Genomic DNA, 55,213 nt, shown 5'->3' with positions numbered 1-55,213 from the left:
GCTGACCGGGCGCGTGGGCGTCGGTGTTGATGACGAACCGGCAGCCGGCTTCCAGGGCACGGCGGATCAGCCGCTTCGGCGGGTCCTGGCGCTCCGGCCGGGAGTTGATCTCGACGGCGACGTCGTGTTCGGCGCAGGCGGCGAAGACGGCATCCGGGTCGAAGTCGCTCTCGGCCCGGGTACGCGCCCGGTGCCCCCGGTCGCCCGGGCCCTTCACCCCCGCCGGCCGGGACGACACCATCCGCCCGGTGCAGTGCCCGAGGATGTCCAGGTGCGGGTTGGCGATCGCGGTGAGCATCCGCCGGGTCATCTTCGCCCGCTCGTCGTTCAGGCCGCTGTGCACCGAGCCGACCACCACGTCGAGCCGGGCGAGCAGCTTCTCGTCCTGGTCCAGCGAGCCGTCGGCGAGGATGTCCACCTCGATGCCGGTGAGGATGCGGAAGCCCTTCGGCAGCGCCTCGTTCACCGCCGCCACGTGGTCGAGCTGCCGGCGCAGCCGCTCCGCGGTCAGCCCCCGAGCCACCTTCAGGCGGGGCGAGTGATCGGTGAGCACCAGGTACTCGTGGCCCAGCTCGACCGCGGCCAAGGCCATCTCCTCGATCGGCGACCCGCCGTCGGACCAGTCGGAGTGGGTGTGGCAGTCGCCGCGCAGCGCGTCCCGCAGCTTCGCCGCGGCCTCGTCCAGGTCGGTGCCCTCGGTGGCGACCAGCCGGCGCAGGTAGACCGGCTCCTCGCCGGCCAGCGACTCGGTGACGCAGCGGGCGGTGACGTCGCCGACCCCGGCCAGTTCGGTGAGCTTCCCGGTGCGGGCGCGCTCGGCGACCTCCCCGGTGGGCAGGGCGGCGAGCGCGTTGGCCGCCGACCGGAACGCCCGGACCCGGTAGGTGGCCTCATTCGCCTTCTCCAGCAGGAACGCGATCCGGCGCAGGTCGGCGATGGGATCCCGGGCAGTCATGCCCTGCAACCTACGCGCCCGGGTCGCCGGCCGCCGGGCGTCGTGCGGGGTGTCGGGAGTGGACGGCGCTCAGCCGGCGCCGGCGGTGGTGGTGGGGGCCTTCGGGCAGCCGTGCTTCTGCTGCCAGGCGGCCACCTCGGTGGCCGGTCCCCGGTTGCCGCCCTTACGCCAGGAGTTCAGGTAGGGGGCGGGCCAGATCACGCCGCGCCGGATCCACCAGTCGTCGTGGCCGGTGCACTTCGGCGAGAGCCCGAAGTGCAGGTGGCACACGTTGTTGGCGTTGCCGGTGTGGCCCACCTTGCCGAGCTGCTGCCCGGCCTTGACGCGTACGCCGGCGTCGATGCCGGTGGCGATCGCGCTCAGGTGGGAGCCGTAGTAGCGCACCCCGTCGTCGCCGAGCAGCGACACCGACAGCCCCCCGTTGTACGGGCCGAGCGGGCCGCTCCTGGAGAACCGGTCCACCCGGCTCACCTCGAGGATCCGGCCGTCGGTGACCGCCACGACCGGCTCCCCGCAGTCGGCGAAGATGTCCGTCCCGGGGTAGGCGGAGTGGGTCGGGTGGTAGTCGACGTTGCTCGCCTTCACCGGGAAGACGTGCCGCAGGTTCGCCCGGGTCGACGAGGGGGCGGCGGAGGTGGGTGCGGCGGTGGGCGGCGCCGCCGGCTGACCCGCGGTGGCCGTCGCGCCCGGCGTCTGCCAGGAGCTGTCCGTGTCGGCCGCCGGGCGGGTGCCGGGAGCGCACCCGGCGATCAGGGCCGGCACGACCAGCAGCAGGATCGGGTACGCCGAACGCGGACGGCGGCCGATCGATCGCGAGCGCATCCGGCCATCCTGACAGACCAGTACCGTGGGCACGAACGCTGAGCGTCCCCGGTTGCGCTGCGTGATGTCGGTACGTGCACGATCCGTGAAGGGAGCAGGGGCGATGAACGGGTGGCAGGCCGTCCCCGGGGAGCCCGCGCCGGGCCCCGGCCGCCCCGCGCCGCGTACCCCGTCGGGGCTCTTCCCGGCCGGGGCGCCGATGCGGCCGGTCTGGCGCGAGCCGTACCCGGTTACCGGTGGCGGCGTCGCGGTCGGCGCCGTCACGGCCTTCGTCTGGCTGCTGCTGTTCGGCCTGCTCGGCCACGATGTGCCCAGCTACGCGTGGTGGACGGTGATCGCCGGCGGGCTGGCCTGGCTGGCCGCCCTGGCGCTGGTCCGGTACGGCGACCGGGGCGTGGCGACCGGGGTCGCGATCGTCACCGCGGGCGGCTGGAGCATCGCCGCGGCGATCGTCGCGGTCCGCTGGGCGCAGAGCGGGAACTGGCCGCTCTGGTGACTTTGAGTGAGGGTGTCGCTGCGCAGCGAACGCCTCTTGACGTACCCGCGGTGACGGTTCACTCTCGCCGTATGGCCTGGACCACCCCGCCGCGGCTCGACCCCGAGCGGAGCCGCCGCCGCCTGCAACTCCTCGCCGAGTTGGCCGGCGCCCGCGCGGTACGTCAGCGCGAGCGGCCGCAGCGGGTCAACACCGAGCGTCTGCGCCAACTCATCGCCACCCGCCGGCGCGTCGCCGGCTGACCGACTTTCTCCCAGGAACGGCCGGCCCTTCGGGGCGTTGACCGGTCGCCTGCCGACCCGACCGGTTAACGTGCACGCGTGACGAGTCGGCGTGCTGCCGAGGCCAATTTGGGGGGACCGTGTCGTACTTCGCTGCTGCCGTGGCGCGCGTCGAGGGCGGCTGGACCGCCGACGAGGTGAGCCTGCGGGGCGTCACCGATATCGAGGAGGTCGCCGACCGGCTGCGCGACGTCGAGCCGGACGCCGACCTGTCCCTGCTCTTCGTCGAGGCCGACGACACCTACCTGGTGATCCTGCGCCTGGACGAGGGCGAGGACCTGCGGATCTTCGGCTCGGACTCGGCGTACGCGGAGGAGTCCCAGCTCGGCGCCCTGCTGATCGGCGACCTGAAGACCTCGGTCACCGGCCTGGAGGACACCGAGGAGCCGCGCGCCGCCGGTGGCGACGAGGAGACCGAGCAGCCGGCCGTGGATCCGGAGGCCGACCCGGTGGGCGACGCGGACATCCTCGCCGATCTGGGCATCCCGGCGCAGAAGCTGCTCACCCTCTCCGGGCACGAGGGCATGATGCCGGCCGACGTGACCGCCGCGATCTGCCAGGTGCTGGGCTGCGCGGACGAGGTCGAGGAGCTGCGTGAGGTCTGAGCCGGCCGGGCCCTGGACCGGCGGGGGCGAGCCGGCCGACGTCACCGACCCGGCGCTGGAGACCGTACGCCCGGGGCAGCCGACCCCGGGCCGGCCGGGCCGGGTGGGGCCCGGTGCGGACGAGGGGCTGGCCGACCCGGGTGGCGTGGGGCGCCGGCAGCGGCACGAGCTGTGGATGCGCCGGGCCCTGGAGGTCGCGGTGACCGGCCCGGACACCGCCCCGCCGGCGGACGGCGACGCGGCGGTCGAGGACGTACCCGTGGGGGCGGTCCTCTACGGCCCGGACGGCGCCGAGCTGGCGATCGGGCGGAACGAGCGGGAGCTGACCGGGGACCCGACCGCGCACGCCGAGGTGCTGGCGCTGCGCCGGGCCGCCGAGCGGCTGGGGCGCTGGCGGCTGGCCGGCTGCACCCTGGTGGTGACCCTGGAGCCCTGCACGATGTGCGCGGGGGCGATCGCGCTGGCCCGGGTCTCGACGGTGGTCTTCGGCGCATGGGAGCCGAAGACGGGTGCGGTCGGCTCGCTCTGGGACGTGCTGCGCGACCGCCGTCTCACCCACCGCCCCGAGGTGTACGGCGGCGTCCTGGAAACGGAGAGCGCCGCCCTGCTGCGCGCCTTCTTCCGCTGAGACCGCGCCGCTGATCCACTCCGGTTTGCGGCAGTCCGGGGTGTCCACGCGCACGGACGCCCCGACCTGCCGCCGACGGAGTCGATCAAGCGGCTCCGGCCGGCGCCGGGCGGAGCAGGGTTTCGGCGACCGCGCGGGCGGCGTCGCTCCACGGGGCGGGACGCAGGGTGGCCGGGTCGAGCCGGACGATGGCCCGGGTGCCCTCCGCGTAGACCGTGTCGCCGTCGACCGAGCGGAACTGGAAGGCGTACTCGGCGCTGCTGGTGCCGAAGTGCTCCAGCCAGAAGTGCACCGCGACCGGGCCGGTGGTGGCGATCGGGGCGCGGTAGCGGATGGTGAACTCGCGGACCGCGTGGAACACGTCGGGCGAGCTGTGCCGGCCCTGGAAGCCGTGCCCCCGGTCGGTCCAGTACGGGGTGAGCGCCCGCTCCAGCAGCACCGCGTACCGGGCGTTGTGCAGGATGCCGAGGGCGTCGAGGTCGTCGAAGTGCACCGTGACGTGCTCGACGTGACCGAAGTGGGTGAGGTCGCTCATCGCGGGCCTTCCGTGAGCAGGGTCTGGTCCGGGCAAAGCGCCCGTAGGCGGTGCAGCAGGCCCTGGCGGGCGTGCCGGTAGGTGGCCTCCGGCTCCAGCAGCCGGGACCGCATCGCCGCGCTGATGCCGAGGGCGTCGATCTCGTACGCCAGTTGCGCCACGTCCAGGTCGGCGGGGAGCTCGCCGAGGTCGACCGCCTCCTGGACGAGGCGTTCGAGCAGGGTGGTCCAGCTGCCGAACGCGGCGGCGAGCCGGTCCCGGACCGGGCCGGGGCGGGCGTTGTACTCGAACTCGGTGTTGGCGAAGAAACAGCTGCCGGGAAGCACCCGGGCGGCGTAGAAGTCGATCCGGGCCTCGTGCAGGGCCCGCAGGCGCCGGACGCCGCGCGGGGCGCGCAGCGCCGGCGCGACGATGCGCTCCTGCCACTGCGTCACCGCCCGCTCGACGGTGGCGAGCTGGAGGGCCTCCTTGGACCGCCAGTGCGCGAACAGGCCGGACTTGCTCACCCCGAGCCGGTCGGCGAGCTGGCCGAGGGAGAGCCCGTCCAGGCCCACCTCGGTGGCCAGCGCCACGGCGGTGTCGAGCACCGCGGTGCGGGTGCGGTCGCCGCGGGCCACGCGTCCGTCGGAGGTCATGCGGCGAGCGTAACCGAAAAAAGCACGACCGGTCGTATTTATTTTTGTGAGGTGGAACGCGCGACCGCCCCGGCACCGGACGGTGACGGGGCGGCCGTGGACGCGGATCGATCAGGCGATGGCGGTGTCGAGGGCGATCTCGACCATCTGGCCGAAGGTCTGCTCGCGCTCCTGCGAAGTGGTCTTCTCGCCGGTCTTGATGTGGTCGCTGACCGTCAGGATGGTCAGCGCGCGGGCCTTGAACCGGGCGGCGATCGTGTAGAGCGCCGCCGACTCCATCTCCACCGCGAGCACGCCGTAGTCGGCGAGGGCGTCGTAAAGGTCCGGCCGGTCCGTGTAGAAGGCGTCCGCCGCCAGGATCGGGCCCACGTGCATGGTGATGCCGCGCCGCTCGGCCACCTCGACCGAGGTACGCAGCAGCCCGAAGTCGGCCACCGGGGCGTAGTCGATCAGGCCGTCGAACCGCATCCGGTTCATGTTCGAGTCGGTGGACGAACCGATCGCGGCGATCACGTCCCGCAACTGGAGGTCCTCGGTCAGGGCGCCGCAGGAGCCGACCCGGATCAGCGTCTTCACGCCGTACTCGTTGATCAGCTCGTGGGCGTAGATGGAGGCGGAGGGCATGCCCATGCCGGAGCCCTGGACGGAGACCTCGACGCCGTTCCAGCGGCCGGTGAAGCCCAGCATGCCGCGGACCGTCGTGTAGCAGCGGGCGTCCTCGAGGTAGGTCTCCGCGATCCACTTGGCCCGCAGCGGGTCACCCGGCATCAGGACCCGCTCGGCGATCTCTCCCGGCTCAGCGCCGATGTGCGTACTCATGGCAAAGATCCTGCCAGGCCGGGCCGGGGGATACCGGTTCGGCGTCCGGACCGGTGGTCCTGTACCCTACTCGGCGGTGGCGTGTCCGAGTGGCCTAAGGAGCACGCCTCGAAAGCGTGTGAGGGTTTACGCCCTCCGCGGGTTCAAATCCCGCCGCCACCGCCAACCGGAAACGCCCGGTCGATCCGCAGGGATCGGCCGGGCGTTCCGCTTTCTGGCGTGCCCTGTCCTCGTTCGGAGCCGGGACGACTAGGCGTCGAGAGGATGCGCGGTGATCCGGAGACGTCCGCCGGTTTCGAGCGCCTGTGCTGCCGCACTGGACGGCTTGCGTTCCGCCTGGTTCTCGAACGAGGCCAGGAACTTCATGGCGAAGTCGAGTCGGGGGTACCGGTCGAGCACGCTGTTCCTGCTGGCCTCGGAGAATTCCTCAGGACGTCGTCCTGCCACGTCCCAGGCCGTCGCGACCTGCAGCAGGTGGGACTCGGCATCCTCGGCGGCGGACACGTCGGCGCGCATGTGGGTGACGATGATGTGTTCCACGCGGGCCGCGCGGGCCTCGGGCCAGCCGGCGGCGACTCCGAATACCCACGCGAGCTTCCCGCCGGCCTCCTCGAACGGAAGCGAATGACTGTCGAACGGCTCGGTGAGCCCGGCATCGTGCAGGAGGGCCGAGACGCAGTACAGCTCGTCATCGAAGGCAATTCCATGTGCACGGGCGTACATCACCCCCCACAGGTATGACCGGATGGAGTGGTTGAGCAGCGCAGGCGAGCAGTAACGGGTGGCCACGGACCGCGCCGCCGTCCCCCCAGGCGTGACGGGAAGTTCCGGCAATCCGGAAGACTCGGTCATAGGCGGATTGTAGTTCCGGCACCTCTGGCATCAGACCCCCCGTTTGCATCTTCAGCCCCGTTCGCGCCGACCATTCGGTCGACGGTGATCATCGATCCACCCCTCTAGGGTGTCGGCACGTCCATATCGAACGGGGGGTTCTCATGCGGCGGAAAACTGCCAGTGTGTCCGTTCTCGCGGTCCTGGCCGGGCTGGCACTCGGTGCCCCTGCGGAGGCGGCGGGCGGGGTCCAGACGATCAGCCGGGAGGGCGTCGTCCTGCAGTACGAGCGGGTGGCGAAGGCGGGTACCCCGCTACCCCGGTCGGTAACGGGGACCTGGGCCACCCGTTCGGACTTCGACGGCGACGGCATCGACGACGTCGCGGCCATGGGCGACCCCTCCAACTACACCCTCCCGTTGACCCCGACCGGCGTGGTGGCCGTGCGCTACTCGTCCGCGCCGCAGGTCGACTACTTCCTGGGTGTCCTGGGCTCCGACGGCGGCTGTGGCTGCTTCGGCACCGCGCTCGTGGCGGGTGACTTCAACGGCGACCGCTACGACGACCTGGTGATCGGTGACCAGGACGAGGTGGATCCGGGCAACAAGGCGCACGCCGGCGGGGTCTGGATCATCCCCGGCAGCAGCACGGGCCTGGTGGTCGGCTCGGCGCGCCATTTCAGCCAGAGCTCGCCCGGGGTGCCCGGTGACCCGGAGGAGTACGACCGGTTCGGTGGGGCGCTCGCGGCCGGCGACATCAACGGGGATGGCCGGGACGACCTCGCGATCGGCGCGTACGGGGAGTCGATCGGCACCAAGAAGGACGCGGGCTCGGTCACCGTTCTCGTTGGCAGCGCGACCGGCCTGACGGCCACCGGTGCCGCCTTCTTCAGCCAGGACCAGTCGGCGGTGCCCGGAACGTCCGAGCCGAATGACCACTTCGGCTACACCCTGGCGATCGGGAAGGTCAACAGCGACCGGTACGCCGACCTGGTCATCGGCGCTCCGCAGGAGGACGACGGCAGCTCCGCGGACGGCAGCGGCGTGGTCACCCTGATGTGGGGCTCGGCCACCGGGGTGTCCACCACCGGCGCCACGGCGGTGACCGGCGCGGCGCTGATCGGGGCGATGGACCAGATCGACACCGTCGCCTGGTACCTGGGTGAGGCGCTCGCCATCGGTGACGTGAACGGTGACGGGCTGGGCGAGGTGATCGCCGGGACGCCCGGCGCCCAGACCCCTGGCATCAACGGTGGCCTGGTCGTGGTCTTCACCGGCCGCTCCGCCGGTCTGTCCAGCGGCGCCGTCCGGGTCATCACGCAACGCACCTCAGGGGTGCCAGGATCACCGGAGGACGGCGACCGCTTCGGGGCGGCGCTCGCGGTCGGCGACGTGACCGGCGACGGCAAGGCGGACGTGCTGGTCGGCGCGCCGGGCGAGCGGGTCGGGACGGCGCTGGAAGCCGGCTCGGTCACCCTGCTCAAGGGTTCCGCCGCCGGGCTGACCGGCAGCGGCGCCCAGGCGTTCTACCAGGGCCAGTCGGGCGTCCCGAGTTCGGCCGAGGGCGGGGACAAGTTCGGGGCCTCGGTCGCGCTGCTCAACCTCGACGGCAGAGGCGCGCTGGACGCCGTCGTTGCGGCGCCCGGTGAGGAGGTGACCGGGGACCTCGCCGGCTACCCGTCCGGGTCGGTAACTCGGTTCAACGGCGGCATCGGGGGGCTCGTGCCGCAGTCCGCGATGTGGACCGGGTTGAGCACGCGCAGCGACCACGTCTGGCCTCAGCGGTACGGCCTGCGGATCGCCGGGCCGCAGAGCGGCGGCCCGCTGTACTGAGTCCGCCGCCGACGGTCGAAGCGCCCCGAACCGCCCGGGGAGGCGGCCGAAAGCCGCTCGCCGGATTCCCGCTTCGCTGTTTGACTGCACCGGATGATCGACGAGGCGCTGTTGCGGCCGGTGCTGACCGACGCGTGGGGGATCACCGGTCCGGTGATCACGCCGCACCACGGTGGCATGAACTCGGCGACCTGGTTCATCACGGCGGGCGACGAACGTTGGGTGGCGAAGGCCGTCGCGCCCGGCGCGCGCCGCGCGTTCGTGGGTGGTCTCACCGTCGCCGGGCACGTCGAGGCGGGCGGTGTCCCGGCGGGCGTCCCGGTACCGACCGGACAGGGCAGCCTGGTGGCGAACGTCGCCGGGGTTCCGCTCGCCCTCCTGCGCTGGGTGGACGGGAAGGAACTCGATGGCGGCACTGCGGACGAGCGGCGGCTGATCGGTCGGACCCTCGGTCGGGTGCACGAGGCGCTGCGGGACGTGCGGGTGGCGGACGTCGACCGGTTCCACTGGCTGGATCCGGCCGCCGGGCACCTGGCGGTCCGCCCGTGGGTGCGGCCTGCGGTCGCGGCGGCGGTGGCGGCGTACGAGGCACTCGAAGCCCCGCTGCTCGCCTGGGGGCTGCTGCACACCGACCCGGCCCCGGAGGCGTTCCGGCTGGATCCGGCGACCGGGGTGTGCGGCCTGATCGACTGGGGAGTGGCCCTCACCGGCCCGCTGCTCTACGACCTCGCCTCGGCGGTGATGTACGTCGGTGGCCCGGAGCGGGCCGGTGACCTGGTCGAGGCGTACCTGGCGAGCGGGACGCTCTCCCCGGCGGAGGTCGAGCGCGGGCTGGCGACCATGCTGCGCTTCCGCTGGGCGGTGCAGGCGGACTACTTCGCCCGGCGGCTGACCACCGGCGACCTGACCGGGATCGCGAGTGCCGCCGGAAACGAGAAGGGCCTGGCGGACGCCGGGGAGTGGCTGGCCCGGCTCGCTGGTCAGCAGGGGCCGTAGCCCTCGTCGAAGAAGCGGCGGGCCCACTCCGCGTACCCGGCGATGATCTTCCGGACCGTCGTTCCGTCGTGCAGGAAGAGGTACCCCCGGTCGCCGTCGCGGGCGAGCAGCCCGTCGAGCCGGTACGTCCCCTGTGGAGCGGCCAGCTTGACCGCCGACGGGTACGCGGCCCGGACCTCGGCGACGGGCGTGCCGACGGTGATCCCCTCGGGCGTGCTCATCGGATCGTCGAGCCAGAGCAGGACGAGCCGGTCGTCGACGAAGACCGGACTGACCGACCCGTGCCCGGTCAGCGTCGGCCCGCAGGCGTCCACCTCCGTACGCAGCACTCCGCGCCGGGTCAGTTCCTCCTCGGTGGCACCGAACTCGGCGTTGCCCAGCCCGTTCAGGCCGACCACCTCCGCCGCCCCGACCGGTCGGGCCGGCACGTCCGGCTCCTGTGGACGGACGCCGCTGCCGGCGATCGAGGCAGCCGCCATCAGCGCGGCAATGAAGCCGAATTGTCGCAGTTTCATGGCATCCCCCAGTCCCCAACGGGACCGGGGCGATGAGGTTGCTGGTCCGGGCCGGATTGCCGCAGTTCCCACTCCTCGGCAAGCTCGTCCCAGTAGTCGGCGGAGAGCCCGCGCCGGCCGTGAGCCAGCCAGCCGGCCGTGTCGCGTTCCAGATGCAGGCCGAGTTCGGCGAAGGGGTCGATCCAGGGCCCGGGCTCGGCGCCCAGTCGGGCCAGCGCCGCGTTGATCGGCCACTCGCCGCGCGGCCGGTCCAGCGTGCGGTCGAAGTGCGGCCCCCAGCTCACCTCGCCGCCCAGCCAGGCCACCGCCGCCTGGTGGCCCAGCCCGCCCGCGAACTCCGCCTCCAGGTAGGCCACCGGGCCCTGCCGTGACCAGCTGGCCAGCAGTTCAACCAGGGCCGGCGACAGGACGAGTCGGAAGGGCTGCTCCGCCGACGGTTCCCCGGTGGCGAAGTTCGGCAGGTCGCCGGTCAGTTCCTGAACCAGTTGCGGGGTGACCGGCAGCAGCGCGAAGTCCTGGCGGAGCGCGGCGAGGACCGCGTGGTCCAGGTCGGCGGTCTGCTCGCGGAGCAGTTCGACGTCGGCCACCACCCCGCTGAGCTGGTAACTCATCCGGTCCTCTCGGCGTCCACAGGCTGTGGATGGAACATGTGTACGACGGCGGTCAGTTGTCCACAGGCGGGGAGTCGGTCATCTCGAAGGCCATCACCGTCGCGCCCACCCGGACCGTACCGGGGGCGTGCGGCGGGCGCGCCGCGTCGTGCAGTTCGGTCATGATCGCGTGCAGGCGGCTGCGGGCCGCCGCCCAGTCCTCGGGGGAGACCCAGAGTTCGGCGTCGACGGTGACCCCGGCGGTCTCCGCGGCCCGGTGGGCCACCCGGTCCAGCAGGTTGCGGGCCAGCGACTCGGCGAGCAGCGCCTGCCCCTCCTGCTGTTCGGTCAGCCAGGGCCCGCGTACCGCGCGGTAGCGGCGCTCCTGGCCGCCGCGCCGGCTGCGGACGTCGGCCAGCTCCACCAGGCCGACGGCATCCAGCCGGCGCAGGTGCTGGCTGGCGAGGGCGTGCGAGATCTCCAGTTCGCGGGCGAGCGCCGCGGCGGACAGCGGCGCGCTCCACAGCAGCGAGAGCATGCGCAGCCGTACCGGATGGGCCAGCGCGCGCAGGCGCGGATCAGTGGTGCTCACGGCCGCCATTGAACCGCACCGGACCGGCGGGCGACCCCCAAGCATTGACTTGGGGGTCGGCGGTGGACAGAATCGGCCCGCACGGGGGAGGCGGCATGGGTTGGGGTACGACAAGAGTCCTGGGCAACCGTGACGCCGGCCGCTACCTGGTGGCCGTGCTGGTGTCCGGGTTCGGCACGGCGGCGATGCTGCTGGTCGCTGGCATCTGGGTGAAGGACCTGACCGGGTCGAGCAGCCTCGCCGGGCTGGTCACCCTCGGCCTCTGGGGGCCGACCCTGGTCGGACCGTTGATCGGGGTGCTCGCCGACCGGTTCCGCCGGCGGCCCCTGCTGATCGTCCTGCACGTCACGATGGCCGCCCTGCTGCCCGTGCTGCTGCTGGTCGACACCGCCGCCGAGGTGTGGCTGATCTTCGCGGTGGCGGTTGCGTACGGGATCAGCTTCGTGCTCATCGACTCGGCCGAGGCCGCGCTGGTGCCGTCGGTGGTCCCCGGCGAGCTGCTCGGCGACTTCAACGGGCTGCGGATGACGGTCAACGAGGGGATGAAGCTGCTCGCCCCGCTGGTCGGGGCCGGTCTCTTCGCCGCGTACGGCGGGCACCCGGTGGTGCTGCTCGACACCGCCACCTTCGCCCTCGCCGCGTTGGTCCTCGCCCTGCTGCGGGTACGCGAACAACCACCGCCGCCGCCCGATCCGTGGGGTCGGCAGCTCGCCGACGGGCTGGGCCACCTGCGCCGGCACGGCCCGCTCCGGCACCTCGTCGTCTGCACCGGTGCCGCGATGCTGCTGATCGGGATCAACGGCGCCCTGGCGTACGCCGTGGTCGACGCCGGCCTGCACCGGCCGCCGGAGTTCAACGGCGTACTCGGCACGGTGCAGGGCGTCGGCTCGCTGGTCGGCGGCCTGGCCGCCGGGACGCTGCTGCGCCGGCTCGGCGACCGGCGGGTGACCGCGGCGGCGGTCGTGCTCCTCGCCGCGGGCCTGGCGCTGCGGGCCGTGCCCGCCCTCGCCCCGGTGGTCGCCGGCACCCTGGCGGTCGGGGTCGGCGCGCCACTGGTGCTGATCACCGTCTGGACCGCCGTGCAGCGGGAGACGCCGGGCGCGCTGGTCGGCCGCGTTTCCGCCGCCGTCAACACCCTCACCTTCGGCCCCGGCACCCTCGCCGTGCTCGCCGGCGCGGGCGTGCTGGCCCTGGTCGATCACCGGGTGATCCAGCTGGTCGCGGCGGCCGGCGCGCTGCTGCTGGCCGGCTGGGCGCTGCGCGGTGGCGCCCGTGGCGACGTGCCGGAGCAGGCACCGGCCGACCCGACCCTGGCCGCTGCCTCGGGCGACAGGAGCTGACCGCGCCCGGAGAGAGGTCTGCCCGGGCGGAGCCGCCCCGGTCACCACCGGCCGGGAGCCGGCTCGGGGACACACGGATCGCCCGCCGAATGCAATCATCGACTCCGATGCGGTGGGACTCCGCCGCCGTCACGGGGGATCGGCACAGACTGAACAGCATGCGGTCCGGCGTACGCCGGACCGCTCGTTGACGCGTCCACTTCCTCCGCTCGGCGGCTTCCGCCGTACCTCGACCCGTCACGGGCCGAGGGCCCACCACCCTCAGGAGGAAGCACGCATGCAGGACAAGCGTTCCGACCGTCGCCAACTGCTCCGGGCGGCGGCGGTCACCGCCGGCGCCGCCGTCGCCGCGCCGGCACTGGGCGGCATCACGCCCGCCCAGGCCGCCGCCCTCGCGTCCACCGGCGCGATCCCGTGGGTCGGCCCCGCCGGCTCCGGGGCCACCTACGAGGTGGATCCGACCGTGGGTGCCCAGGCCGCCATCAACGCCGCGCTGGGCACCGCCAGCCAGAAGGCCGTCTACGTCGCGCCCGGCACCTACACCGTGAAGGCCCCGGTGGTGCTCTACGACAAGCAGGCCCTGATCGGTGCCGGCCCGCTCGTCACGATGCTGCGCGCCGGTTCCGGCTTCAGCGGGTCGGCCCTCGTCGTCACTCCCTCGGGCGCCTACACCGGCTCCCGGCAGTGCGTCACCGACATCGGACTCGACGCCGCCAACCTGGTGGCGAACGGGATCAACTTCCAGATGAACGCCACCCCCGGCTCGTACGGGCCGGACCCCGCGCCCTGGCTGACCCGGGTCTTCGTCACCCGTACCACCGGCGACGGCATCTATCTGGGGGGCACGTACTCGGGCGGGATGCGGGAATTCAAGCTCACCGACTGCCGGGTGGAGAACGCCGGCGGATGGGGCTACAACCTGCAGTCCTCGGACGGCTTCGTCAGCGGCTGCTCCTGCCAGGGTGGCGACGCCGGCGGCTACCTGATCAGCGGCGGCAACATCAAGGTCTGGGGCAGCAAGGTCTACGGCACGGGCACCTCGTCGACGCCCGGCCCGGGGTTCCGGCTCGAGTCGGCCCGCGCCACGGTGGTGGGCTGCGAGGCCCAGGACACCGCCGGCAACGGGTTCGAGATCGTCGCCGCGAACTGCACGGTGTCCGGCTGCACCGCCGACTCGACGGGGGTCGGTGGCACCGGCCTGGACCAGAACTCGGCGGGCTTCTACGTCGGGGCGTCGGCGGTCAGCGTGGAGGGCGGCGCCTTCCAGCGGGCCGGCGGTGGCGCAGGGTGGATCGAGAACACCGACCCGGGCATGCGGTGCGCGCTCTACCTGGCCAGTGGCGTCGACTACGTCTCCGTGCGCCTCGTCACCGGCTCGGCCCGGCCGGTGCCGTTCCAGCGCCTGATCAGCGGCACGGCCGGCACGCACTGTTCGATCTCCGTGCTCGGCTGAGGCACGTACCACGAAGGGCCGGCCCCGATCGGGGCCGGCCCTTCCGTCGATGGCGGAGGATACGAGATTCGAACTCGTGAGGGTGTTAACCCAACACGCTTTCCAAGCGTGCGCCCTAGGCCTCTAGGCGAATCCTCCGCGAGCCAGGATACAGGTCCCCCGCGGGTGGGCCACCCCACCACCCCCTGAAGATCGACGACGGGTCGGGTAAGCTTGGCGGCACCCCCCGTGCGGCGTGCATCTCGTGAACCTCCCCAGGGCCGGAAGGCAGCAAGGATAAGCGGGCTCTGACGGGTGCACGGGGGGCCTTTCTGTCTCCGGGTGCCGGTAACGTTCCTGCGGGTCAGGTCACGGGGTGGTGGGTGGTCACCCACGCCTGACCGGCGCAGAATGGCTCGGTCGAGAGGAGGCGGGACGGGTGGCACTGGCCCTTTACCGCAAGTACCGGCCCCGTACGTTTGCCGAGGTCATCGGCCAGGAGCACGTCACCGAGCCACTGTCGCAGGCGCTGCGCAGCGGGCGGCTGAACCACGCCTACCTCTTCTCCGGCCCCCGGGGTTGCGGCAAGACCTCCAGCGCCCGGATCCTGGCCCGCTCGCTCAACTGCGAGCAGGGCCCCACGCCCGAGCCGTGCGGGCAGTGTGAGTCCTGCCGCTCGCTGGCCCCCGACGGCGGCGGGTCGATCGACGTCATCGAGATCGACGCAGCCAGCCACGGCGGCGTCGACGACGCCCGCGAACTGCGCGAGAAGGCGTTCTTCGCGCCGGCCAAGAGCCGCTTCAAGATCTATGTCATCGACGAGGCGCACATGGTCTCGTCGGCCGGCTTCAACGCCCTGCTCAAGCTGGTCGAGGAGCCCCCGGAGTACGTCAAGTTCATCTTCGCCACCACCGAGCCGGAGAAGGTCCTCGGCACGATCAAGTCGCGGACCCACCACTACCCGTTCCGGCTGTTTCCGCCGAAGGTGGTCCGCCCCTATCTGGAGCAGCTCTGCGAGGCGGAGGGGGTCACCGTCGAGCCGGCGGTCTTTCCGTTGGTGGTGCGCGCCGGTGGCGGCAGCATGCGGGACAGCCTCTCCGTGCTCGACCAGCTCATCGCCGGCGCCGGCTCGGAGGGGGTCAGCTACGCCCGGGCCGCCGCGCTGCTCGGCGTCACCGACTCGGCGCTGATCGACGAGATGTGCGACGCGCTGGCCGCCGGGGACGGCGCGGCCGCGTACGCCACCGTCGACCGGGTCGCCGAGGCCGGGCACGACCTGCGCCGGTTCGCCTCCGACCTGCTGGAACGGCTGCGCGACCTGATCGTCATGCAGCAGGTGCCGGACGCCGCCGCCAAGGGCCTGATCGACGGCCCGGACGACCAGATCGAGCGGATGGCCGCCCAGGCCCAGCGGCTCGGTCCGGCCACCCTGTCCCGCTGCGCCGACATCGTGCACAACGGTCTGGTCGAGATGCGCGGCACCACCGCGCCCCGGCTGCTGCTGGAGCTGATCTGCGCCCGGATGCTGCTGCCCGGCGTGGACGACACGACCGGTGGCCTGCTCCAGCGCCTGGAGCGGATGGAGCGCCGGCTCACCCTGGGTGGCGGCGAGCTGCCGTCGGCCGCCGCCGGCCCCGCGCCGGTCGCCCCCGCCCCGGAGGTACGCCCGGCGTCTCCCGCCCCGACCGCGGCTGCCGCCGCGACCCACCCGGAGACCGCCGGCACGCCGGCGGCTGCCGCTGCCCCGTCCGGGCCGGCCGCCGCCCGCGCCGCCGCCGCGGCGGCCGGTGCCCGTTCGGCGTCGGCCCGACCGGCCGACCCGCCGGCGAGCGGTGCCGCCCAGCCGGGCCCGGGTGCCCGCCCCGCCGACCGGTCCGCCAGCGGTTCCGCCCCGCCGGCCCCGGGTCCGGCGGACCGGGCTCCCGGCGGCCCGGCCGACGGTCCGGCGTCCGGCGCGCCCGCCCGGCGTCCCGTGCCGGCCTCGGCGGTGATGCCCGACCCGGCGACCCCCGAGCCGCCCCGGCCGGGTGCCGCCCCGCCCGGCGCGCTCGACGCCGTCGCGGTGCGGAGGGTCTGGCCCGAGGTGGTCGGCAAGGTCAACCGGAGCAACAAGCGGATCGCCGCGCTGATGCGTGACGCGGTGGTCCGCGACCTGGACGGCGACACGCTGGTGCTGACCGTGAAGTCGACGGTGCTGGCGAAGATGATGGCCGATCACGCCGCGGTGCTGACCGACGCGCTCTACGAGGAGCTGGGCGGCCGCTGGCAGATCCGCTGCGAGGTGGCCGGGGAGCGGGGTGCCGCGTCGTTGGGCGGCCCGGCCCGCCCGTCCGCGCCTCGACCGTCGGCCGGCCCGGACGCGCCGTCCGGTCCGACCGGCGCGGAGACCCGGAGCGGTTCCGGTGGGGCAGCCCGGTCCGCCGGACCGGCGCGTCGGCCGGCCGGTTCCGGGGGCGACCCGGCCGGCGCCGACGACGAGGAGGACTGGCCGGAACCGGCGCGACCGGGCGGTGCCGAGCAGCGGGGCGAGCCGGTCGCGGCGGCCGGGGACGACTGGCCGGAGGCGGCCCGCCCGGGCGGGGCGGCAACCGCCGCGCCGACCACCGCACCGACGGGGACCACCGCACCGACCGGGTCCAGCGCACCGATCGGGCCGAGCGCGCCGATCGGGTCCACCGCGCCGGCGGTCCCGGCACCCGCCGTACCGAAGCCGGCCGGACCGCCGACCGCCCCGCCGCAGCCGGCGACGGGTGCGGCCAACGGCGCGCCGAAGAGCAGCGCGATCGCGGCGGCCCGGGCGGCCGCGGCGGCCGCCGCCGGTGGCGGGCCGAAGGGTCCACGGGCCGCGCAGGCGGCCCGGCCGACCGCGGATGCCGAGTGGGCCGGCGAGCCGCCCTACGACCCGGACTTCGACGGGCCGATCCGGTCGGGCGCCCGCCCGGCGGCGCCGGCCACCCCGGCCTACGAGGGCTTCGATCCGGGCGACGAGCCGCTGGACGACGTGATCGACGAGCGGACCGCCCGGCAGTCCAGCGAGGAGCAGGCGGTGCAGTTGCTCCGCGAGGTGTTCGGGGCGGAGAAGATCGACGAGGTCGACGCGCGCTGAGGCGGTGTCGACCGGCGAGGACAGGAGCCGCCGCCCGACTAGGCTGGGCGCGGCCGATCGGACGAGTGCGAGAAGGAGCCATCCGTGCGCCCAGGTGGACAGCCGAACATGCAGCAGATGCTGAAGCAGGCGCAGAAGATGCAGCAGCAGATCGCCAAGGCCCAGGCCGAGCTGGCCGAGGCGGAGCTGACCGGCACCGCGGGCGGTGGCCTGGTCACCGCCACCGTCGCCGGCACCGGTGAGCTGAAGGCGATCAAGATCGACCCGAAGGCGGTCGACCCGGAGGACGTGGAGACCCTGGAGGACCTGGTCGTCGCGGCCGTGCACAACGCCGCCGAGGCGGCCCGGGAGCTGACCGAGAAGAAGATGGGCCCGGTCGCGGGCGGGATGGGCGGCCTCGGCCTGCCCGGGTTCTGAGCCGGCAGATGTACGAGGGTGCCATCCAGGACCTGATCGACGAGCTGGGCCGGCTCCCGGGCGTGGGCCCGAAGAGCGCCCAGCGGATCGCCTTCCACGTCCTGTCGGCGGATCCGGCCGACGTGAACCGGCTGGCCGGTGCGCTGCGCAAGGTGAAGGAGCTGGTGCGCTTCTGCACCACCTGCTACAACGTCGCCGAGTCGGAGCAGTGCCGGATCTGCCGTGACCCCCGGCGTACCGACGAGGTGCTCTGCGTGGTCGAGGAGCCGAAGGACGTGGTGGCGATCGAGCGGACCGGCGAGTTCCGCGGTCGCTACCACGTGCTCGGCGGCGCGATCAATCCGCTGGAGGGGATCGGCCCGGACAACCTGCGCATCCGCGAGCTGATGACCCGGCTCGGCGGGGGTGCCGTGCGCGAGCTGATCCTCGCCACCGACCCGAACACCGAGGGCGAGGCGACGGCGACGTACCTGGCCCTGATGGTCAAGCCGATGGGGATCGCGGTGACCCGGCTGGCGAGCGGCCTGCCGGTCGGCGGCGACCTCGAGTACGCCGACGAGATCACCCTGGGCCGGGCGTTCGAGGGCCGCCGGGCGGTCTGAACCGGTGTCGCGGGTGCCGTCCGGCTCCGGGCGGCGCCCGCCACCGTGTCCGGCGTAACCGGAATGTGGGACGGGTGTGGTTCGCCACGTGCTCGGGCGATGCGCCGTAACGTGGAGCGATTTGTGGGTCTATGTCGGATCCCACCATCTGCGCCTCGCTGTGACAGCCCCGTTTGTCGATGGCTCAAGCGCTGTCAGACCCGGCGGCTTGGTGTCGGCTTGATAGCGATTGCCTAACGGCCGTTCCGCTCGCTGTGTGTCGTGTCATAGCCTCCCGCTCACAGACTGAGCCACAACTCGGCGTGGTCATGCGCATGACAGAGGTGAGAGATGCAGGCGAGCAGGCTTAAGGCGGCCGTGGCCCTCGCGGCCGCTGCCGCTTTGGCGGTCGGGGCGTCCGGCTGCGCCAAGAGCGAGCGCGACGGGGACGGCGGTGGTGCGGCCAAGACCGGCGGCACCTTCGTCTTCGCCGGCGCCGGTGACCCGAAGAACTTCGACCCGATCTTCAACGACGACGGTGAGTCGTTCCGGCCGATCCGCCAGATGTACGACACCCTCATCCAGAACAAGCCGGGTACGGCTGACCTGCAGGGTGCCCTGGCGGAGAGCTGGGAGCACGACGCCGACGGCAAGGTCTGGACCTTCCACCTCCGCAAGGGCGTGAAGTTCCACGACGGCACCGACTTCAACGCCGCGGCGGTCTGCTTCAACTTCGACCGCTGGTACAACATGAAGGGCGCCGCCGCCCAGTCGCAGATGCTCTACTACATGGACGTCTTCGGCGGCTTTGCGAAGAACGAGAGCCCCGACGCGGGCGACCCGGTCTACAACAAGTGCGAGGCGAAGGACGACGCCACCGCAGTCGTCACGATGAACCAGTACAAGGGCGCCTTCCCGGGTGCCTTCGCGCTCACCGCGCTCTCGATCGCCAGCCCGACCGCGCTCAAGCAGTACGACGCCGACACGGTCAAGCAGAACGGCGACTCGTTCGAGTACAGCGCGTTCGCCAACGAGCACCCGGTCGGCACCGGCCCGTTCAAGTACAGCGGCTGGGACAAGGCCAAGGGCGAGATCACCCTGGAGCGGAACCCCGACTACTGGGGCGAGAAGGCCAAGGTCGACAAGCTCGTCATCAAGATCATCAAGGACGAGAACACCCGTAAGCAGGAGCTGCGCGCGGGCACCGTCCAGGGCATCGACTTCCCGGCCCCGGCCGACCGCAAGGCGCTCTCGGGTGAGGGCTTCCAGGTCCTCGACCGCCCGGCGTTCAACATCCTCTACCTCGGCTTCAACCAGAAGAACCCGAAGCTGAAGGACCTGCGGGTGCGCCAGGCGATCGCCTACGCCCTCAACCGTCAGCAGCTCGTCCAGACCAAGGGCCCGGGTGGCACCAAGGTCGCCGACGAGTTCATGCCGGACACCGTGCTCGGCTACGCCCAGGACGTGCAGAAGTACGACTACAACGTCGACAAGGCGAAGCAGCTCCTCAAGGAGGCTGGCGCCGAGCACCTGACGCTCAACTTCTACTACCCGACCGACGTCTCCCGGCCGTACATGCCGAACCCGCAGGAGATCTTCACCGTCCTGGCCAACGACCTGCAGGCCGTCGGCATCAAGGTCAACGGTGTGGCCCGCCCGTGGAACGGTGGCTACAAGGACGACGTGCAGCAGTTCGGCAAGCACGACCTGCACCTGCTCGGCTGGACCGGTGACTACAACGACCCGGGCAACTTCGTCGGCACGTTCTTCGGCCGCGCCAAGGTCGAGTTCGGCGACCAGGCGATGACCGACATGTTCGCGGCCATCACCAAGGCCGACGGCACGGTCGACGAGGCCGGCAAGAAGGCCGCCTGGGAGCAGGTCAACCGCGACATCGCCAGCAAGTGGCTGCCGGCCGTGCCGATCTGGCACGCTCCGCCGGCCATCGTGGTCACCAAGGACGTCAAGGGTCTGGTCGCCAGCCCGCTGACCGACGAGCGGTTCAACACCGTCAGCCTCGGCTGAGGACGCCGCTGACCCGCTGACGCGTACACGGAAACGGCCCGGGCCGGGCTCCCCGGCCCGGGCCGATTCCGCAGCTACCGAGAGTCTGGTGTGTGAGAGATGTTGCGAGTGATAGTCCGCCGCCTGCTGCAGCTGGTGGTGACCCTGATAGCGCTGTCCGCGCTCATCTTCGTCTGGCTGCGAAACCTGCCCGGCGGCCCGATCGAGGCGCTGCTCGGTGAGCGGGCCACCCCGGCGAGCCGTGCCCTACTGATCAAGGCGCTCGGCTACGACCAGCCGATCCTGGTGCAGTACGCCAAGTTCATGCAGCGGGTCCTGAGCGGCGACTTCGGCAACTCCATCCGGACCGGCGACTCGGTCACCGAGGTGATCGGCCGGGCCTTCCCGGCCACCATCGAGCTGGCCGCGGCCGCCATGATCATCGCGGTCGGGCTCGGTGTGCCGCTCGGCTACCTCGCCGCCCGGCACCGGGGCCGGCTGCTGGACAACCTGAGCATCGCCGGCACCCTGCTCGGCATCTCGATCCCGATCTTCTTCCTGGGCTACCTGCTCAAGGACGTCTTCACCCAGAACATCCACTGGTTCCCGCCCTCCGGGCGGATCAGCACCGGGGTGGACAACACCGAGGTGACCGGTTTCTTCGTCCTCGACGGACTGCTCACCCGGGAGTTCGACGCCACCGCGGACGCGCTCTGGCACCTGATCCTGCCGGCGTTCACCCTGGCCACCATCCCCCTCGCCGTGATCGTGCGGATCACCCGGGCCAGCGTGCTGGACGTGCTCAACGAGGACTACGTCCGCACCGCCGAGGCGAAGGGTCTGCGGCACAAGACCATCCGGGGCCGGCACGTCCTGCGCAACGGCCTGCTGCCGGTGGTCACCACCATCGGCCTGCAGACCGGCGCGCTGCTCTCCGGCGCGGTGCTCACGGAGAAGGTCTACAACTGGGGCGGCCTGGGCACGTTGATCACCGACTCGATCAGCGGTGGCCGGGACTACCCGGTGCTGCAGGCGCTGATCCTGCTGGCAGCGCTGGTCTTCGTGGTGGTCAACCTCCTGGTCGACCTCTCCTACGCCTTCATCGACCCGAGGGTGCGTGTGCGATGAGTGATCCCATCACCCGCCCCGGCGTGGGTGCCCAGCGCGACAGCGTCGACCCGGCCACCGTCGAGGAGAAGCCCGAGGGTGTGACCCCGAGCGCCATCAGCCGGCTCGGCGATCGCAAGAAGGCCCGGCTGGACGCCCTGGCCCAGGCCAGTGCCGACAAGGGCGGCGTCAGCCTGCTGCGGGACGCGTTCCGCCGGCTGCGGCGCAACCCGGTGGCCATCTTCGGTGCGGTCATCGTCGGCCTCTTCGTCCTGGTGGCGATCTTCGCGCCGCTGCTCGCGCCGCACGACCCCGCGCAGCGCTTCGACGAGCTGACCAAGAACCTCACCGTGGACAGCATCCCCGGCGCCAGCAGCGAGTTTCCGCTCGGCTCCGACCCGCTCGGCCGGGACTTCCTGTCCCGGATGATCTACGGCAGCCGGCAGACGCTCTTCGTCGGCGTGGTCGCCACCCTGATCGGCCTGGGCTTCGGCGTGCTGATCGGCGCGCTGTCCGGCGCCTTCGGCGGCTGGGTCGACAACATCCTGATGCGCCTCACCGACGTGATGCTGGCCCTGCCGGCCCTGCTGCTGGCGATCAGCCTGGTGGCGATGGCCAGCCGGTCGAGCCAGTGGACGGTCATTTTCGCGGTGGCCGTCGTCAACGTGCCGATCTTCGCCCGGCTGCTACGCGGCTCGATGCTGGCGCAACGGGAGAGCGACCACGTGCTGGCCGCGCGGGCGCTCGGTGTGAAGCAGCGCAGCATCGTGCTGCGGCACATGCTGCCCAACGCGATGACCGCGGTGATCGTGCAGGCCACGCTGACTCTCTCCACCGCGATCCTGGAGGCCGCGTCGCTCTCCTTCCTCGGCCTCGGTGACCCGGACATCAACCGGGCCGAGTGGGGCCTGATGCTCGGTGTGGACGGCCAGCGCTACTTCGAGGTCCGGCCGGAACTGGCCTACTACCCGGCCATCGCGATCATCGTGGTCGCGCTCGGCTTCACCCTGCTGGGTGAGGGCATGCGCGAGGCGATCGACCCGAAGAACCGGCGGTGACGGCGATGCGGACCAGCACGGCCGGCACGTGCCGGCGAGAGGAAGTGACCCGATGAGCCTGCTCGACGTACGCGACCTGAGCGTGGTGTTCCAGCGCCGCGGTGAGCAGCCGTTCACCGCGGTCGACAAGGTCAGCTTCAGCGTGGAGCCGGGACAGACCGTCGGCCTGGTCGGCGAGTCCGGCTGCGGCAAGAGCGTGACCAGCCTGGCGATCATGGGCCTGCTGCCCCGGCGGGGCAACAAGGTCACCGGCCAGGTGATGTTCGACGGCGCCGACCTGCTCCAGCTGCGCCCCGACGACATGCGGGACCGGCGCGGCCGGGACATCGGCATGATCTTCCAGGACCCGCTCTCGTCGCTGAACCCGGTCGTCCCGATCGGCGTCCAGGTGGCCGAGGTGCTGGAGCGGCACCGGGGCATGGACCGCAAGGCGGCGCTGAAGGAGGCCCGGGAACTGCTCGACGCGGTCGGCATCCCGGACCCGAACCGGCGGCTGAAGGAGTACCCGCACCAGATCTCCGGCGGCATGCGGCAGCGCGCCCTGATCGCCATCGCGTTGGCCTGCAAGCCGCGGCTGCTGATCGCGGACGAGCCGACCACCGCGCTGGACGTGACCATCCAGGCGCAGATCCTCACCCTGCTCAAGCAGCTCGTCGACGAGACCGGCACCGCGCTCATCATGATCACGCACGACCTAGGCGTGGTGGCCGGCCTCTGCGACACGGTCAACGTGCTCTACGGCGGCAAGGTCGTCGAGCGGGCCGCCCGGCACGAGCTGTTCGCCCGGCCCCGGCACCCGTACACCCACGGGCTGCTCAATTCGGTGCCGCGACTGGACTCGCCGCGCGGTGAGCGGCTGCACGCCATCCGCGGCTCGGTGGCCGACAACATCCCGTGGGTCGAGGGGTGCGCCTTCGCGCCCCGCTGCGACAACGTGGTGGACGCCTGCCTGGAGGGCACGCCTCCGCTCGAACCCACCGCGACCGGCGGCGACCTGCGCTGCAACAACCCTGTAACCGAGGAGGTGGCGGTCCCGTGACCGAGGAGCGGACCGGACCACTGGTCGAACTGCGCGACGTCAAGGTTCACTTTCCGATCAAGAGCGGCGTGCTCATCGACCGCACGGTCGGTTACGTCTACGCCGTCGACGGCGTCTCCCTGTCGATCAACAAGGGCGAGACGTACGGGCTGGTGGGCGAGTCGGGCTGCGGCAAGTCCACCCTCGGGCGGGGCCTGCTGCGGCTGGTCGAGCCGACCGACGGTGAGATCGTCTTCGACGGCACCGACGTCCGCTCGCTCAAGGGCGAGGCGATGCGCAAGACCCGCCGTCGGATGCAGATGATCTTCCAGGACCCGCTGTCCAGCCTCGACCCCCGGCAGTCGGTGGAGTCGCTGCTGGTCGAGGGACTCAAGGCGCACGGCCTGGCCAGGGACAAGGCGGCCACCGCCAAGAAGCTCCGGGACACCCTGGCCGCGGTCGGCCTGCCCGCCTCGGCGCTGAGCAAGTACCCGCACGAGTTCTCCGGCGGCCAGCGGCAGCGCATCGGCATCGCCCGGGCGCTGGTGCTCGACCCGGACCTCATCGTCGCCGACGAGCCGGTCTCCGCGCTGGACGTGTCCATCCAGGCCCAGGTGCTCAACCTGATGGAAGACATCCAGAACGAGCTCGGCCTGACATACCTGATCATCGCGCACGACCTGGCGGTGGTCCGGCACATCGCAGACACGGTCGGCGTGATGTACCTGGGCGGCCTGGTGGAGGAGGCGTCCAGCGACGACCTCTACCGGGAACCGATGCACCCGTACACGAAGGCGCTGATGTCGGCGGTGCCGGTGCCCGACCCGCAGGTGGAGGACCGCCGCGAGCGGATCCTGCTCGCCGGCGACCTGCCCTCGCCGACGAACCCGCCGGCCGGCTGCCGGTTCCACACCCGCTGCCCGTGGGCCCAGCCGAAGCGCTGCGCCGACGAGCGGCCGGCGCTGCGCGAGGTGCTGGAGGGCCATCGGGTGGCCTGCCACTACGCCGAGGACATCGCGGCCGGCCGGATCCGGCCGCACGAGGTGGAGCCGGAGCTGGTCCGGCCGGACGACGGCGCGGCGCCGGGCGACACCGGTGAGCTGATCCCGACCCCGTGAGCACGGCACGAGGCCCCCTTCCCCGGCCGGGGAAGGGGGCCTCGTCGCGTCTCAGCCCTCGGGGCGGTTGAGCAGGGCGACGGCGACCGTGTGCACGGCGTCCAACCCGGACGGATCGGCCAGCGCCGCCCGGCCGCCGGTCACCGCGTACCACTCGTCGGCGTCCTTGTACTGCACCCGCAGGGTGACCTGGCCGTCGGCCCACTCGGTGCGCAGGGTCAGCTCACCGGTCACCACGCCGACCTCGTCGGTCATCACCCCACCGGGGCCGGCCGTGATGTCGGCCGTGCGTTGCGGCGGCCCGGCGGGCGCGCCGCCGGCCGGCGCCGCCGGGACGGCGTCGGCGGACATACCCGCCCCGGACACGTCGGCGGGGGCCGGCGGCGCCCCGTCGGCCGTCATCCCGGCCGAGGTCGGACCGGCCGCCGTCCCGCCACCGGTGGCCGCCGCCGCGTTCCCGCCCGCGGCGTCCGCTGTGTGCTCCGGCGCCGGCGTCGCGCCGGCTCCGGTCACGGCTTGCTCGCCCATGTGCAGCCCTCCAACATGTCGGTCAGGGCGGCCTTCTCGGCACTGGTCACCGTCAACCGCCAGTAGTGCTTGACCGTCACCCAGTCCGCCGCGTACTGGCACCAGTACGACTTGTTCGCCGGCTTCCACTGGGACGGATCCTGGTCACCCTTTGCCCGGTTGGAACGGAGGGAAACCGCCACCAGCTGCGGCCGGGTCAGATCGTTGGCGAAATCGCCGCGCTTCGAGTCGTCCCACTCGTCGGCGCCGGAGCGCCAGGCGTTGGCCAGCGGCACCACGTGGTCGATGTCCACGTCGGCGGGATCGGTCAACACCAGCCCGTCGTACGGGCTGTCCCAGCGGCCGTCCACCACGTTGCAGCCGGAGAGCTTGATGCTCTCCCCGTCGCGCTGCAGCACGCTGTCCCGTACGTCGCAGTTCTTGCCGGTGTCCCGCCAGTGCGGGAAGCGGGTCCGGCTGTAGCCCTTCATCGACCCGGCGACCGCGACGGTCAGCTCACCGAGCTGCTGGTTGACGTTCCCGGCCGCGCTCGGCGACGGGTCCGGCTCGTCGACCGCCGGCACGCAACCGGCCGCGCCAAGGGCGAGCGCCGCGGTGAGCACGGCCGCCGACGCGGCGCGGGCTGCTGATCTCGTACGCACAGACGACACCTTCTTAGCTTGCGGGCTCCCGGCGAGTCCGCACAGTACCCGGCGGCGGTTTCTGTGATTCGTGGCGTCGGGAGTGGAGCCCGGGCAGAGTGGTTTCCCATGACCGCACCCGCACCCGCGCTTCGCACCGGCACCGCCGCCGGCCGCGGCACCCTGCTCGCCGCGATCCTCGCCTCCGGCATGGTCTTCCTGGACAGCACGGTGGTCAACGTGGCACTGCCCCGGCTCGGCAAGGAACTCGGTGCGAACGTGGCCGATCTCCAGTGGACCGTGAACGGCTACCTGCTCATGCTGGCCGCGTTCGTGCTGCTCGGGGGCGCGCTCGGCGACCGGTTCGGCCGGCGCCGGGTCTTCCTGCTCGGGGTGGCCTGGTTCGCGGGCGCGTCCCTGCTCTGCGGGCTGTCCCAGGGGACCTCGTGGCTGATCGCGGCCCGCTTCCTGCAGGGCGCCGGCGGGGCGCTGCTCACCCCGGGTTCGCTCTCCGTGCTCCAGGCCAGCTTCCATCCCGACGATCGGGGGAAGGCGATCGGCGCCTGGTCCGGGCTCTCCGGGGTCTCCACCGCGCTCGGCCCGCTGCTCGGCGGCTGGCTGATCGACACGCTCTCCTGGCGGTGGATCTTCTTCATCAACCTGCCGCTGGCCGTCGCCGTGGTGCTCGCCGCGCTGCGCTGGGTCCCGGAGAGCCGGGACGTCGCGGCCTCGCGTACCGGGGCGGGCCGGCGGTTCGACGTCGCCGGGGCGTTGCTCGGCGCGCTGGGGCTGGGCGGGGTCACGTACGCCCTGATCGACGCCCCGGCGCGCGGCGTCCGCTCCCCGGCGGTGCTGGCGGCGGTGCTGGTCGGAGTGCTCGCCGTGGTCGTCTTCGTGCTGGTCGAGCGGCGGCGTGGGGACGCGGCGATGCTGCCCACCGGGCTCTTCGGCAGCCGGCTCTTCTCGGTGCTGAACGTCTTCACCGTGGTGGTGTACGCGGCGCTCGGCGGGTTCACCTTCTTCCTCGCCGTCTACCTGCAGAACGTGGTGGGCTGGTCGGCGCTGCTCACCGGCCTGGCCACCGTGCCGATGACGGTGCTGCTGCTGGTCGGCTCGGCCCGCGCCGGGGCGCTCTCGGCCCGGATCGGTCCCCGGCTGCCGCTCACCGTCGGCCCGGTGCTCGCCGCGCTCGGCCTGCTGCTGCTGCGCCGGGTCGGGCCGGGCGCCTCGTACTGGGCCGACGTGCTGCCCGGGGTGGCCCTGTTCGGGATGGGCCTGACCCTGGTGGTGGCGCCGTTGACCGCCTCGGTGCTGGCCGCGGTGGCCGACCGGTTCGCCGGGGTGGCCAGCGGGTTCAACAACGCCGCCTCCCGGGCCGGCGGCCTGCTGGCGGTGGCCGCGCTGCCGTTGCTGGTCGGCCTGTCCGGCACCGGATACGAGCAGAAGGCCGCGCTGACCGGCGCGTTCCGTGGCGCGATGCTCTGGTGCGCCGGGCTGCTGCTGGCCGGGGCCGCGATGGCCGGGCTGCTGATCCACCGCCCGGAGCGGAAGGCGCCCGGGGCCCAGCCCTGCCCGTCCCTGCCCGCGTCCACGCCGCCGGACAAGCGCCCCTCTTGACAAGCGTCGGAGCGCGCGGAGCGGGGTGACCGGGGGAGGTTGCTACGGTCACCGGATGAGCGACCACGACGACCGGCTGCGGTACCGCCTGCTCACCGGGCCCGACGACGCCGAGTTCTGCCGCCGGGTGAGCGAGGCGCTGGCCGAGGGCTACCGACTGCACGGCTCGCCCGCGATGACGTTCGACGGTCAGCGGGTGATCGTCGCCCAGGCGGTCGTCCTGGACGGCGGAACGCCGAGGGTCGTGCCCGCCTGACATCGGCTCGGGGCCCCGCCGGCCTGCCAGGTCCGGCGTCGAAAAGGGTCCCCTGCCGTGCACGGGGCGTTGACAGGGGACCCTTCCTCGCGACTCAGCCGTGGGCGCGGTTGACCGCGCTGGTCACCGCCTTCACCGAGGCGGTGACGATGTTGGCGTCCATCCCGACGCCCCAGACGGTGCGGCCGTCCACCTCGCACTCCACGTACGCGGCGGCCTGCGCGTCCCCGCCGGAGGAGAGCGCGTGCTCGTGGTAGTCGAGCACCCGTACCGCCACGCCCAGGGACTGCAGCGCGCTGACGTACGCGTCGATCGGGCCGTTGCCGACCGCGGTGAGCGGGCGGACCTCACCCTCGAAGCCCACCCGGGCCTCGATCTCGACCTTGCCGTCGGCGGTGCCGATCGCGTAACCGGCCAGGGTGACCGTCGGGTCGACCTGGTGATCGACCAGGTAGTTGCGGGCGAAGATCTCCCACATGGTGCCCGGCTCGACCTCGCCACCGTCGTGGTCGGTGACCTGCTGGACCACGCCGGAGAACTCGATCTGGAGGCGGCGCGGCAGGTCGAGCTGGTGCTCGGACTTCATGATGTACGCGACGCCGCCCTTGCCGGACTGCGAGTTGACCCGGATGACCGCCTCGTAGGTGCGGCCCAGGTCCTTCGGGTCGATCGGCAGGTAGGGCACCGCCCAGGTGAACTCGTCGACCGGCACCCCGGCCGCCGCCGCGTCGGCGTGCAGGGCGTCGAAGCCCTTCTTGATCGCGTCCTGGTGCGAGCCGGAGAACGCGGTGTAGACCAGGTCGCCCGCGTACGGGTGCCGCTCGTGCACCGGCAGCTGGTTGCAGTATTCGACGGCCCGCCTGATCTCGTCGATGTTCGAGAAGTCGATCATCGGGTCGATGCCCTGGGAGAACAGGTTCAGCCCCAGGGTGACCAGGTCGACGTTGCCGGTGCGCTCGCCGTTGCCGAACAGGCAGCCCTCGATGCGGTCGGCGCCGGCCAGCAGGCCCAGCTCGGCGGCGGCCACCCCGGTGCCCCGGTCGTTGTGCGGGTGCAGGCTCAGCACCAGGCTGTCCCGCCGCGGCAGGCGCCGGTGCATCCACTCGATCGAGTCGGCGTACACGTTCGGCATGGCCATCTCGACGGTGGCCGGCAGGTTGACGATCAGCTTGCGGTCCGGGGTCGGGTCGACCACCTCGATGACCTTGGCGCAGACCTCCAGCGCGTACTCCAGCTCGGTGCCGGTGTACGACTCCGGCGAGTACTCGTAGTGGATGTCGGTGTCCGGGGTGTGGATCTCCGCGTACTTCTGGCAGAGCCGGGCGCCCTGGGTGGCGATGTCGGTGATGCCGTCCCGGCCCAGGCCGAAGACCACCCGGCGCTGGAGCGTCGAGGTGGAGTTGTAGAAGTGCACGATGGCCCGGCGGGCGCCGCGCAGCGACTCGAAGGTCCGGTCGATCAGGTGCTCCCGGCACTGGGTCAGCACCTGAATGGTGACGTCCTCCGGGATCAGGTCCTGCTCGATCAGCTGCCGCACGAAGTCGTAGTCGGTCTGGCTGGCCGACGGGAAGCCGACCTCGATCTCCTTGTAGCCCATCTGTACGAGCAGCTGGAACATCCGGCGCTTGCGCTCCGGGGACATCGGGTCGATCAGCGCCTGGTTGCCGTCGCGGAGGTCCACCGCGCACCAGCGCGGCGCGGCCTCGACCCGGCGGGTCGGCCAGGCACGGTTCGGCAGGTCGACCCGGAACTGCTGGTCGTACGGCAGGTAACGGTGGAACGGCATCCGGCTGGGGCGCTGCCGGGCGATCGGATCGGTCTCAGCGTCGGTGACAGGTTGAGCCATCTCGGAATGCTCCCTGGAACATGTGGCGTCAGCAGATCGGAAGGTGTCGGCGCAGATGCCCGGCGACGATGCCGGGTGCCGAGAGGAAGTTCGGATGTGCTGGACGGCGCGGTTCAACTCCGCGACGAGGTGCCGGCCGGTCAGGCCTCGTCGCGGCAGCCAAGGAGAAGGTACGCCCGCCACATGACAGGGTCACCCTACGTGGTGGGACTGGTGGTGGGAAGGCGGGTCCGGACTATGGGACTGGCGTCACCCTCTCGGGTTCCGGGCTCGCCGCGCCCAGCCGGGGCGTCCGCTCCGCCCACGCCACCGCCGGCACCACGGCCAGCCCGATCAGCACGAACAGGGCCGCCATCGGGAACCAGCCCCAGCCGCCGGTGGTGACGCCGAGCGCGGTCAGCCCGAGCGGGCCGGCCAGGAACTGGAGCTGGCTGCCCAGCCGGAACGCCCCCACGTACGCGCCGCGCTGGGCGGCCGGCGGCAGGGTGGCCGTCAGCCCCCACGCACCGCCCGACTCGACCAGTTCGGCCACGGTGAGCATCGTCGCGGCGGCCACCAGCACCACCACGGTGAGGGTGCCGTGGGTGACCCCGGAGATCGGCAGGACCAGGCAGAACAGGGTGATCAGCAGGGCACCCCGGCGGGACGCCCGGGCGGCGCCGGGAGCGGTGTCGGCGCCCCGGCTGGCGCGTACCTGGAGCAGCACGACGAGGATCGTGTTCAGCAGCACCAGCGCGGCGATCACGGTCTTCGGGGCGTCGGTGTGGGTGAGCACCCAGAGCGGCATGACCGTTAGGTAGAGCGTCTGGTGCGCGGTGAGCAGCCCGGAGAGCAGCGCCACGGCCATGAACGGGCGGTCACGCAGCACCGCCAGCCGGCTCATCGGCTCGGTCGGTCGGGCCACCTCCGGCAGCCGGGGCAGCCGGCGCACGAAGACCGCCGTCACCAGGAACACGCCCGCGATGAACCAGACCATCCCCCGGTACGCGGTGATCGTGTCCACCGCCAGCACCACGCCGCTGATCAGCGCGCCCAACCCGAACCCGACGTTCAGCAGCGAGCGCTGGTACGCCATCGCGGTGACCCGCTCCTCCGGCCGCAGCGCGTTGATCGAGTAGACCTGCCGGGCCGTGCCGCTGGCCGCGTCGACCAGGGCCAGCGCGACCACCACGGCGAGAAAGCCGGGGAACCCGCCCACCAGGGGATACGCGGCGAAGAGCGCCGCCTGGAGCAGCTGCCCGACCACCCACACCCGCTGTGCCCCGAACCGGTCGGTGAGCCCGCCGAGCGGGACGGTGCCGAGCAGGGACACCCCGGCGGCCAGCGAGAGGCCGAAGCCCACCTGGGCCGGGCTGAGCCCCAGCGCCCGGGTGAAGAAGACCGCGCTGCCGGCCTGGAAGAGGCCGTGGCCGACGGCGTACACCATGGCCTGCACGGCCAGGGCGCGGGTCAGCCCGGCCGGCGGTACGACGTGCCGTACGGCGGTGCGGATGGTGTCTCTGGCCCCCATGACCGGTGAGCAAACCGTGCCCCCCACGCTCGGGTCGAGCCTTTTAGGCTGGGCCGAATCCTGCGTCCGGGGGTGCGCGTGTCCGAGTTGCGGTTCAGCCTGGCCGACGTTGCGGGACTGCGGTTCGCCGTCTCGCCGGCCAACGAGACGGTCATGAGCATGTGGGCGCTGGCCGATCCGGTCCGCTACTCGGTGCACCTGCCCTGGATCGACCGGGCCCGGGTGACCCTGCGCCGCCCGGAGGTGGCCGACCGGGTCCGGCCGCTGGTGGAGCTGACCCGGCCGCGCCGCTGGCTGCCCGACTTCCTCACCCCGGCGGCCCGGCCGGACGTGGAGATGGCCGAGCAGCTCGACCAGATCGCGGCGACGCCGCCCGGCGTGGTGGTCCAGGATCTGTTGGCGACCATCCCGAGCCGGCCGCTGAGTCCGTTCGGGCGGGCGCTGCTCGCCGATCCCCGCGGGCTGCTGCCGCAGCTCGTCGACGCGGTGCGGGTCTGGTACGACGAGGCGATCGCCCCGGACTGGCCGCGGATGCGGGCGCTGCTCGACGCCGATGTGGCCTACCGCGCCGCCCAGCTGGCCGAGGGCGGCGCCGGCCGGCTCTTCGAGCAGCTCCATCCCAGCCTGCGCTGGCTCGGCGACCGGGTGGTCAGCGACGACCCGTTCGAGCGGGACTTCGACCTCGGCGGTCGGGGGCTGGCGCTGAACCCGGGGGTGTTCACCGATCGGCGGGTGCTGTGGAACCTGCTGGAGGACTCGTTGCCGGCCGGGGCGTACCCGGTTCGTGCGGTCGGGACGCTCTGGGAGCGGGCCCCCGCCCCGCCCGGGGACCCGCTGGCGCGGGTGGTGGGCGCCGGCCGGGCCGCGTTGCTGCACCTGCTCGACACGGCGGTGACCACCACCGACCTGGCCCGACTCACCGGAATGTCCGCCGGGAACGTCTCGCAGCACCTGTCCGCCCTGCACGCCGCCGGGCTGGTCGACCGGTCCCGGGAGGGCCGGCACGTGCGCTACCGCAACACCGAGGTGGCCGCATCCCTCCTCCGCGCCGCCCGCGGCACCTGACCCGGCCCCCGCCCCCGTCGCCTCCCGTCCGCGGGCCGCCCTGGCTGCCGGCGGGTTGCGGCAAGACGGGGCGTCCCCGCTCCGGGAGCCACCGATCTGCCGCATCCCGAGTCGGTCAAGGCCCGCTGATCCCGTGCACGGCACCGGGTCGTCGGAGGAGCGGACCGGCCGGGTCCTCGGGTCCGGGCCGGCGGGGTGGTCAGGGGAGGAGGAGCGCCGTGAGGGGGTGGCGGCGGCGGAGGGCGGTCTCCCGGGTACGGAGGTCGGCGGGGAGAGCGAACGGGTCGCCGAGCCGGCCGACGGCGGCCACCACCAGGGGCCGGATCCCGGCCGCCAGGTCCAGTTCGGTGGCGAGGCCGGCCCGGTCGAACCGGGTGAGTTGGTGCACGTGCAGGCCGAGCGCGGTGGCCTGCACGGTCAGGTGAGCGATCGCCTGCCCCAGGTCGTACGCGGCCCGCTCGGCGTTCCCGCCGCCGGCCGAACTGGCGTGGGAGTCCGCAAACGACGCGCCGACCACCAGGGCGGAGGCGTGCCGGGCCCAGCACTGGTCGGGCTCCGGGAGGGTGACCAGGATCCGCTTCCACGTCTCGTCCTGCCGGTGCCCGAGGGCGAACCGCCACGGCTGCGCGTTCCCGGTCGAGGGCGCCCAGCGGGCGGCCTCCAACAGGGAGGCGGCCTCGTCCCCGGTGAGTTCCGCGTCCGGGTCGAAGGCCCGGGGACTCCAGCGGAAGGCGAGCAGCGGTGTCAGGTCGGCCATGAGGTTGAGGGTCCTTCATGGGTGTTTCGTCCCCTCCGCCGGGTTGGCCAGATGTGGTCAAGAGCACCCGTAACGGACAGGAGGGTCAGGGCGTTTCCGAGCTCGGGCTGTCGGCGGGTGTCGGCGCCTCGCGCCCCACCGGGTCGTCCTCGACGACCGGCCCGGCCAGCTGCACGGTGGCCGGCGCCGGCCCGGGCTCGCCGGCCAGCCGCAACGTGCCGAACGCGGCCCGGACCGCGGTCGGGGTGCCGTCCGGCCGGTAGCAGTAGATGCCGACCTCCAGCGGCGCGTTCAGCGAGGCCGAGGTCGACTCGACCGAGTAGCACTGGCCGGTCGCCCCGGTCGGCGGCTCGGCGGGCGAGACCGCCAGCGGCGCCCGGCGGTCGGTGAGCACCTCCAGCCAGTCGGTGAACGGGTGCTGCACCCGGAGATCCAGCTTCCGGGGCACGCTGTCGTCCTGGTCGCCGAGGCGTACGCAGCTCGGCGGCGCCGAGTGCCCCGCCGACGGGAGCGCGCACTGGTACAGCCCGTCGGGGGTCGCGGCGAGCGAGACGTCCACCGTGCCGCCCCGCCCCCAACCGGGCACGTCCACCCGCCAGGTGCCGTCGTTCGCGCTGGTCACCGTGACCGTCCGGTCCGGGCCGTCCGCCGTGGCGAAGGTGTACGCGGCGGTCAGGTGCCGGTCCTGGGCGGCGGCGGCCAGCGCGGCCAGCTCGTCGCGGGCGGCGTCCATCTCAGCCGGGGCCGGGTCGGCGGTGCTGGTCGGGGCCGGCGCCGGCGGGGCGGCGGTGCAGGCGGGGAGCAGCGCCGACAGGGCGATCGCCAGGGCGCCGGTCAGTCGCCGGCCCGCGCGAAGTTGAGCGTGCACCGGGACATTCTGCGGTGCGCGCCCGGGGTCGGGGAGCCCACCGTACGGCTGCCGTGCCGGCGTGTCGCGAACTCCGCGACCGGCGCGGCCGCCCCTGGTGAGCCGCCCCACGCCGGGCCGGATGGTGGGATCACCCGACCCGGCGCCGCGGCCCGCCGGATACCCTGGGGTGGTCTGACACGCGCCGCCGGACCGAAAGCCGGCGGCGTCGGCACGCTCAGGGTCGTCGCTGGGAGGGAGTGCGCCGTCGTGGCACTCGTGGTGCAGAAGTACGGCGGGTCCTCCGTCGCCAACGCCGAGCGGATCAAGCGGGTGGCCGAGCGCATCGTCGCCGCCCGCAAGGCCGGCGACGACGTGGTCGTGGTGGTCTCCGCGATGGGGGACACCACCGACGAGCTGCTCGACCTGGCCAACCAGGTCAGCCCGCTGCCGCCCGGCCGCGAGCTGGACATGCTGCTCACCGCCGGGGAGCGGATCTCCATGGCGCTGCTCGCCATGGCCATCCACAACCTGGGGTACGAGGCCCGCTCGTTCACCGGCTCGCAGGCCGGCGTGATCACCACCTCGGTGCACGGCAGGGCGCGGATCATCGACGTCACCCCGGGCCGCCTCAAGGGCGCGCTGGACGAGGGCGCGGTGGTCATCGTGGCCGGCTTCCAGGGCGTCTCGCAGGACACCAAGGACGTCACCACCCTCGGCCGGGGCGGGTCGGACACCACCGCCGTGGCGCTGGCCGCCGCGCTCGACGCGGACGTCTGCGAGATCTACACCGACGTGGACGGCGTCTTCAGCGCCGACCCGCGGATCGTGCCGAACGCCCGGCACATCAAGAACATCACCTATGAGGAGATGCTGGAGCTGGCCGCCTGCGGCGCCAAGGTGCTGCACCTGCGCAGCGTCGAGTACGCCCGGCGCGCGGGGTTGCCGATCCACGTCCGTTCGTCATACTCGACCAACACCGGCACGATGGTCACCGGATCGATGGAGGACCTTCCTGTGGAACAGGCACTGATCACCGGGGTCGCCCACGACCGCAGCGAAGCGAAGATCACGATCGTCGGGGTGCCCGACGAGCCGGGCGCCGCCGCGAAGATCTTCGAGACCGTCGCCGGTGCCGAGATCAACATCGACATGATCGTGCAGAACGTGTCGACCGAGGGCACCGGGCGCACCGACATCTCGTTCACGCTGCCCAAGACCGACGGCGCGACCGGCATGGCCGCGCTCAGCAAGATCCAGGAGTCGGTCAAGTTCAAGGGCCTGCTCTACGACGACCACGTCGGCAAGGTGTCCCTGATCGGTGCCGGCATGCGCTCGCACCCGGGCGTCGCGGCCGGCTTCTTCGCGGCCCTCGGCGCGGCCGGGGTCAACATCGAGATGATCTCCACGTCCGAGATCCGGGTCTCGGTGGTCTGCCGGGACACCGACCTGGACAAGGCGGTCCGCGCCATCCACGACGCCTTCGACCTGGGCGGCGACACCGAGGCCGTGGTCTACGCGGGCACCGGGCGGTAGCCGCATGTCGTCGCTGCCCACCCTTGCCGTGGTCGGGGCGACCGGTGCCGTCGGCACGGTGATGTGCCAGCTGCTCTCCTCCCGGCGCAACGTGTGGGGCGAGATCCGGCTGCTCGCCTCGGAGCGCTCGGCCGGGCGCCGCGTGCAGTGCCGGGGCGAGGAGTTGACCGTCCAGGCCCTCACCGCCGAGGCGTTCGACGGGGTGGACGTGGCGATGTTCGACGTGCCGGACGAGGTCTCCGTGGAGTGGGCGCCGGTCGCGGTGTCCCGGGGCGCGGTGGTGGTGGACAACTCCGGCGCCTACCGGATGGACCGGGACGTGCCGCTGGTCGTCCCCGAGATCAACCCGGAGCAGGTGCGTAACCGGCCCAAGGGGATCATCGCCAACGCCAACTGCACCACCCTGGCGATGATCGTGGCCATCGCCCCGCTGCACCGCGAGTACGGCCTCCGTGAGCTGGTGCTCGCGTCGTACCAGGCGGCGTCCGGGGCGGGGCAGGCCGGCGCGGACGCGCTGCACGTCCAGCTCGGCAAGGTCGCCGGGGACCGGGTGCTCGGCTCCCGCCCGGGCGACGTCCGGCAGGCGGTCGGCGACGAGCTGGGCCCGTTCCCGGCCCCGCTGGCGCTCAACGTGGTGCCCTGGGCCGGCTCGCTCGCCGACGGCGGCTGGTCGTCGGAGGAGCTGAAGATGCGCAACGAGTCGCGCAAGATCCTCGGACTGCCCGACCTGAAGGTGTCCGCCACCTGCGTACGGGTGCCGGTGGTGACCGGCCACTCGGTCGCGGTGCACGCGGTCTTCGCCACCGAGGTGGACGCCGAGGGCGCCCGCGAGGCGCTGCGCAACGCGCCCGGCGTGATCCTGGTCGACGACCCGGCGGCGGGCGAGTTCCCGATGCCCATCGACGCGGTGGGCACCGACCCCTCCTGGGTCGGCCGGATCCGCCGCGCCGTTGACGACCCCAGAGCCCTCGACCTCTTCGTGACGGGCGACAACCTCCGCAAGGGCGCCGCCCTCAACACCGCCCAGATCGCCGAGCTCCTCGCCAAGGAACTCACCCGCCCCTGACCCCGCCCACCCTCCCCCTCCCCCCTCCCCCCTCCCCCTCCCCGCCCTCCCTCCCCCCCGTCCCGCCCTTCCGCGGCGATCTTGCAGTTCCGGTGGCGATGAATGCCGCGAACTGGGGCGGATCGTCAACCCGAAGTGCAAGATCGCCGAGGCGGGGGGTGCGGGGGTGCGGGGTGCGGGGGGGTGTGGTTAGGCGGCGGCGAGGCGGACGGCGTCGCGGCCCTGGCGTTTGGCCGTGTAGAGGGCCTGGTCGGCGCGGTGGAGGGTGCGCTCCGGCGGCTCGCCGGGGCGGGGGAGGGCGACGCCGACGCTGATGGTGCGGCCGGTACGCCGGGCCGCCTCGGTCAGCCGCTCGGCAATCCGTACCGCCTCCTCCGGGCGGTTCACCTCGATCACCGCGACGAACTCGTCGCCCCCGGTCCGGTACAGCTCGTCGCCCTGCCGCAGCGCCCCCTCCAGCGCCCGGGCGAGCCCGACCAGCAGCCGGTCCCCGGCCTGGTGGCCGTACGTGTCGTTGACGTCCTTGAACCCGTCCACGTCGATCGCCAGCAGGGCGGTACGCCCCGGCGTGGCGCGCGCGATCCGCTGGCCGAACGGCCCGGTGTGCCGCAGCCCGGTGAGCGGGTCCGAGCTGGCCTGCTCGCGCAGCCGGGCGAGCGTACGCAGCCGGTCGAGGCAGGTCCACGCCTGGCCGGCGAGCAGCTCCATGAGGTTGACCGTGGTCGGGTCGGGACGCAGCAGGCGCTCGTCGGCGACCAGCAGCAGCCCGCCGCCGTCCGGCGGCCCGACCGGCACCGCCACCACGGTGCGCGCCCCGGCCGAGGCGAGCGGCAGGTAGTCCTCGGTCGGCGGATGCCCCGCCTCGCCCAGCGTGTACGCGGCGCCGTTCCGGTGCGCCCGGGCGATCATGTGGCCGAGCGCGGCCGGCCCGGCCTCGGTCAGCTCGGCCCGGATCCGCGACTCCAGCTCACCCGGGGTGCCGGTGGGCGCGCCCAGCCGGGGCCCACGCCGACCGGCGAGGAGCAGCACGGCGGCGGGGAGCCCGGAGACGTCCCGGGCGGCGGTGATGGCGGCGGCCATCAGGTCCCAGTCGGTGGGGGCGGCGGTCATCGCGGCGGCGTGCCGGAGCAGCTTCTCGCTGCGGCTCTCCGCCGGCGGGCCGCCGAGCGCCACGATCCGCGCGCCCAGCCGGCCGGCCAGCCGCTCCGCGGTCTCCCGCCACCGCTCCAGCTCGACCGGTCCGCTCCACTGCAGATCGAGTACGCCGAGCGGCCGCCCGGCCGGGTCCAGCACCGGTACGCAGATCTCGGCGGTGACGTCCGGGCGTACCGGCAGGTAGTCGGGGTCGGCGGTGACGTCGGCGACGACCGCCGGCTCGCCCGAGGCGTAGACCCGGCCCACTATCGACCGCTCCAGGTCGCGGCGCGGCGTCAGACGCGCCGAGCTGGAGCTGTCGCCGCCGGTTTTCGGCGGCACCGTGGAGAAGACCTGCCAGGCGCCGGTGGCCGCGACACAGCGGAGCCGGTCGTGGACCTGGAGCAGGACCGAGATGGTCGCGGGGGTGTACCGGGCGAGCGCGGCGGCCGTCCACTGGCACGCCTCCAGCGCGGTCGACGCCATCGGCAGGCGGACCGTGACGTCTCGGACGACTCGCTCGTGATCCACGTCGTTCCTGGTCGGAGGGGGGCGGGCGCGATCAAGGGTACTCAGCCGCCGGTCCGGCGACCTTCGTACACATGTGCTATCCACAGGCTGTGGACACGGCCTGTGGGTGCGCCGGGGCCGCGCGGTGGGGGCGGTCGGCGATAGCGTGAGGGGTCCCGGTCCGAGGAGGCGTCGATGCTCATCGCCCAGCTCAGCGACCCGCACGTGACCACCGGTCCGCTCGCCGCCGAGCAGGCCACCGGGCTGCACCGGGCGCTGGGCCGGGTGCTGGCGCTGCGCCCCCGCCCCGACTGCGTGGTGATCACGGGTGACCTGGCCGACAACGGCCGTCCCGACGAGTACGCCGCGCTCCGCGAGATCATCGGGCGGTTCCCGCTGCCGGTGCACCTCGCGGCCGGCAACCACGACGACCGGGAGTCGTTGCTGGATGCCTTCGGCGGCACCCCCTACCTGGGCGGAGGCTTCTCGGCTCACTACCACGTCGACCACCCGGCGGCGACTGTCGTGGTGCTCGACTCCCTCCTCCCGGGGGACGCCGCCGGCCGGCTCGGCGAGGACCAGCTCGGCTGGCTCGACGGGGTGCTCGCCGGCCGCCCCGAGGTGCCCGCCGTCGTGTGCCTGCACCATCCGCCGGTCGCGGTCGGCATCCCGGCCATGGACGCCATCCGGCTCACCGGCGCCGACGCGTTCGCCGCCGTGATCGGCCGGCACCCCCATGTCGTACGCGTCGCCGCCGGCCACCTGCACCGGCCGGTGACCAGCAGCTTCGCCGGCACGGTGCTGACCACCGCGCCGAGCACCTGGATGCAGGTGGGCCTGACCATGACCGACGACCCGGAGATCTGGATGGTGGCCGAGCCGACCGGCTTCCTGCTGCACCAGGTGGCCGAGGACCGCTGCGTCACACACACCGTCCAGGTGAGCCGTGCCGCCGGGCGGACCTGCTGGTTCTGACCGGATGGACCGGCTCTGGTACGTCGCGTACGGCTCGAACCTGCATGCCGAGCGGCTGCGCCACTACCTCGCCGGTGGCCGGCCGCCCGGCGGGCTGCGCAGGTATCCGGGCTGCCGGGACTGCCGACCACCCAGCCGGGCGGTCCCGGCGCTGGTCCCCGGCGGGGTCTACTTCGCCGGCGAGTCGCGGGCCTGGACCGGCGGGATGGCCTTCTACGACCCGGAGCTGCCTGGCCGGGCGGCGGTCCGCGGCTACCTGGTGACGGTCGAGCAGTTCGCCGACATCGCCGCGCAGGAGATGTACCGGCCGCCCGGCGCGGACCTCGACCTGGTCCGCGTGGCGGCGGAGACCGGCCGGGCGGCGCTCGGCCCGGGCCGCTACGAGACCCTGCTCCGCGTCGGTACGCGGGACGGCCTGCCGATGCTCACCTTCACCGCCCCGGTGCGGGCGTCCGACGTGGAGTGGACCGCGCCCGCCCCGGTCTATCTGGGCCTGCTCGCCTGCGGGTTGCGCGAGGCGCACGACTGGGACGCCGAGCGGATCGTCGCCTACCTGGCCGACCGGCCGGGCGTCGCCGGGTGGTGGACGCCGGTGGCGCTCCGCGAGCTGGTGTCGGGGGTCCTCACCGGCCGGCCGGGGTGACGGATCCGACCGGCAACCCGGAACGGACCGGGATTTCTGACCAACCCGGTCGACGGTGGGATCAGCGGAGCAGTGCGTCGCGCAGCGCGGAGGCCAGCGTCTCCGGCGGCACCTCGTGGAAGCCGCCGGCCAGGCTGCGGTGGGTGGCGCCGGGCACCGCCCGGGCGGTCGCCGCAGCCGCGTCCCGCAGCCACTCCGGGCTGCCGGTGCTGTCCACCACCACGGTCGGGGCGGTGATGGTGGCGAGCCGGTCGGCGGGCAGGGCGCCGTCACCGGTGACCGTGGTGTCGTACGCCAGGGTGTGCGCCAGCCCCTCCATCCACGACCACTCCGGCGCGCCACGCATCCCGCTGACCGCCTCGGCCGGCACCCCGACGGCGTCGGTCAGGAACAACTCCACCGCGTCGCCGCGCCGGCCGGCCGACACCAACTCGGTCAGCCGCTCGGAGAGCCCCGGCTTGCGGCCACCGTGCGGGCCGGCCTGGAACGGCGGCTCGAAGAGCGCCAGCCCGGCCACCGGCAGGCCCTCGGCCGTCGCGTACGCGGCCAGGATCGCCCCGGACGACAGGCCGTAGAGGTAGGCGCGGCCGCCAGCCTGCTCGATCAGGGCCGCCACGTCCTCGATCTCCCGCTGCACCGCGTAGGGTCCGGTGTCGCCGCTGCCGCCCCGGCCCCGCCGGTCGTAGCCGTAGACGGTGAAGTCGGACGTCAGCGCGGCACCCAGTGGACGGACGGTGCTCCGGTCGTTGAAGGCCCCACCGACCAGCACGATCGGCGGCCCTTCGCCGGCGGTCTCGTACGCGATGGTGGTGCCGTCGGCCGACCGCACCGTCTCCACCGTCCAGGTGGTCCCGTTCGACGTCATGGCTACTTTTCTAGCCCAGACCTGTGACAGCGGGGGGCCGTGAAGGAATTCACCTGCCGGTCATGTCGGACTCGTCGGGCATACCGCTACAGGTAGTCGTGCAGATCCACGATTCGGAGGTGCCGCCCCGGTCGACCGATCGCCCGGTGGATGAGAAGCTTGCCCCCGGCGGGGCGGCGCTCCCCCGACAGCCGCCCTCGCGACGACCCCTGTCACGGCACGGATCAGGGTCGCCGGGCGAACCATCGTCCGGACAGCCACGCGCCGAATCTCACGAGGAGTTCCATGTCCGTCCCCGGGATGCGTCGGGCCGCCGTCGGCCTGGCCGCACTCGCCGCGACCGCGTTCACCGCGGTCGCCGTCAACCCCAACCAGGCCGAGGCCGGGCCGAAGCCGGTCGACGTCAAGCTGCTCGCCATCAACGACTTCCACGGCAACCTGGAGCCGCCGACCGGCTCCAGCGGCACCATCGCCGGGCAGACCGCGGGCGGCGCGGAATACCTGGCCACCCGGCTCAACCAGTTGCGTGGCACCACCGACGAGGAGCGGGAGCACACCGTCACGGTCGCCGCCGGTGACCTGATCGGCGCCTCCCCGCTGCTCTCCGCCGCCTTCCACGACGAGCCGACCATCGAGGAGATGAACCTCGCCGGGCTCGAGTTCACCAGCGTCGGCAACCACGAGTTCGACGAGGGCGCCACCGAGCTGCTGCGCATGCAGAACGGCGGCTGCCACCCGGTGGACGGCTGCGCCGACGGCACGCCGTTCGAGGGCGCCAAGTTCCAGTACCTCTCCGCCAACGCCTTCAAGACCGCCACCGGCCAGCCGCTGCTGGCGCCGTACGGCATCAAGAAGGTCGACGGGGTCAAGATCGGCTTCATCGGCATGACCCTGGAAGGCACCCCGCAGATCGTCAGCCAGCAGGGCGTCGCGGGTCTGTCCTTCGCCGACGAGGCGGACACCGCCAACAAGTACGCCAAGATCCTGCAGGCCCAGGGCGTGCAGAGCATCGTCGTGCTGTTGCACGAGGGTGGCGTGCAGAACGGCGGCGGCATCAACGACTGCACCGGGTTCAGCGGCCCGATCGTCGACATCGCCAACCGGATGGACCCGGCCATCGACGTGATCGTCAGCGGGCACACCCACGCCGCGTACAACTGCAACATCAACGGCAAGCTGGTCACCAGCGCCAGCTCCTTCGGCCGCCTGGTCACCGACATCGACCTCCAGGTCGACCGGCGCAGCGGCGACGTGATCAGCGCCAAGGCGAACAACGTCGTGGTCACCCGGGACGTCCCGAAGGACCCGGCCAGCACCGAGCTGATCACCCACTACAAGACCGCGCTGGGCCCGGTGGCCGACAAGGTGGTCGGCGAGACCACCGCGGCGATCACCAAGACCCAGGAGAACCTGTACCAGACCGGTACCGACCCGAGCACCGGCAAGCCGACGTACCAGACCGGTGAGTCGCCGCTCGGCAACCTGATCGCCGACGCCCAGCTCGCCGCCACCGACAACGAGCAGAACGCGGTCGCCGCGTTCATGAACCCCGGTGGGGTCCGCGCCGACCTCGACGCCGGCCCGGTCACCTACTCCGAGGCCTTCACCGTCCAGCCGTTCGCCAACAACCTGGTGACCCTGGACCTGACCGGCGCCCAGCTCTACTGCCTGCTGGAGCAGCAGTTCACCACCACCAAGGTGCTGTACGCGTCCTCGACCGTGCACTACGTCGTCGACCCCAACGGCACCACCGCTGCCGCCAGCGCGCCGTGCGGCGGCACCCGGGTGGTCCGGGGCAGCCTCACCATCAACGGCACCCCGGTCACCGACACCGCGACCTACCGGGTCACGGTGAACAACTTCCTCTCCGGCGGTGGGGACGGGTTCAGCGTCCTCACCGGTGGCACCAACGCGGTCACCGGCATGATCGACCTGGACGCCTTCACCGCGTACCTGACCGAGAAGTCGCCGGTCTCGCCGCCGGCGCTGAACCGGATCCAGACCACCGCCGAGGTCCCCGCCGCCTGACGCGGACCCGGTACGACGAAGGGCCCCGGAGCCAGCCGCTCCGGGGCCCTTCCGCATGTCGGGGCCCGCCCCGCGGGGTTGTCGTCAGGCGGAGACGGGTGCCGGGACGGCGGCCGGGGTCGGGGTCGGGCGGCCGTCCTGGGTGGGGGTCAGCAGCCGGCGCAGCGACAGGGCCAGCACCGAGGCGGTCAGGCAACCGCCCACCACCACCACGACCCAGAGCCGGCCGTGCGCCGCGCCGATCAGCGGGCCGGCGGTGACCGGACCGATGATCCCGCTGATCCCGAAGATCATCGAGCTCATCGCGTTGTAGCGGCCGCGCAGCTCGTCGGTGGCGAGGGCGTTGGTCAGCGCCGGCATGACCGGCGACAGCATCGTCTCGCCGAAACCGAAGATGGCCGAGCAGGCCACCACGCCGAGCGCGGCGAGCAGCGCGTTGCCCGTACCGATCACGCCGGCCGCGCCGAGGACGAGCCAGGCGGTGGCGAAGACCGCGCCCACGGCGGCGAGCGCCCCCGTCCGGCTGCGCCCCTCCATCCGACGGATGACCAGCAGCTGGGAGAGCACGATCATCACGGTGTTGCAGGCCAGCGCCCAGGCCACCACCCGGGGCGTCACCTCCACCACCCGCACCGAGTACGCGGCGAAGCCCACCTCGATCTGCGCGTAGCCGCAGGTGGTCAGGACCAGACCGAAGAGGACCAGGCGCCGGAACGGCCGGTCCCGCAGCACGGTGAGGTAGCCCCCGCTCGTCCGGGCGGCACCCGCCTCCCGGGCCTGCGCCAGCCGGTGCCCCACGTGCGGCAGGGTCAGCAGGATCAGGCCCGGCGTCAGGTAGCTCAGCGCGTCGAGCAGGTAGATGGCCTGGAAGGTGACCGGGCGGGCCACGTCGACGACCGCGCCCGAGATCAGCCCGCCCACCCCGATGCCGAGGTTGAGCAGGGCGAACTGCAGGCCGAACACCCGCTGCCGCTCCCCGTCGCCGGTCAGCGAGGCGAGGATGGTGGTCTGCCCGGACCACAGTGCCGAACCGCCCACCGCGATCAACGTCATCACGCCGAACGCCGCCGCGGTCGAGTCGACCAGCGCCAGCGAGGCGGTGCCGATCGCCTCGACGACCAGGCAGGGCAGCACCACCCGTCGCGCGCCGAACCGGTCGATCAGCGTCCCGCCCAGCGGGGACAGGGCGAGCGTCACCGCCCCGAACCAGCCGATCACCAGGCCGGCCAGGTTGTCGGAGAGCCCGCGCACGTCGGTCAGGTAGATGAAGAGGAACGGCAGGGTGAGACCGCGCCCCACGGCAGACAGCAGGGTGCCGATCAGGATTCGGCGGGCTTCCGGGCGGGCGGGTAGGGCGCGGCGCAGCATGCCTGGATTCTGTGCGCCGGGTACGACGGGTCGCGAGCGGTTTACGGACGTCACCGTGCCGGGCGAAGCCACCGGGTGACGAAGGACACGCCCGGATTGACCTCCGGTGTGGAGAGCGGACGCGGGCCGGTGGCCGGACACCTCTGGCCGGGCGGGGTCGTGGGCCGCGCAGCGCCCGGTGCAGCCGGACGGGACTGACTGAGCCGGCCCCCTGTCGGTGCCGTCTGCCATGCTGGCCCGGTGACCACGACCTGGCGGCACCTGCCCGCCCCCGCCCGGGAGATCGCCGAGGCCGCCGGCGCGGCGGTCGCCGTCGCGACCGACCGGGACGCCGAGGCGTACGGGCCGGCGGTGGCGCGGCTGGCCGCCGCCGACCGGGCCGGCCTGGTGCTCGGCGGCGTGGTCCGGCTGCTGCTGGAGGAGACCCACCCGGACGGGCTGGACGGCGACGACGTCCGCCGGGTGCTGGAGCGCTGCGTCCGGTCCACCGCCACGTGGTGGCCGGACGTCGACCCGCACGTGCTCCTGGTGCTGCTGGCGAGTGCGCTGGGCGTGTACGACCCGGGCGACGACGACCCGCCGCCGGAGCCGGCCGCGATCGCCCGGCACGCCCCGCTGCTCGTTGCCGACCTGCTGGCCGCCACCGGCCGCCCGTTGGCGGGCTACCTGTCCGCGGCGTTCGCCGAGGTCGCCCGCACCGAACTGCACGACTGAGCCGGTTGGCCGCCGCTCGCCGGGCCGGCATCCGGTCAGGAGAGATGGAGGAGGCCCCGTCCTACGGGCTGGCGGCCAGGAAGACGAACGCCGCGAGCAGCACCAGGTGCACCCCGCCCTGGAGCACGGTCGCCCGTCCCGGCACGACGGTGAGCACCCCGGCCACGGCGGTGAGCGCGAGCAGCGTCAGCTGCGTGCCGCCGAGGCCCAGCAGCAGCGGGCCGTCGAGCCAGATCGAGGCCAGCGCGATGGCCGGGATGGTCAGGCCGATGCTCGCCATGGCCGAGCCGAGCGCCAGGTTGAGGCTGATCTGCACCCGGTCCCGGCGGGCGGCGCGGGCGGCGGCGAGGGTCTCGGGCAGCAGGACCAGCAGAGCGATGACCACGCCGACGAACGCCTGCGGCAGGTTCGCCGCCGAGACGCCGGCCTCGATCGCCGGGGAGATGGTCTTCGCGTTGCCGACCACCGCGACCAGGGCCACGACCAGCAGTGCCAGGCTGACCAGCGCGGTACGGGCGGACGGCGGGTCGGCGTGCCCGTCGCCGTCGGCGTCCTCGGCCAGGATGCTGCCCTCCTGCGTCACCGGCAGGAAGTAGTCGCGGTGTCGGCCGGTCTGCACCATCACGAACAGCCCGTACAGGGCGAGCGACGCCACCGCCGCGAAGGCGAGCTGCGTCGGGGAGAACTCCGGACCCGGCCGGCTGGTGGTGAAGGTCGGCACCACCAGGCTGAGGGTGGCGAGGGTGGCCACGGTGGCCAGCGCCCCGCCGGTGCCCTCCGGGTTGAAGACGGCCACCCGGCGGCGCAGCGCCCCGAGCAGCAGGGAGAGGCCGAGGATCCCGTTGCAGGTGATCATCACGGCGGCGAAGACCGTGTCCCGCGCCAGGGCCTGGGTCTTGTCGCCGCCGCTGATCATCAGCGTGACGATCAGTCCGACCTCGATCACCGTGACCGCCACGGCGAGTACCAGCGAGCCGAACGGCTCGCCCACCTTGTGGGCCACCACCTCGGCGTGGTGCACGGCCGCCAGCACCGCGCCGGCCAGCAGCGCGGCCACCACGACGATCAGCGCGGGCGGCAGGTCGCGCCCCCAGCACGCCGCGAGCACGAGGACCGCGATCGGGGGTACGAGGGTCGTCCAGTCGGTCAGGCGGGATCGAATCAGGGCGGCCATCCACCAACCTTGCCAGGAAATCCGGTCAGCCGCCCCTGCCCAAGATCGTCGGCGATCCGTCCGGACGCACGGTGACGTGATCTTGGACACTGGCCTCTGGCCGGGGCGGCCGGATGTGCACCAACGGATCTTCAATTTTCCCTGCGGGCTTGCTAGCGTCTCGTCGCTCGGAGCCGCCAACGAGCGTCGCCCGATCTGTCGCCGACGCCTCTCCCTCCGCTCGGGCGCGGGAATCCACTGTCGTACGAGGTCATGCGCCTCGGCGGACTCGTCGTCCTCCCGCGCCTGATCGGCGTACGTCACGCTGGCGGCTTCGAGTGCCTCGATCAACCGGACGACAGGAAGAAATAGTGGCTCAAGAGGCAGACACCGCAGGAGCCCGACGGCGGCGGGCGGCTGGAATCCTGGCCGGCCTCGCCCTCGGTGGCGCGGCAATCGTCGCACCCGGAACGGTCGTCCAGGCCGCCCCGACCGACGGCGGGTACGACGCGAGCAGTGTCCAGGCCGCCCGGCAGACCAAGCTGCCGCACTACCGGGAGGGCAACTTCACCCCGCCGGCCCCGGGCGCGTACGGACCTCGCTTCCAGTCGACCAGCAGCGACCCGAAGCCGAGGATCGCGGGAGGCACGCTGGCCAGCGCGTCGCAGTTCCCCTACGTCGTCGGGGTCGTCACGTACCTGAACGAGGGCGGGGTCGGCTGGTGCACCGGTACGATCATCGCCCCCAACAAGGTGCTGACGGCCGCACAGTGCACCGCCGACGGAGCTGGCACCACCCGGGTTGTCGCCGGGCACGACCAGCTCCTCGACGCGAACGGAAACGTCATCACCACCAGCGGCTACGTGGCCGAGGTCGGGTCCACCTGGACCCACCAGGGCTGGAACATCGCCGCGCAGTACGCGAACACCGCGGACATGATCCTGGACGACGTCTCGGTGCTCACCCTCAAGCAGAACCTGCCGGCCGAGTACGCGCCGGTCACGCTGAGCGATCAGGGCGACCAGGCGCCGTACGCGGAGGGCACTTCTGCCGTCCTCGCCGGCTACGGTGTGACCAGCTCGACCGACCCGGGTGACACCCGGCTCCGCACGGCGGCGATCACCATGCGCGCCGACACCGCCTGCGCCAGCTACGGGCAGTACGACGCCAACCGGATGATCTGCGCCGGCGGGTACCCGGACGGGGACCTGACGGCCTGCAGCGGCGACGCCGGTGGCCCGCTGCTGGTCGGTGGCAGGCAGGTCGCGATCACCGACTGGGGTTACGAGCCCTGCGGTTTCACCTGGGGATACTACGAGCGGCTCAGCTACTACAACACCGAGATCAAGAAGGACCTGTCCCGGCCGCCGTTGATCAACGCCGACTGGACCGGCGACGGCCACACCGACCTGATCGGCCGGGACTCGTCCGGCAACCTGCGGCTCTACCTGGGCAGTGGGTTCGCCAACGACGGGTACGGTGGCTTCTGGTCGTCGGAGATCATCAACAGTGGTTGGGGCGGCTTCAAGCGGGTCTTCCGGGTCTACAACTGGAACGGCGACCGGACGCCGTCGATCATGGCGGTGAACGCGGCCGGGGAGCTGTGGATCTACAACACCGACGGCATGGGCAACTTCGTCGGCGGTGCGAAGAAGATCGGCACCGGCTGGGGCAACTTCACCGCCCTGATGGTGACCAACAACTGGCTGGGCAACAACCTGCCGAGCCTGATGGTCCGCAAGTCCAACGGTGAGCTCTGGCGCTACACCAGCAACGGTGCGGGCGGCTGGCTCAACCCGGCGGGCACCCGGATCGGCACCGGCTGGAACGGGTTCAACCTGTTCCTCACGCCGGGCGCCTGGAAGGGTGACGGCAAGGAGGTCCTGATCGGCCGTACCTCCACCGGCTACCTGAAGATGTACCAGACCGACCTGAAGGGTGGCTGGACCAACCCGGCCGGCACCCAGATCGGCAGCGGCTGGGGCGGCTTCAAGAACATCGTGACGCCGGGCGACTGGAACGGCGACAACATGATGGACATGCTGGGCGTCAACAGCAGCAACCAGATGCGCTTGTACACCACCGACGGCCACGGCAACTGGATCGACGCCAGCGGCAAGGTGATCTCCAGCGGCTGGGGCAGCTTCAACCTGGTCTTCTGATCGGATCCGCTGAACGGAAGGGCCCGCGACCTCGGTCGCGGGCCCTTCCGCCGTCCGGGCCGTGGCCCGCGCCCGGAGGCCGGGTCGACCACTTCCTGGACATCGAGCCGATGGCCCGTCGCCACCTCGACACCGGGATGACGTGACCGAGATCGCAGATGCGCGCGCCGCTTGCTGCCTTGTCGCGGCCTGCGGTGGCGCGGTGACCCCGGGAAAGCATCAAGGCCCCTCCGCGGAGGGGCCTTGATCTGCTCTTACCTCTGGTCGGGGTGGCCGGATTCGAACCGACGACCTCTTCGTCCCGAACGAAGCGCGCTACCAAGCTGCGCCACACCCCGAGGCGTGCCGACAAATAGTAGCCCACCCGCCCCGGGGATCAAACTCGGTACCCCTCCCCCTGGCGGTCAGCGGGGGATGAGGGTGAGCACGCTCGCCTCGGGCGGGCAGGCGAACCGCACCGGAGCGGTCGGGTGCGTGCCGAGACCGGCGGAGACGTGCAGCCAGGAGTCCGAGCCGGGCCAGCGGTGCAGCCCGCGCGCCATCGAGCGGGGCAGCCCGCAGTTGGTCACCAGCGCGCCGTAGCCGGGGACACAGACCTGGCCGCCGTGGGTGTGCCCGGCGAGCAGCAGCCCGAACCCGTCCGCGGCCATCCGGTCGAGCACCGCGGGCTCCGGGGAGTGGGCCACGCCGACGGAGAGGGCCGCCCCGGAGCTGACCGGTCCGGCCACCGAGTCGTAGTCGTCCCGCTCGATGTGCGGATCGTCCACGCCGACCAGCTCGATCTCCCGACCACCCGCCTTCAGGGTGGTCCGCGCGTTGTTCAGGTCGACCCAGCCCGCCCCGGTGAAGACGTCGCGCAGCTCCTCGTACGGCAGCGGCACGCCCTCGGTGTACTCGCGGTCGGGGAGGAAGTAGGTGAACGGGTTCTTCCAGACCGGCCCGGTGTAGTCGTTCGAGCCGAAGACGAAGGCTCCGGGCAGGTCGAGCAGCGGTTGCAGGGCCCGCAGCACGCCCGGTACGGCGTCCGGGTGGGCCATGTTGTCCCCGGTCACCACCACCAGGTCCGGGTCGAGCGCGGCCAGCGAGGCCACCCAGTCCTGCTTGCGCCGCTGGTTGGGCGTCATGTGCAGGTCCGACAGGTGCAGTACGCGCAGCGGCTCGGCGTCCGTGGGGAGCGCAGGCACGTCGTACCGGCGCAGGGTGAACATGTTGCGCTCGACGAGCGCCGCGTATGCCAGGGTGGCCGCACCGGCGGCGACGGTCCCGGCGGCGAGCCGGAATAGTGTGCGCTTTCGCATGGCGTTCAGGGTAGTTTGACCGTCCATGAGCACGCTGAAGGACCGTCTCACCGCCGACATGCGCGCCGCACTCAAGGCGCGCGACGAGCTGACCACCTCCACCCTGCGGATGGCCCTCGCGGCCGTCGGCAACGCCGAGGTCGCCGGCAAGGAAAAGCGCGAGCTCAGCGACGACGAGGTGCTCGCGGTGCTGACCAAGGAGGCCAAGAAGCGGCGCGAGGCCGCCACGGCCTTCGCCGACGCGGGTCGCGCCGAGCAGGCGGGCAAGGAGACCGCCGAGGGGGAGGTGCTGGAGCGCTACCTGCCGAAGCAGCTCTCCGACGAGGAGCTGGCCGGGCTGGTCGCGGGGGCACTCGCCGCGGGCGGCTTCACCGGCAAGGCGCAGATGGGTCCGGCCATGAAGGCGGCCCAGACCGCGGTGGCGGGCCGGGCCGAGGGTGGCCGGGTGGCCGCCGAGGTACGCCGCCAGCTCGGCCTCTGACCGGCCGCTGACGACGAAGCGGGCGGGCACCCATCTTGGGTGCCCGCCCGCTGTCGTGTCGGGGTTAGCGGCGTGGTGGTCGTCCGGGACCGTTGCCGGTGGTCGGCGGGGGTGGGGTATTGCCGCTTGGCTGGCCGCCACCGCCGGCGCTGACCTCGATGGTCACCACGCCGCCCTTGATGGTGCGCCCGTCCGGGCTGGTGCCGGCGGCGGTGCCCACCGGGCAGTCCGACGGGGTCGGGCTGTTCGCGACCACCGGCTCGAAGCCGGCCCCGCGCAGCCGCGACTTGGCGGTGTCGATCGACTGGCACTTCACGTCGGGGATGGAGCGCTGGTCACCCTCGAGGATCTTCCCGCTCGGCGGGGTGAAGTCGATCCGCTCCTTGCCCACCATGGCGTCGCGGAGCGTCTCGTAGACCGCCGGGTTGATGCCCCAGGGCACCTCGTTGTGCTTCATCCGCTGGGTGGTCTGCGGCCAGTCCGGGTCGGCCTCGATGCCGGCCACCGCGTACTGCTTGGTCATGGCGACCAGGGCCGAGGTCTTGTCCGAGTCGGTGGTGCCGGACTTGCCGGCCACCGGAGCCTTGACGATCCCGTGCACGTTGCCCGCGGTGGCGGTCTTGCACTTGCTGGTCGAGGAGTGGTCACCCACCGGGCAGCGGGCGGCGTCCACCGCGGCCCGGGCCACCTGGGTGCTGAGCCGCTGCTCGCAGTGCGGGTTGGCGATGTCGAGCTTGTCGCCGTCCGGGCCGCGGATCTCCTGGACCGGGATCGGCTCGCAGTACTTGCCGTCCGCCGCCAGCGTGGCGTACGCGTTGGCCAGTTCCAGCGGCGTGGTCTGCGAGACACCGAGGGTGAACGCGCCCCACTGGTGCGCGGCGTCCTTGTCCGAGGCGTAGTCGGCGTCCTTCGAGGCCCGGAAGGTGATGCCCAGCTTCTCGGCGGCCTTCACCACGTTCTCGGCGCCGACCCGCTGCTGGAGCGCGACGAAGAACGTGTTGACCGAGAAGCCGAACGCGCTCCACATGTTGTGCACGCCGGCCATCGCCTTGTTGGCGTTGACCGGGCAGTAGAAGTGCGTGCCCGTACAGGCGGCCGGGTTGCCGGAGTCGATGATGTACTCGGACTTGAACTGCTCCGGCGCGTTGATGGTGTAGCTGAGCGGGTAGCCCTTCTCCAGGGCCGCCACCAAGGTGAAGATCTTGAAGGTCGAGCCGGCCTGGTAGCCGGTGATGCCGGGGCCGCCGGTGATCAGCGGGTTCACCGTGTTCGGGCGGTTGCCCCGGATGCCCTTCCTGGCCTTCTTCGGGTCGCTGGAGAGCTTGTTCTGCGGGTGCTTCGGATCATCGATCTTGAAGTTCCGGTTCACCGCGATGGCCCGGACCCGGCCGGTGCCTGGCTCGATCACCGCCACCATCCGGGCGGCCGTGGCGCTCGGGCTCAGATGGTTGCGGACCGCCTTGTCGGCGGCCTTCTGCGCCTGCACGTCGAGCGAGGTGGTGATGGTGTAGCCGCCGCTCTTCAGCCGGCGCTCACGGTCGTACGAGGTCGAGCCGAACGTCTCCTGCTGCAGCCACCAGCGGTAGAAGTAGTCGCAGAAGAAGCCCCAGCTCTGGGTGTTGGTGGCGACGCAGCCGTTCGGGGTGCGCTTGTCCTTCACCACCAGCTTGATCTTCTTGGCCTGGTCGGCCTGCGCCTGGGTGATGGCGCCGATCTGCACCATGTTCTGGATGACGTAGTCGCGTCGCCCGACCGCGTCCGGGTAGCCGGACTTGGTGGTGGGGTCGAACGAGGTGGGGGCCTTCACCAGGCCGGCGAGCATCGCCGACTCCTGGATGTCGAGCTTGCTCGGCGGCTTGCCGAAGTAGACCTGGCTGGCCGCGTAGATGCCGTACGCGCCGTTGCCGAAGGCGGCGATGTTCAGGTAGCGCTCCAGGATCTGGTCCTTGGAGAGCTCCTTGTCGATCTGGAGCGCGTAGCGCATCTCGCGCAGCTTCCGGGCGCTGGTGTCCTCGGTCGCCGCGACCACGTCGGCCGGGTGGGTGGCCGAGTAGGAGATGGCCAGCCGGACGTACTGCATGGTGAGCGTCGACGCGCCCTGCCGGGAGTTCGTCCCCGACTGGTTGTTGACGAACGCCCGGGCGACGCCGTTGAGGTCCACGCCGTTGTGCTTGTAGAAGTCGTGGTCCTCGGCCGCGATGATGGCCTTCTGCATGTACGGCGAGATGTCCTTGAGCTTGACGTCGCGCCGGTTCTCGTCGTACATCGTGGCCAGCGGTGTCTTGCCGTCCGCGGCGAGCAGGTAGCTGATCTGCGGCGCGCGGGCCACGGTCAGCTCCTTGGGCAGGGCGCCGAAGGTCTCCGCCCCCGCCTTCGCCGCGAGTCCGGACATCGCCACCGCGGGGAAGGCCGCCGCTGCGACCACCACGCCGGCCAACAGGCCACAGACAAGCAGCGATGCGGCGTTGGTCAGCACATTGTGGTCACGCTTCCGCATCCAGGTCACCTCGACAGGGTACGCGAGTAGGGAACGAGGGGCGCGCGGGGAACTTTCCCCATTTCCAGCGCGCGCCGGCCTCGTTGTGCTAAACGCACGAGCCCTGGTGCGTGGTTGCGTGAACCTGGCGAAAGTCTCCCCCGAACGGAGGAGCCGCGCAGCGTTTTCACCTACTCCGGCCGGGTAGACGGCGGGCGAGAGCCCGGGAAGCCGGGAGTGTCCGGAATGATGGATTTAGCCGACAACGTTGCGTAATCGGCCGACTACCCAGCATGATGGTGGCTGCGACAGAGCCACGTGTCATCCGTGCCGCCCTGGGGAGGCCGGGCGGATGACCAGGGGGTCGATTCGAGGGCTGGTCGCGCGAAGTCGGTAGGTACTGCAAGGGGGGACGTGTACAGATGGGCATGATCACTGACTGGCCGTCACTGGCGGCGTGTCAGAACGGGGACCCGGACGCGTTGTTCGTACAGGGCGCCGAACAGAACGTGGCGAAGAGGATCTGCCGGAGCTGCCCAGTTCGGTACGAGTGCCTGGCCGACGCGCTCGACAACCGGATCGAGTTCGGTGTGTGGGGTGGCATGACCGAACGCGAACGCCGGGCGTTGCTGCGCCGTCACCCGCAGGTGACCAGCTGGCGGAAGATGTTCGAGGCCGCCATGAAGAAGAACGCCAAGGAGAAGACCGGCAAGGACAAGGTCCTGGTGAGCACCGCCAACTGATCGTCGCGTCGGTCGGTCACCCGGCTCACCGCCGGCTGATCGCCTCGCCGATCGTCCGTAGCCCGTCGACGTCGTGCACGTCGGCGGGCTGCGCCGTCACCGACACCGCCGGCACCGCCGGGAACGCCTCGGTGAACCGGGCCGCCACCCGCTGCTCGCGTACCGCCTGCTGGGCCAGCGCGGCGTGGGCCCGCAGCACCTCGACGGTGCCCTCATGCCCGCCCTCGGCGGTCAGTCGCCCGGCGGCGGCGAGGCTGTCGGCGGCGCTCAGCTGCGGCACCGCCGGCTCGTGCACCCGGTTGAGCACCAGGCCGGCCAGCGGCATGCGCTCCTCACGCAGCCGGCCGGCGAAGTAGGCGGCCTCCCGGACCGCGTCCGGCTCCGGCGCCGCGACCAGCAGGAACGCCGTCTCCCGGGCCTGCAGGATGCGGTACGTCTGCTCGGCCCGCTGCCGGAAGCCGCCGAACATCGAGTCCAGCGCGGCGACGAAACCGGAGAGGTCGGTGAGCAGCTGGGCGCCGATCACCTTCTGCACCACCTTCGAGAACATCCCGAAGCTGGCGGTGACGAAGCTGAACATGCTCCGGCCCCCGCTGCGCGCCGGCGCGAGCAGCAGCCGCAGCATCCGGCCGTCGAGGAAACGGGAGAGCCGGGCCGGGGCGTCGAGGAAGTCCAGCGCCGAGCGGGACGGCGGGGTGTCCACCACGATCAGGTCCCACTCGCCGCGGGCGTGCAGCTGACCCAACTTCTCCATCGCCATGTATTCCTGCGTGCCGGCGAAGGTCGAGCTCATGGCCTGGTAGAAGGGGTTGGCGAAGATCTCCGCCGCCTTCGCCGGATCGGTGTGCTGGAGCACCACGTCGTCGAAGGTGCGCTTCATGTCGAGCATCATGGCGTGCAGCTCACCGCCGCTGGCCTCGACGTCGATCCCCTTGACCCGGCGCGGGGTGTTGTCCAGCTCGGTCAGGCCGAGCGACTGGGCCAGCCGGCGGGCCGGGTCGATGGTGAGCACCACCGTCCGCCGGCCGTGCCGCTCGGCCGCCCGCAGCGCCAACGCCGCCGCGGTGGTCGTCTTGCCCACGCCGCCCGCCCCGCAGCAGACCACGATCCGCACGCCGGGGTCGGCGAGGATCTGGTCGACGTCCAGCGGAGGCGCCGCGTCTTCGGAAGGCACCAATCGAGCGTATCGGTCTCGGGGGTGTCTCTGCTCCGTGCCGGCCGCAGGTGTGAGTCAATCGGCCCGGACGAGCGTTCTGGCCAGCGTCTCCAGCCCCGCCCGGTCCACCCCGTCGGGCAGTAGCGGCAGCTCGGTCAGGGGCAGGTCCAGCTCCATCAGGTCGGCCCGGAGCGAGTCCTCCAGCTCGCGGCGTACCCGCTGGTCCCGGGCCTCCGCGACCAGCCCGGCGACGGTGCGGCCGTCGGTCGGCAGCCCGGCGGCGGACAGCCCCCGCTTCAGCTCGGCCGCGGTCACCGCGCGGCCGGCCGGCACCGGGGGCCGGGTCCCGTTGACGATCACCCGGCCGACCGGGAAGCCCAGCTGGGTCAGCTCCGCGATCGCGTCGACCGTCTCCTGGACCGGCATCTCCTCCAGCAGGGTGACCACGTGCACGGCCGTAATCGGCGAGCGGAGCAGCACGGACACCCCCTCGCTCTGGGTCTTGATCGGGCCCATCTTGGCCAACCGGGCGGTCTCCGCCGTGACGTTGAGGAACCGGCCGATCCGCCCGGTCGGCGGCGCGTCCAGCACCACCGCGTCGTACGTCCGGCGCTGGCCGCTGGTGCGGGTGGTGGCCTCCTTGACCTTGCCGGTGAGCAGCACGTCCCGCAGCCCCGGGGCGATGGTGGTGGCGAAGTCGATCGCGCCGAGCTTGCGCAGCGCCCGGCCGGCCGCGCCGAGCTTGTAGAACATGTCCAGGTACTCGAGGAGCGCCTCCTCGGCGTCCACCGCGAGGGCACGCACCTCGCCGCCGCCCGGGGCGTCGGTCAGGTGGCGCTCCTCGTAGGGCAGCGGGTCGGTGCCGAAGAGCTGGGCGATGCCCTGCCGCCCCTCCACCTCGACCAGCAGGGTGCGCCGGCCACCGGCGGCCAGCCCGAGGGCGAGCGCCGCGGCCACGCTGGTCTTGCCCGTGCCGCCCTTGCCGGTCACCACGTGCAGGCGGGCCGGCCACCCGGTGCCGGCCGGCTCGGCCGGCTGCTCAGCTGCTGCCACCCGTCGAGCCTATCCAGCCGGCGGAATCAGGCGACCTCGCAGACCCACCAACCCGTCTTCTGCACCACGGTGAAGCGCAGGTCCTGGTCGGCCACCTTCTCGTCCGAGGTGGTCATGGTGACCCGGGTGGTCACGGTCGCCCGGTCCCCGGTCCGGTTGTCCACCTTCGGCGTGGTCCAGCGGAACCGCGCGTTCTGGTACTGCGTGGCGTACTTCTTGACCTCGGCGACCTTGGCGGCGATCTTCTTGTCGTCCCGGGAGGCCGAGCAGACGAAGGTGGCCGCCTTCCGAGCGTCGCGGTCCTTGTAGACGGCGGTGAGGAAGCCGTCCACCGCGACCGTCGGCTCCTTGGCGCCCTGGCCGTCCTCCGCGTTGCGCAGGGTGAGGAACGCGGCCGTGCCGCCGCCGCCGCAGAGCAGCACCGCCGCGGCCAGCACGATCGAGGCGATCAGCAGGCCGCGCCGTTTCTTGGGGGCCGGCGGGTTCTGGTACG

The 55,213-nt window shown here is 72.5% G+C and carries 52 protein-coding genes, 3 tRNA genes and 1 other RNA gene (2 of these 56 only partly in view); 30 read left to right on the top strand and 26 right to left on the bottom strand.

Features of this window, described 5'->3' with window-relative positions; all coding sequences use genetic code 11:
- A protein-coding gene (locus ACZ6S5_RS11915) for a PHP domain-containing protein (RefSeq protein WP_465999979.1) crosses the window boundary here: on the bottom strand, positions 1–955 show its 5' portion. The gene continues 116 nt to the left of window position 1, outside the view; the window shows 955 of its 1,071 coding nt (coding positions 1–955); the start codon lies at positions 953–955; the stop codon falls past the left edge of the window.
- A gap of 69 nt (positions 956–1,024) precedes the next feature.
- Entirely contained in the window at positions 1,025–1,777 is a 753-nt protein-coding gene (locus ACZ6S5_RS11910) for a M23 family metallopeptidase (RefSeq protein ID WP_465999978.1), read from the bottom strand.
- 103 nt (positions 1,778–1,880) lie between these two features.
- On the opposite strand from ACZ6S5_RS11910, the gene ACZ6S5_RS11905 reads away from it, so the two are divergent.
- The 4 genes from ACZ6S5_RS11905 (at position 1,881) to ACZ6S5_RS11890 (ending at position 3,787) form a co-directional block, all read left to right on the top strand.
- Positions 1,881–2,273, top strand: coding sequence for a hypothetical protein (locus ACZ6S5_RS11905; protein WP_465999977.1), 393 nt, complete (start codon positions 1,881–1,883; stop codon positions 2,271–2,273).
- A gap of 71 nt (positions 2,274–2,344) precedes the next feature.
- On the top strand, positions 2,345–2,515 hold the full coding sequence (locus ACZ6S5_RS11900; RefSeq protein WP_265008361.1) for a hypothetical protein: 171 nt from the start codon (positions 2,345–2,347) through the stop codon (positions 2,513–2,515).
- Between the two features lie 119 nt (positions 2,516–2,634).
- Positions 2,635–3,159 carry a tRNA adenosine deaminase-associated protein gene (locus ACZ6S5_RS11895; RefSeq protein WP_465999976.1) on the top strand — a complete coding sequence of 175 codons (525 nt, stop codon included), beginning with the start codon at positions 2,635–2,637 and terminating at the stop codon, positions 3,157–3,159.
- 175 nt (positions 3,160–3,334) lie between these two features.
- Positions 3,335–3,787, top strand: coding sequence for a nucleoside deaminase (locus ACZ6S5_RS11890; protein WP_465999989.1), 453 nt, complete (start codon positions 3,335–3,337; stop codon positions 3,785–3,787).
- A gap of 85 nt (positions 3,788–3,872) precedes the next feature.
- On the opposite strand, the gene ACZ6S5_RS11885 is transcribed toward ACZ6S5_RS11890, so the two are convergent.
- The 3 genes from ACZ6S5_RS11885 to deoD all read right to left on the bottom strand — a co-directional run bounded on the left by ACZ6S5_RS11885 (position 3,873) and on the right by deoD (position 5,776).
- Positions 3,873–4,322 (bottom strand): acyl-CoA thioesterase, encoded by a 450-nt coding sequence (locus ACZ6S5_RS11885; RefSeq protein ID WP_465999975.1) that lies wholly within the window; start codon positions 4,320–4,322, stop codon positions 3,873–3,875.
- Positions 4,319–4,957: a TetR/AcrR family transcriptional regulator gene (locus tag ACZ6S5_RS11880; RefSeq protein ID WP_465999974.1), complete on the bottom strand. Its 639-nt coding sequence runs from the start codon at positions 4,955–4,957 to the stop codon at positions 4,319–4,321. The genes ACZ6S5_RS11885 and ACZ6S5_RS11880 overlap by 4 nt, the downstream gene beginning before the upstream one ends.
- Positions 4,958–5,068: 111 nt before the next feature.
- Positions 5,069–5,776: a purine-nucleoside phosphorylase gene (gene deoD / locus ACZ6S5_RS11875; protein ID WP_465999973.1), complete on the bottom strand. Its 708-nt coding sequence runs from the start codon at positions 5,774–5,776 to the stop codon at positions 5,069–5,071.
- Positions 5,777–5,851: 75 nt separating this feature from the next.
- Between deoD and ACZ6S5_RS11870 the strand changes: the two genes are divergently transcribed.
- Positions 5,852–5,941: transfer RNA gene (locus ACZ6S5_RS11870), tRNA-Ser, on the top strand.
- Positions 5,942–6,025: 84 nt separating this feature from the next.
- Here ACZ6S5_RS11870 and ACZ6S5_RS11865 read toward each other — a convergent pair.
- Positions 6,026–6,628 (bottom strand): HD domain-containing protein, encoded by a 603-nt coding sequence (locus ACZ6S5_RS11865; RefSeq protein WP_465999972.1) that lies wholly within the window; start codon positions 6,626–6,628, stop codon positions 6,026–6,028.
- A gap of 164 nt (positions 6,629–6,792) precedes the next feature.
- On the opposite strand from ACZ6S5_RS11865, the gene ACZ6S5_RS11860 reads away from it, so the two are divergent.
- On the top strand, positions 6,793–8,439 hold the full coding sequence (locus ACZ6S5_RS11860) for a hypothetical protein (protein ID WP_465999971.1): 1,647 nt from the start codon (positions 6,793–6,795) through the stop codon (positions 8,437–8,439).
- 93 nt (positions 8,440–8,532) lie between these two features.
- Positions 8,533–9,435, top strand: a complete 903-nt coding sequence (locus tag ACZ6S5_RS11855; protein ID WP_465999970.1) for a phosphotransferase enzyme family protein — start codon at positions 8,533–8,535, stop codon at positions 9,433–9,435.
- Here the strand turns inward: ACZ6S5_RS11855 and ACZ6S5_RS11850 are convergent.
- Genes ACZ6S5_RS11850 through ACZ6S5_RS11840 form a run of 3 tightly spaced genes read right to left on the bottom strand, consistent with a single transcriptional unit; the run spans position 9,420 to position 11,132 of the window.
- On the bottom strand, positions 9,420–9,914 hold the full coding sequence (locus ACZ6S5_RS11850) for a hypothetical protein (RefSeq protein WP_465999988.1): 495 nt from the start codon (positions 9,912–9,914) through the stop codon (positions 9,420–9,422). The two genes, ACZ6S5_RS11855 and ACZ6S5_RS11850, sit on opposite strands and share 16 nt — an antisense overlap.
- Before the next feature lie 32 nt (positions 9,915–9,946).
- Positions 9,947–10,561, bottom strand: coding sequence for a hypothetical protein (locus tag ACZ6S5_RS11845; protein ID WP_465999969.1), 615 nt, complete (start codon positions 10,559–10,561; stop codon positions 9,947–9,949).
- Positions 10,562–10,613: 52 nt separating this feature from the next.
- Entirely contained in the window at positions 10,614–11,132 is a 519-nt protein-coding gene (locus ACZ6S5_RS11840) for a helix-turn-helix domain-containing protein (RefSeq protein ID WP_465999968.1), read from the bottom strand.
- A gap of 95 nt (positions 11,133–11,227) precedes the next feature.
- Here ACZ6S5_RS11840 and ACZ6S5_RS11835 point away from each other — a divergent pair, with 95 nt between their 5' ends.
- Positions 11,228–12,472 (top strand): MFS transporter, encoded by a 1,245-nt coding sequence (locus ACZ6S5_RS11835; RefSeq protein ID WP_465999967.1) that lies wholly within the window; start codon positions 11,228–11,230, stop codon positions 12,470–12,472.
- A 277-nt stretch (positions 12,473–12,749) separates the two neighbouring features.
- Positions 12,750–13,925, top strand: a complete 1,176-nt coding sequence (locus ACZ6S5_RS11830) for a right-handed parallel beta-helix repeat-containing protein (protein ID WP_465999966.1) — start codon at positions 12,750–12,752, stop codon at positions 13,923–13,925.
- A 50-nt stretch (positions 13,926–13,975) separates the two neighbouring features.
- Here the strand turns inward: ACZ6S5_RS11830 and ACZ6S5_RS11825 are convergent.
- A tRNA-Ser gene (locus ACZ6S5_RS11825) sits at positions 13,976–14,063 on the bottom strand.
- Between the two features lie 82 nt (positions 14,064–14,145).
- Here ACZ6S5_RS11825 and ffs point away from each other — a divergent pair.
- From ffs to ACZ6S5_RS11780, 9 genes are all read left to right on the top strand, one after another.
- Positions 14,146–14,236, top strand: an RNA gene (gene ffs / locus ACZ6S5_RS11820) — signal recognition particle sRNA small type.
- A 107-nt stretch (positions 14,237–14,343) separates the two neighbouring features.
- Complete coding sequence (locus ACZ6S5_RS11815) at positions 14,344–17,010, top strand: DNA polymerase III subunit gamma and tau (RefSeq protein WP_465999965.1); 2,667 nt, start codon at positions 14,344–14,346, stop codon at positions 17,008–17,010.
- A 108-nt stretch (positions 17,011–17,118) separates the two neighbouring features.
- Positions 17,119–17,427, top strand: coding sequence for a YbaB/EbfC family nucleoid-associated protein (locus ACZ6S5_RS11810; RefSeq protein WP_030502117.1), 309 nt, complete (start codon positions 17,119–17,121; stop codon positions 17,425–17,427).
- An 8-nt stretch (positions 17,428–17,435) separates the two neighbouring features.
- A complete protein-coding gene (recR, locus tag ACZ6S5_RS11805; RefSeq protein WP_151462313.1) occupies positions 17,436–18,029 on the top strand; it encodes a recombination mediator RecR in 594 nt (197 codons plus the stop codon).
- Between the two features lie 330 nt (positions 18,030–18,359).
- Complete coding sequence (locus ACZ6S5_RS11800; RefSeq protein WP_465999964.1) at positions 18,360–20,033, top strand: ABC transporter substrate-binding protein; 1,674 nt, start codon at positions 18,360–18,362, stop codon at positions 20,031–20,033.
- Positions 20,034–20,132: 99 nt separating this feature from the next.
- Entirely contained in the window at positions 20,133–21,140 is a 1,008-nt protein-coding gene (locus tag ACZ6S5_RS11795; protein ID WP_465999963.1) for an ABC transporter permease, read from the top strand.
- Positions 21,137–22,177 (top strand): ABC transporter permease, encoded by a 1,041-nt coding sequence (locus ACZ6S5_RS11790; RefSeq protein ID WP_465999962.1) that lies wholly within the window; start codon positions 21,137–21,139, stop codon positions 22,175–22,177. The genes ACZ6S5_RS11795 and ACZ6S5_RS11790 overlap by 4 nt, the downstream gene beginning before the upstream one ends.
- Positions 22,178–22,229: 52 nt before the next feature.
- Positions 22,230–23,216: an ABC transporter ATP-binding protein gene (locus tag ACZ6S5_RS11785; protein ID WP_465999961.1), complete on the top strand. Its 987-nt coding sequence runs from the start codon at positions 22,230–22,232 to the stop codon at positions 23,214–23,216.
- Entirely contained in the window at positions 23,213–24,313 is a 1,101-nt protein-coding gene (locus ACZ6S5_RS11780) for an ABC transporter ATP-binding protein (RefSeq protein ID WP_465999960.1), read from the top strand. The genes ACZ6S5_RS11785 and ACZ6S5_RS11780 overlap by 4 nt, the downstream gene beginning before the upstream one ends.
- A 51-nt stretch (positions 24,314–24,364) precedes the next feature.
- Here the strand turns inward: ACZ6S5_RS11780 and ACZ6S5_RS11775 are convergent, their stop codons facing one another.
- Both ACZ6S5_RS11775 and ACZ6S5_RS11770 read right to left on the bottom strand, forming a co-directional pair.
- Positions 24,365–24,841: a hypothetical protein gene (locus tag ACZ6S5_RS11775; protein WP_465999959.1), complete on the bottom strand. Its 477-nt coding sequence runs from the start codon at positions 24,839–24,841 to the stop codon at positions 24,365–24,367.
- Positions 24,823–25,482 carry an HNH endonuclease family protein gene (locus tag ACZ6S5_RS11770; protein ID WP_465999958.1) on the bottom strand — a complete coding sequence of 220 codons (660 nt, stop codon included), beginning with the start codon at positions 25,480–25,482 and terminating at the stop codon, positions 24,823–24,825. The genes ACZ6S5_RS11775 and ACZ6S5_RS11770 overlap by 19 nt, the downstream gene beginning before the upstream one ends.
- Positions 25,483–25,590: 108 nt before the next feature.
- Here ACZ6S5_RS11770 and ACZ6S5_RS11765 point away from each other — a divergent pair, with 108 nt between their 5' ends.
- Positions 25,591–27,078 carry an MFS transporter gene (locus ACZ6S5_RS11765; protein WP_465999957.1) on the top strand — a complete coding sequence of 496 codons (1,488 nt, stop codon included), beginning with the start codon at positions 25,591–25,593 and terminating at the stop codon, positions 27,076–27,078.
- 55 nt (positions 27,079–27,133) lie between these two features.
- A complete protein-coding gene (locus ACZ6S5_RS11760) occupies positions 27,134–27,334 on the top strand; it encodes a DUF1737 domain-containing protein (RefSeq protein WP_465999956.1) in 201 nt (66 codons plus the stop codon).
- A gap of 94 nt (positions 27,335–27,428) precedes the next feature.
- Here the strand turns inward: ACZ6S5_RS11760 and leuA are convergent, their stop codons facing one another.
- Complete coding sequence (leuA, locus tag ACZ6S5_RS11755; protein ID WP_465999955.1) at positions 27,429–29,180, bottom strand: 2-isopropylmalate synthase; 1,752 nt, start codon at positions 29,178–29,180, stop codon at positions 27,429–27,431.
- A gap of 235 nt (positions 29,181–29,415) precedes the next feature.
- A complete protein-coding gene (locus ACZ6S5_RS11750; RefSeq protein ID WP_465999954.1) occupies positions 29,416–30,690 on the bottom strand; it encodes an MFS transporter in 1,275 nt (424 codons plus the stop codon).
- 78 nt (positions 30,691–30,768) lie between these two features.
- On the opposite strand from ACZ6S5_RS11750, the gene ACZ6S5_RS11745 reads away from it, so the two are divergent.
- Positions 30,769–31,755: an ArsR/SmtB family transcription factor gene (locus ACZ6S5_RS11745; RefSeq protein WP_465999953.1), complete on the top strand. Its 987-nt coding sequence runs from the start codon at positions 30,769–30,771 to the stop codon at positions 31,753–31,755.
- A gap of 199 nt (positions 31,756–31,954) precedes the next feature.
- On the opposite strand, the gene ACZ6S5_RS11740 is transcribed toward ACZ6S5_RS11745, so the two are convergent.
- Positions 31,955–32,512, bottom strand: coding sequence for a nitroreductase family protein (locus ACZ6S5_RS11740; RefSeq protein WP_465999952.1), 558 nt, complete (start codon positions 32,510–32,512; stop codon positions 31,955–31,957).
- 85 nt (positions 32,513–32,597) lie between these two features.
- Positions 32,598–33,380, bottom strand: coding sequence for a hypothetical protein (locus ACZ6S5_RS11735; protein ID WP_465999951.1), 783 nt, complete (start codon positions 33,378–33,380; stop codon positions 32,598–32,600).
- Positions 33,381–33,629: 249 nt separating this feature from the next.
- Here ACZ6S5_RS11735 and ACZ6S5_RS11730 point away from each other — a divergent pair, with 249 nt between their 5' ends.
- Entirely contained in the window at positions 33,630–34,895 is a 1,266-nt protein-coding gene (locus ACZ6S5_RS11730) for an aspartate kinase (protein ID WP_465999950.1), read from the top strand.
- Positions 34,896–34,899: 4 nt separating this feature from the next.
- Entirely contained in the window at positions 34,900–35,961 is a 1,062-nt protein-coding gene (locus tag ACZ6S5_RS11725) for an aspartate-semialdehyde dehydrogenase (protein ID WP_465999949.1), read from the top strand.
- A gap of 189 nt (positions 35,962–36,150) precedes the next feature.
- On the opposite strand, the gene ACZ6S5_RS11720 is transcribed toward ACZ6S5_RS11725, so the two are convergent.
- The gene (locus tag ACZ6S5_RS11720) at positions 36,151–37,626 is read right to left on the bottom strand and encodes a sensor domain-containing diguanylate cyclase (RefSeq protein ID WP_465999948.1); all 1,476 of its coding nucleotides are present in this window, start codon (positions 37,624–37,626) and stop codon (positions 36,151–36,153) included.
- Between the two features lie 174 nt (positions 37,627–37,800).
- On the opposite strand from ACZ6S5_RS11720, the gene ACZ6S5_RS11715 reads away from it, so the two are divergent.
- A complete protein-coding gene (locus ACZ6S5_RS11715) occupies positions 37,801–38,580 on the top strand; it encodes a phosphodiesterase (RefSeq protein WP_465999947.1) in 780 nt (259 codons plus the stop codon).
- 4 nt (positions 38,581–38,584) lie between these two features.
- Entirely contained in the window at positions 38,585–39,223 is a 639-nt protein-coding gene (locus ACZ6S5_RS11710) for a histone deacetylase (RefSeq protein ID WP_465999946.1), read from the top strand.
- 61 nt (positions 39,224–39,284) lie between these two features.
- Here ACZ6S5_RS11710 and ACZ6S5_RS11705 read toward each other — a convergent pair whose 3' ends face one another.
- A complete protein-coding gene (locus ACZ6S5_RS11705) occupies positions 39,285–40,088 on the bottom strand; it encodes an alpha/beta fold hydrolase (protein ID WP_465999945.1) in 804 nt (267 codons plus the stop codon).
- A gap of 285 nt (positions 40,089–40,373) precedes the next feature.
- Here ACZ6S5_RS11705 and ACZ6S5_RS11700 point away from each other — a divergent pair, with 285 nt between their 5' ends.
- Positions 40,374–42,116 (top strand): bifunctional metallophosphatase/5'-nucleotidase, encoded by a 1,743-nt coding sequence (locus tag ACZ6S5_RS11700; protein ID WP_465999944.1) that lies wholly within the window; start codon positions 40,374–40,376, stop codon positions 42,114–42,116.
- A gap of 84 nt (positions 42,117–42,200) precedes the next feature.
- On the opposite strand, the gene ACZ6S5_RS11695 is transcribed toward ACZ6S5_RS11700, so the two are convergent.
- Positions 42,201–43,484, bottom strand: a complete 1,284-nt coding sequence (locus tag ACZ6S5_RS11695) for an MFS transporter (protein ID WP_465999943.1) — start codon at positions 43,482–43,484, stop codon at positions 42,201–42,203.
- 240 nt (positions 43,485–43,724) lie between these two features.
- Here ACZ6S5_RS11695 and ACZ6S5_RS11690 point away from each other — a divergent pair, with 240 nt between their 5' ends.
- A complete protein-coding gene (locus tag ACZ6S5_RS11690) occupies positions 43,725–44,198 on the top strand; it encodes a hypothetical protein (protein WP_465999942.1) in 474 nt (157 codons plus the stop codon).
- A 61-nt stretch (positions 44,199–44,259) separates the two neighbouring features.
- Here the strand turns inward: ACZ6S5_RS11690 and ACZ6S5_RS11685 are convergent, their stop codons facing one another.
- Positions 44,260–45,372 (bottom strand): calcium:cation antiporter, encoded by a 1,113-nt coding sequence (locus ACZ6S5_RS11685; RefSeq protein WP_465999941.1) that lies wholly within the window; start codon positions 45,370–45,372, stop codon positions 44,260–44,262.
- Positions 45,373–45,722: 350 nt separating this feature from the next.
- On the opposite strand from ACZ6S5_RS11685, the gene ACZ6S5_RS11680 reads away from it, so the two are divergent.
- Positions 45,723–47,513: a trypsin-like serine protease gene (locus ACZ6S5_RS11680; RefSeq protein ID WP_465999940.1), complete on the top strand. Its 1,791-nt coding sequence runs from the start codon at positions 45,723–45,725 to the stop codon at positions 47,511–47,513.
- Between the two features lie 261 nt (positions 47,514–47,774).
- Here the strand turns inward: ACZ6S5_RS11680 and ACZ6S5_RS11675 are convergent.
- Positions 47,775–47,851: transfer RNA gene (locus tag ACZ6S5_RS11675), tRNA-Pro, on the bottom strand.
- A 66-nt stretch (positions 47,852–47,917) separates the two neighbouring features.
- The gene (locus ACZ6S5_RS11670; RefSeq protein WP_465999939.1) at positions 47,918–48,811 is read right to left on the bottom strand and encodes a metallophosphoesterase; all 894 of its coding nucleotides are present in this window, start codon (positions 48,809–48,811) and stop codon (positions 47,918–47,920) included.
- A gap of 25 nt (positions 48,812–48,836) precedes the next feature.
- Here ACZ6S5_RS11670 and ACZ6S5_RS11665 point away from each other — a divergent pair, with 25 nt between their 5' ends.
- Positions 48,837–49,292, top strand: coding sequence for a GatB/YqeY domain-containing protein (locus ACZ6S5_RS11665; protein WP_465999938.1), 456 nt, complete (start codon positions 48,837–48,839; stop codon positions 49,290–49,292).
- Between the two features lie 64 nt (positions 49,293–49,356).
- On the opposite strand, the gene ACZ6S5_RS11660 is transcribed toward ACZ6S5_RS11665, so the two are convergent.
- Positions 49,357–51,789: a penicillin-binding protein gene (locus ACZ6S5_RS11660; protein WP_465999937.1), complete on the bottom strand. Its 2,433-nt coding sequence runs from the start codon at positions 51,787–51,789 to the stop codon at positions 49,357–49,359.
- Positions 51,790–52,190: 401 nt separating this feature from the next.
- Here ACZ6S5_RS11660 and ACZ6S5_RS11655 point away from each other — a divergent pair, with 401 nt between their 5' ends.
- Positions 52,191–52,511, top strand: a complete 321-nt coding sequence (locus ACZ6S5_RS11655) for a WhiB family transcriptional regulator (RefSeq protein WP_465999936.1) — start codon at positions 52,191–52,193, stop codon at positions 52,509–52,511.
- Positions 52,512–52,536: 25 nt separating this feature from the next.
- Here ACZ6S5_RS11655 and bagB read toward each other — a convergent pair whose 3' ends face one another.
- The 3 genes in view from bagB to ACZ6S5_RS11640 are tightly spaced (at most 54 nt apart) and all read right to left on the bottom strand, a layout consistent with a single transcriptional unit that may run on beyond the window.
- Complete coding sequence (bagB, locus tag ACZ6S5_RS11650) at positions 52,537–53,688, bottom strand: ATPase BagB (RefSeq protein WP_465999935.1); 1,152 nt, start codon at positions 53,686–53,688, stop codon at positions 52,537–52,539.
- A 54-nt stretch (positions 53,689–53,742) separates the two neighbouring features.
- On the bottom strand, positions 53,743–54,720 hold the full coding sequence (gene bagA, locus ACZ6S5_RS11645) for an ATPase BagA (RefSeq protein WP_465999934.1): 978 nt from the start codon (positions 54,718–54,720) through the stop codon (positions 53,743–53,745).
- Positions 54,721–54,746: 26 nt separating this feature from the next.
- Positions 54,747–55,213, bottom strand: partial view of an Rv0361 family membrane protein gene (locus ACZ6S5_RS11640; protein WP_465999933.1) — the 3' portion only. 238 nt of this gene lie beyond the right edge of the window; 467 of the gene's 705 nt are visible here — the last part of the coding sequence; the start codon falls outside the window, past its right edge; its stop codon occupies positions 54,747–54,749.

It is taken from the genome of Micromonospora sp. NPDC051924, from assembly GCF_055586005.1.
This window is presented reverse-complemented; position numbering and strand designations above follow the sequence as displayed.

Excerpts from the sequence above, each read along its gene's own strand:
- ACZ6S5_RS11845 (WP_465999969.1), bottom strand. The coding sequence starts at position 10,561 with ATGAGTTACCAGCTCAGCGGGGTGGTGGCCGACGTCGAACTGCTCCGC.
- ACZ6S5_RS11885 (WP_465999975.1), bottom strand. The coding sequence starts at position 4,322 with ATGAGCGACCTCACCCACTTCGGTCACGTCGAGCACGTCACGGTGCAC.
- ACZ6S5_RS11810 (WP_030502117.1), top strand. The coding sequence starts at position 17,119 with ATGCAGCAGATGCTGAAGCAGGCGCAGAAGATGCAGCAGCAGATCGCC.
- recR (WP_151462313.1), top strand. The coding sequence starts at position 17,436 with ATGTACGAGGGTGCCATCCAGGACCTGATCGACGAGCTGGGCCGGCTC.
- ACZ6S5_RS11910 (WP_465999978.1), bottom strand. The coding sequence starts at position 1,777 with ATGCGCTCGCGATCGATCGGCCGCCGTCCGCGTTCGGCGTACCCGATC.
- ACZ6S5_RS11750 (WP_465999954.1), bottom strand. The coding sequence starts at position 30,690 with ATGGGGGCCAGAGACACCATCCGCACCGCCGTACGGCACGTCGTACCG.
- ACZ6S5_RS11760 (WP_465999956.1), top strand. The coding sequence starts at position 27,134 with ATGAGCGACCACGACGACCGGCTGCGGTACCGCCTGCTCACCGGGCCC.
- ACZ6S5_RS11660 (WP_465999937.1), bottom strand. The coding sequence starts at position 51,789 with ATGCGGAAGCGTGACCACAATGTGCTGACCAACGCCGCATCGCTGCTT.
- ACZ6S5_RS11685 (WP_465999941.1), bottom strand. The coding sequence starts at position 45,372 with ATGGCCGCCCTGATTCGATCCCGCCTGACCGACTGGACGACCCTCGTA.
- ACZ6S5_RS11700 (WP_465999944.1), top strand. The coding sequence starts at position 40,374 with ATGTCCGTCCCCGGGATGCGTCGGGCCGCCGTCGGCCTGGCCGCACTC.
- ACZ6S5_RS11900 (WP_265008361.1), top strand. The coding sequence starts at position 2,345 with ATGGCCTGGACCACCCCGCCGCGGCTCGACCCCGAGCGGAGCCGCCGC.
- ACZ6S5_RS11850 (WP_465999988.1), bottom strand. The coding sequence starts at position 9,914 with ATGGCGGCTGCCTCGATCGCCGGCAGCGGCGTCCGTCCACAGGAGCCG.
- ACZ6S5_RS11835 (WP_465999967.1), top strand. The coding sequence starts at position 11,228 with ATGGGTTGGGGTACGACAAGAGTCCTGGGCAACCGTGACGCCGGCCGC.
- ACZ6S5_RS11765 (WP_465999957.1), top strand. The coding sequence starts at position 25,591 with ATGACCGCACCCGCACCCGCGCTTCGCACCGGCACCGCCGCCGGCCGC.
- ACZ6S5_RS11740 (WP_465999952.1), bottom strand. The coding sequence starts at position 32,512 with ATGGCCGACCTGACACCGCTGCTCGCCTTCCGCTGGAGTCCCCGGGCC.
- ACZ6S5_RS11800 (WP_465999964.1), top strand. The coding sequence starts at position 18,360 with ATGCAGGCGAGCAGGCTTAAGGCGGCCGTGGCCCTCGCGGCCGCTGCC.
- ACZ6S5_RS11695 (WP_465999943.1), bottom strand. The coding sequence starts at position 43,484 with ATGCTGCGCCGCGCCCTACCCGCCCGCCCGGAAGCCCGCCGAATCCTG.
- ACZ6S5_RS11710 (WP_465999946.1), top strand. The coding sequence starts at position 38,585 with ATGGACCGGCTCTGGTACGTCGCGTACGGCTCGAACCTGCATGCCGAG.
- ACZ6S5_RS11890 (WP_465999989.1), top strand. The coding sequence starts at position 3,335 with ATGCGCCGGGCCCTGGAGGTCGCGGTGACCGGCCCGGACACCGCCCCG.
- ACZ6S5_RS11775 (WP_465999959.1), bottom strand. The coding sequence starts at position 24,841 with ATGGGCGAGCAAGCCGTGACCGGAGCCGGCGCGACGCCGGCGCCGGAG.
- ACZ6S5_RS11905 (WP_465999977.1), top strand. The coding sequence starts at position 1,881 with ATGAACGGGTGGCAGGCCGTCCCCGGGGAGCCCGCGCCGGGCCCCGGC.
- deoD (WP_465999973.1), bottom strand. The coding sequence starts at position 5,776 with ATGAGTACGCACATCGGCGCTGAGCCGGGAGAGATCGCCGAGCGGGTC.
- ACZ6S5_RS11790 (WP_465999962.1), top strand. The coding sequence starts at position 21,137 with ATGAGTGATCCCATCACCCGCCCCGGCGTGGGTGCCCAGCGCGACAGC.
- ACZ6S5_RS11855 (WP_465999970.1), top strand. The coding sequence starts at position 8,533 with ATGATCGACGAGGCGCTGTTGCGGCCGGTGCTGACCGACGCGTGGGGG.
- ACZ6S5_RS11795 (WP_465999963.1), top strand. The coding sequence starts at position 20,133 with ATGTTGCGAGTGATAGTCCGCCGCCTGCTGCAGCTGGTGGTGACCCTG.
- ACZ6S5_RS11665 (WP_465999938.1), top strand. The coding sequence starts at position 48,837 with ATGAGCACGCTGAAGGACCGTCTCACCGCCGACATGCGCGCCGCACTC.
- ACZ6S5_RS11670 (WP_465999939.1), bottom strand. The coding sequence starts at position 48,811 with ATGCGAAAGCGCACACTATTCCGGCTCGCCGCCGGGACCGTCGCCGCC.
- leuA (WP_465999955.1), bottom strand. The coding sequence starts at position 29,180 with ATGGCTCAACCTGTCACCGACGCTGAGACCGATCCGATCGCCCGGCAG.
- ACZ6S5_RS11705 (WP_465999945.1), bottom strand. The coding sequence starts at position 40,088 with ATGACGTCGAACGGGACCACCTGGACGGTGGAGACGGTGCGGTCGGCC.
- ACZ6S5_RS11865 (WP_465999972.1), bottom strand. The coding sequence starts at position 6,628 with ATGACCGAGTCTTCCGGATTGCCGGAACTTCCCGTCACGCCTGGGGGG.
- ACZ6S5_RS11655 (WP_465999936.1), top strand. The coding sequence starts at position 52,191 with ATGGGCATGATCACTGACTGGCCGTCACTGGCGGCGTGTCAGAACGGG.
- ACZ6S5_RS11785 (WP_465999961.1), top strand. The coding sequence starts at position 22,230 with ATGAGCCTGCTCGACGTACGCGACCTGAGCGTGGTGTTCCAGCGCCGC.
- ACZ6S5_RS11830 (WP_465999966.1), top strand. The coding sequence starts at position 12,750 with ATGCAGGACAAGCGTTCCGACCGTCGCCAACTGCTCCGGGCGGCGGCG.
- ACZ6S5_RS11725 (WP_465999949.1), top strand. The coding sequence starts at position 34,900 with ATGTCGTCGCTGCCCACCCTTGCCGTGGTCGGGGCGACCGGTGCCGTC.
- ACZ6S5_RS11880 (WP_465999974.1), bottom strand. The coding sequence starts at position 4,957 with ATGACCTCCGACGGACGCGTGGCCCGCGGCGACCGCACCCGCACCGCG.
- ACZ6S5_RS11715 (WP_465999947.1), top strand. The coding sequence starts at position 37,801 with ATGCTCATCGCCCAGCTCAGCGACCCGCACGTGACCACCGGTCCGCTC.